This is a genomic window from Pseudomonas caricapapayae (genome assembly GCF_001400735.1).
GTDB lineage: Bacteria > Pseudomonadota > Gammaproteobacteria > Pseudomonadales > Pseudomonadaceae > Aquipseudomonas > Aquipseudomonas caricapapayae.
Map to the genome: position 1 here is coordinate 1 of NZ_LJPW01000159.1, position 50,136 is coordinate 50,136.

Genomic DNA, 50,136 nt, shown 5'->3' on the forward strand with positions numbered 1-50,136 from the left:
ATGATTGCGGGGTGTAAGGAAGGTATCGACGGAGGTTGGGGGAGCTTGAGGGGCAGGAGGGCGCGAAGGTTTTCAGGTTGTTTCTGTGCGCTTTGCATCGGGAGCTGTTCTTTCCCGATACACCTTGGCAGCTCATGGTCTGCTATGTATTACCACGCGCGTCGCATAGCCAAGATCACCGACTCTTTATCTTGTAGCCATCAATCGGGATATCTTCTGTGCGCTCAGCCGTTGTGAAAATGTGTGAAGACGTGCTGGTCAACCTGTGTCACGAAATCGAGCAGCAAAAGCCTTCCGACCTGGACGCCCCGTATGCTCTCTGACGCTGATAGGTTTTGCCAGAAGTGGACGTACGCTTGAATGGACCGAGCCTCTACACTCATGCGAGTCTCTGATTAATGAAGCAGGTCAGACTAATTCGTCACGGACAAAGCGCTGCCAACGCAGGCGAAGCCAGTGTGGATCACGCGACTATTCCTCTTACGTTGAAGGGGGTGGAACAAGCACAGTCAGTGGCCCGATCATTCACACATGCGCCGGATTTGATTGTTGCCTCACCGTTTTCCAGAGCGCAGGCAACCGCCATGGCGACCGCAGCTACTTTCCCTGCCACCCCGCTTGAAACCTGGCCCATCCAAGAGTTTACCTACCTCGAACCCGCGCGATGCGCCAACACGACCGTTGCTCAGAGGCGGAATTGGGTTGAGGCTTATTGGACCAGATCAGACCCAGCGTTTGTGGATGGAGCAGGCGCAGAGTCTTTTTCAGGATTTATAGCGAGAGTGCGGTCTTTCCTGTCGCAAATTGCGGAGCATCCTGCCCAGCGCATTGCGGTGTTTTCGCATGGGCAATTCATCAATGCCGCCGCCTGGCTGGTCGAGCGCAAGCCGCAAGACATTTGTGGCCGAGAGATGGCGGACTGGCGGGATTATGAAATCAAGAACCATGTGGCTAACGGTGGTGGCTACATACTGGTCAGGCATGTGGGCGTTGACGACTGGCAAACATCCTCACAAAACGCTGAGAGCAGATAAAGCCAAACAGCTTCACTCCCGGATGGCTCTGACGACTACAAAAAACTGCTCGCTGTTGTGAAAGCGGCACCATTTCGGGGGGAGAAATCGTCACTGGTCTGAGCTCTGGCTGCCCATGTCAGCTCTGTGCGAAACGACCTTTGACATTCTCACGCCCAGTGCCTGTAGCACCTTGAGGATGGTAGATAGCTTCGGGTCACCGCCAGCAGCGATAGACCTGTAAAGGTTGGGTCTGGCCAGGCCCGTGTTCTTTGAGAGATTACCCATGCCACCTCTCGCCTCGATCAATCGACGGATGGCCGTAAGGAAAACGTCCTCACCTCCATCCTCGTCGATTTCTTCCAGCGCAACAGACAGATATTCGATGGCAAACGCTTCGTCTTCACGGAGCATTTCCAGAACGCTTTCATCATGAGAACGCGTAGAGGTTGTCATTTCTTTTTCACCTTGTGACATTTCCATAGAGCCTTGGCTTGGTCTATGTCGTTTTGCTGCTTGTCCTTTGAACCGCCGCCCAAGAGAAAAAGTATTTTTTGGCCCTGAATCGCGTAATACACCCGAAATCCAGGCCCAAAATCCAGCTTCATCTCAAAGACCCCATCACCCACCGGCTCCGTTACGCCGAAGTGGCCAAGCGCCGCTCGGTCGATCCGGGTAGTGATTCTCGCTTTGGATCGCGTGTCTCGGACGGTGTCGAGCCAACCCTGATAGATATCCACTCCATTGGCAGACAGTACGTGTTCCACTTCGTACATGAAGAATGTACCTTAAAAGAGACAAATGGGTGATTGAATATTCTTATCGACAGCATGGCTATAGATCGGAAATGAGCGAAGCAGTGATTCAGATTAGGGGAATTACAGAAATTGGCGTTCACGAGGGGCTGGTATAAAGCGGCGAAATGTTGCGGGAGAGGGTGCGGAAGCTGCTCATCGTTAAAGCGTGCTTTGAGTACTGTGCATATCTCCGCTACTAAATCTGAGGAAAAAGGGGTGCACCGCTGCGGCAGGCGTTGTCGGTAAGGGGAGCCGTTGTGCGAGCCATAAGGGTACTTTTCAATATCGAATTGGTAGGTATTCTTAAAAGTACCCTTATTAGCGCTGGCTACCCTCGGCATCCGACGGAACCCCAAAACGAAAATCCCGCCAGAAGGCGGGTTTTTCGGGGGGTCCAGAGATTTTGAAAGCCTTCTCTGGAACCTTGTATGGTGCCGGCACCAGACGAACGGTATGTTTCGGCTAGACTAGGTTTTTCGGGCGTCTGGAGCTCGCTGGAAAATTCGGCGTACCCCAACTAGTAACTATAAATAAATCAGCTAGTTATGGCTTTCAGTGGAATCGAATCCGGATTCAGTAGCTTTCGGGATATTTGTGCAATTTGTACGCAAGTCGTTCAACGTCGACTATATAAGTCAAGTTTTTCTAACTTCTATGGCGTCCGAGGCTCCACGGGCTTCCCATGAAGGGGGCGTGTTCTTCTGCCCCGAGAGGACACAAATCTCTGTGTGACCCGCCTTCCTCGCTAATGAAGGAAGTGTCGTTACGCTTGCCCGAGTGTCGAACGTTACTTGGTGTGATGATGGCCTTATGCCGTTCATGACTAACGCTCAGCATTTTCATACGCTATGCTGTCAAAAAATTTGGCACGGCGGGGATATGACGGAGGCTCAGATCAAGGAAGCGATCTCGAAGGAATTTCTTCGAATCCTCGCTAACGGGCATGGATTTAAGGTTACGGAGCCCCCGCTTGACCATGGAGTGGACATGGTTGTCTGCCCTGTTACAGTGCGACGCACTCCCCAAGGGGGGATGCGTTATCTTGACTCCCCGTACAAGCTAGATTTTCAGCTCAAGGCAACCACATCTGCTGGAGTTACGGACGATGGTGATCAGATTAGGTTTGATCTCGAATCCAAGACCTACAATGATCTCGTCGCCCGACGACCTCAGTTTTTGCCCATGCACCTAATCCTTGTAGTGCTCGATTCAGCCCCACCGAACTGTATAGCCATAGACGAGTCCCAATTGTCTGTTGCTGGAAGCGCATACTGGTACCTACCAGATGAGGGGGTTACTGAGACCGAGAACGCACACCAAATTAGGATTTCGATTCCGAAGGCCAATCGTCTTGGGCTCGGTTTCGTCCGATCTTGCTACGAGCAGCTGGGGATAGAGGTATGAGTCATAGATCTGAAGACCTGTCTATCCTCGCCGAAAAGCTCCAGACTTTTCTCACCGCCTCAGGATGGGTAGAAGGGCGTCAAGCCAAGGGACTTCGTTTTTTTTATCCGCCAGCTGCCCTTGGGATAGAGGGGAAGTATTCCATTGCGCTACCCGATGACTCATCCAAGCCTGGTGTAGATACTCTTTTGCATGCAGCTGCTGACTCTCTATTGGATTTGTATGGTTACAGCCGCTTCGGCGAAATGGTTGAGAGCGCCGCTTCAAATGCAGATTCAAGTCCTGCTCGTATCTCATCACGATTCGTGGATTCGTCTACTCGCTGGGGTGCGATGCCGCTTTTGGCGTTTGGGGAGTTTTTGACCCATATGGGAGCAGGGTTATATGAAAGCGCGAAATTTAAGCTGGGTGGAGATAATAACTCTAATAGAGTAACAGCCAGTACTTTTGCAAACGAATGTCTTTTGCTTCAAACTAAAGTCGGTAGCTTCATTGCTAGCATCGAGGTGCCAAGAATAACGCTCCGGCAAGCCGATTTATTCGGGCATGAGGCGATTGACTCGAATAAAGTTTGTTCTTCATTATTTTCGGCTATTGAATTCCTGAATGCTCGAGTACTCAACGATACAGAGTCTTTATACACCGAAGAGTCAATGGCGGATGCCATTTCACTATTTGATGTGGAACTGTTGGAAGCCTTGTCGAAGATAATTTTAGGGCCTGGTATGGATACCATTGAGTTTTCTTTAGAAACAGGAGCCTCTATACGGACCTCTTCTACCGGTTGGATTACCGAAGATAAGATTACACGGCTAAAGGACTATGTCGCCTTTGTTAAGAAGTACTTCCGCGGGGAAGATAATATAACGGTGACTGGCTCCATAGTCGAGCTCCGCTCGCGCGATCCTGAAGGTAATAGGAACTATATCCGAGTAGTCACGGACTTCCAGGGAGAACGAACTTTTATGTCTGCGATATTGACTAATGAACAGTATCAACGTGCTGTAGATGCCCACCGTACCAAGCGATCGGTGACCATTCGCGGTAACGGAATGCGATTGAAAACTCAGATTCGCATTACGAATGTGGCGGATTTTACTGTATAGCGGTTAAGCTGAGGCTATGACTTAAAAAATTTAGACGCAAGCCGTCGTACGTTATGCCTCTGGTAACCTATTTATAATTAATCATTACATTTGAAAATATTTTATTTGGTGGAATAGATGCCTGTACCGGTGAATACGCAATTGGCGGTGCTGCCGGCGATGCTTCCAGCGATGATTGCGGCGTATAACACATCGGACTCACGTACTGCTAACTATAATATTACATATGAAAACTTTATAGTTGGCAGAACACAAGGAATTGCTACCCATGGAAGCCTCGCAAATTGGATTAAAAATGGGAGCGCCGCTGCGGAAATTCATAATCTGCTGACCGCCTTTGGCATGAGCGCACAACGTTCGATTCTCGTCGCTCTTCCAGTGCTAAATGGGGTTTTAAATGAACTTCCTGCTGAGATCCTAAACTGGATACAAAATATCTCACTTCCATTGCCAACATCGCCTTGCACCATTATCAACTCCTCGACGCATTCTACTTTGTCTGTGGAGTTGCAAGACCTCTTTAACGTATTGGCCGCACCGGGCTCAGTGACGTTGAGTGGCGGCTTTGTTGCTGCAAGCAAGACATTACATTGCTTGTTTCCAGATTTGGCCCCGATGATAGATGGGAGACACTCCGGGCTCTCGTACTTTCACATATCCCGAGCTACATATTTACCTCCACTCGGTTTGCGCACGTGGGACCAATGGAATGGCACTTTGCTTCTTGGTATACCAAATCCGAGCCCGCGGGGAGCCGGACGAGCAAATTGGGACTCTGCAAGATTCGTTGCGGCTATAGGTATTAATCAGCATATTTATGAGATTTGGCGAAGTAGCAACCATAATCCAAATCTACGGGATTTTTTGGCACTAGACTCTGCGCGTGGGACGACTGGAATACCACGAATTGTTGATAAATTACTGTGGTAACAAACTATCTATTAATTAAAGATGAACTCTACGCTGAGTCGGTGGTAAAACTTATTTCCGGTGCTTTTTTAGTAGATCAGATTTGTTTTGGCTTGGTGAAGGTTTTCTGGTTGGCTGTGGGTTATGTTGGTTTGTAATTAGTGCGATAGCTCCGCGTTAGATAGTCTGAAAATAATGCTTAGAATGGACGAGTTTATTAGATTCTAAATTAATCTGTTCAAGATTTTAAAGTTTGGATCAGTCTGAAACGGAGGATTCCACGCGCTTCAGACTGATGGTTATCCACCTAGCAATAGGTTTTTTGGTACTGGCTGATATCAAATCCCTGCTTTGGAAGGCTTGTTTTAGCAGTTTTTATGACCTCTGAAACTATTAGGCTGAGCTGTTCGCTGTAAACATGTTCCCTAGTTAAAATATGCATTTTCTTATATGAAAAGGATAGGTAATTGCATATTATGAACCAGCCTTTACCTCTGAGTTCGCCATGAAAATATTTTGCGTCTTCCAATACTCTGATAGCACGACTATATTCTTTAAGGTGTTGAGAAAGAAATATTCCGAACATCATCAAAAGAGAGGCGTGAGCCAAACTCCCTATAAGGTATCGATAATCATACTCTATAGATTCTACCGCTTCTTCATAAAGTCTTTCGACTTGCATTAAAATTGTGGGGTCATTTCTATAGAATTTATACATGCCTTCTTTGTATAGGCGCGCTTTTTGGAGTGGGACATAAGGGTGACTAGTGATAAAAGAGTGTTCGTCAAACTCTTTGAGATATTGTTCGTATTTTCTTTTGTTGTTTTGGGTTACGCATTTTATGGCCTGGCCGTATATGGAGAACAATTCGGCAATTACAATTGTGTCTATATAGTTCCTCGGTTGCCACTCATTAACTATTCGATGCAGGACAGAGTTTGAGGTAAGTGTGGAGTCCAGTTGCGCCAACTTTAATTTCATTCTCTCTTTGTGTATTCTTATTTTTTCTTTTATAGCCCCCAACTGAAATCGGTCCGGGAGCAGTTTAATAAATACGAACCGTTTGGCAAATTCATTAAGCTCGTAATACTCGCCGGTCTTTTTGAGAATTAGGCGCTCTAGTAAATAGTTGCAGGTTCTTTCTGCGTCAGCAATCCCTATACTCAGAAGCTTGCTAATCGAATAAAGTTCTATTCGTTCATCATACAAGGATATTACTTGCAGTAATTCGTTAATGGGGTGTCCGTTCGATGATAAATATTTAAGTGCAGCATCGAATGTGTTCTTATACATGAAGTTTGCGATCATTTCCGAGTTTTTTGATCGCATACTCTCGAGTGAAGTGGTGATGCTTGTGAATGTTGAAACTTGACGATCTACAATATTCAATATTTGAATGATAATTAACGCGTTACCCTTCGATGCGTTTAGTATCTGTCCGGCCATTCCTAATTGCAGATTTATATCGAACCCTTCAGATTCGACCATTTGCTCTACAAAGGTTACACCAGTGTCATCGTTTTTAAACTCTTCGACGTGGATTTTCTCCTCGCAAGACTCTTCATTTCGTGACGTGACTATAAATTGTACGTTTCTTGGAAGTGCTTTTATAAAATCAATGATTTTTTGTTTTTCGGAGTTTTCAATGTTTTCAATGTTGTCAATTGCAATAATACCGCGCTCTTTTATTTCGTAGACATTTTCAATGTCTAAGCATTTGCAAATAAGCGATTGTAAATCTTCTAGTGTTGAGAATTCAGGCTTCGCCGAGTCGATATAAAGCTCGCCTGAAGTATTGTTTGATCTTAGATATTCATCTTTGCTAGAAAAGAATAACAGGTAGCTTAGATCTTTGTGCTTGTTGTCTTTTCGGTCTCTAATCAAGCGATAAAGAAATTCAGTTGTAATAGCCGTTTTGCCAACTCCACCATAACCATATAATACGACGGAGCCGGCAAGTCTTTGTCGGACATTACTTCCTAATAGTGCTTCATATAGGTTAGAGATAACTGATTCGCGACAGAGAAGGCTTTTATGAGTTGAAGGCGCCAAGCCTAAATTATGATGTTTGGGGAATCCGTCATTGTCATGATTGTTATAGTTTTTTATGTGCTCTGAAATGTATGCTTTAGATGCATACCAGAAAAGTTTTTCGTTAAGCGTTGCAATTCCGTTCTCGATGAAATATACAACTTTGTTTGCGTCAGAAATTGTAATTGGGTGGGATGCTGGATGGGATAGATTGTTTCTTGTCTTATGATAAATAGTGCAGCAGTAGTGAAATTCTTCGATGGAACTGAAGGCCTTCACGATCTCTTTGTCAGAGAAGTGGAGACTGAAAAATATAAGCATCAGGTCTATTAGTTCAGATACGTACGGCACGTCATTGTCAAATGTGTTGTTATCAAGCGATGCTTTGCATTTTGAAATTAGCGAATAAATTTCACTTGATGTAGATGTGAACTTCCTAAGCTTTGCAGAGAATTTTTTTGCATAAATTAGATTATTTGATATCGATATTGATTTTAGCGTCTGATCAAATAAGGCGTGGCTTTGATATTTTCGAGCCATTATGTCTGATATGAAACTGCGAAGTGCAACCTCATAGCTTTTTATTATCGTGTCCAGTTTGTGGGACTGCTCAACGGAAATATACATGTTTAACTTCTTCCTTGTATTAAGTTGTTTCAGATGCGCTCAGATTCTTGCATGATAACCAAATGCCACTATTATGTCCATTTTGATATTTGTCAATGTAAATGAGGCGCTACCTCTAAGTCGGGTCTTATATATTGGTTAATCTAGGTTTGGAGTTTTTAAGGACGTAGCGAACGCGATATGTCTGTTATGTAGCGCTTTTGATTTCTTGGGAAGTTCAATATCAGGACCTACAGCGGTGCTTGATGAGTAAAGTTATTTATGAGCCGTGTAAATATAGGCGTCGGAATTTTTTGTGGAGAGGATAGTTGCTTTTATGATCGTCGTAAGTGACTGTTAAACTGCCAAGATTTACCTAGGCGATAAGCAAGTAAGTGCATGGTCAGCAGATAGTAATAACGCGTCGACTCTGCGTGCAGGTTTACGAAGTGATCTAGAAACCATGCGAAGTGCTTCTGCGGCCAAGTCCAAGGATTGTCGCGTTGCCAGCGCTTAGCTATTGTTGGATAGCCTTCGCTTGGCGAATGTAACGCTGGCGTGTGGAATGCGATCCTGTCAGAACACCCGCTAGGAACAACTCCATATCGAATGGCTTGCTCATGCTCTGCCGCCAATGTATGCCGTTATTACGTCGATACGATCGTGTCCCAGCTCGTAGCTGATTTGCATTCGGGCATCCTGATCTAGGCGTCGGTCGAGTTGATAGCAATGACCACCGTTGATGGGGGCGGGATGGTGGGTGATTTGCTCATAGCGTTCGCACGCATAGGCTGCCCGCAATTCGTGGAAGCCTTTGAGGTTGTGCTTATGGAGGATGTCCCGTGCGGGGCGGACGATTCCCTGCAAGAAATCGAGGTAGCGTTCGTTCGGTGCAAGCAGGTTGCGGCTATCGTCGGGCGAGACCTGTTCGGCAAACCTCAGTGCGTCACGAATATGATCATTTACCGCAATCCAATGAGGTGCTGACGCGCCTGAACGGCCACCTTTGGTGCCGTCCTGGATGTTGATCTTGCCGAGTTGCTTGGCTTCCCGTTTTAGACGCGGAAGGTCGGCCAAAATCGCCTCGCGCAAGCGCATACCGGTGGCTCGCGCTAACTGAGCGATGGCCGCTGCGCGCGGCTGCAGGTTTTCGCAAAGCACCTCTACGATCCACTTCACCTGATCGCGGTCTTGGCCTTGCGGAGATGCTGTGCGGACACTGGTGCGCCGCATTCCCAGCGCCTTACTCGCGCTCGGCACTTTCACATACTGATCACCACGAAGCGCTGCCATGGTTCGGTTGACGCTGGACAATCGGTTTTGCGCAGTCGCGATGGCAAGCTCACCATGTTCAACTTGCTGGCGCAGATACCCGGTGTAGTCCAGCAAGGTCTGCCGGTCGATCTTCCTCGCATCGTTGAATCCCGGCCGATCTTCGGACCGACACCAGCGCACAAACGCTTGCTAGCGATCAGTGTGTGCTTTGACAGTCCCGTAATGCCCACCGCCGAACATGTCTTTCAATGCCTGCACCCCGGCATAACTCAACTGCCGACCATACCCAAAATTTCGCCCATCCCGTCTACCGACCAAGGCCATGATCAAACTCCTCTCGAAGCAAAAACTTTTAAAACCCTCCCCCACGTCATCCCGCCACGGATGTTGAGTGTTATCAGGGATCAAGGCCCCTGCGACCTATGAGGGTTGTCCACTAACGCGGGACTGGCGGCTCTTTACGACCGGGAGCTTGGGCATCTCATGATCTGACCTCCTGAGCACTTCTGAAGAAGTGGGCGGGCGGAGGCTGCACTGTTTGACGAGGCCAGCGCCGCGAGATCCTCAGTCGGGTGAAGGCAGTGAGGTGATGACTGGGGCATACCTGACTGTCAGCCAGGTGCAGTCCATTCCCTGGGCTGCGGCACCATCATCTGCATCGCTGTTGTTGGTGACTTCGGTGTTTGTCACGCCGATTGTCACGAGGGGAAATGCCGCAAAGCCTTGTACGAGTTGGGCTGCAGCAGCGGTAGGAGCGCCCGTCTCTTTCCGGAAGAAAGAGACGGGCGCAGGTTGGCGCAAGGAAATGACCACGCGGATAGGTTGCTGCAGAGCAGCTATAAGGGGTATGAGTTGCCGCAGTGGGCACACTGGTAAAAGTAGGCATCCATCACATCGCTGTGACCGTACGAGCCGCCAGACGCTAATGCACTTTGGGAGAACCACCATGGTGTGGCGTAGCCTTAAAGGTTCTGGCTACCTGGGTTACTGTCAACGACAGCGCTTTGCCCGATCTTTTCTGCGCCTGTGGATAATTCGGGTCAAGGATCGAGTTTTCAGGCGTTCTGCGGCTGTGGATGAAATTATCCACCTGTGGAAATCAGTAGTTTTCCACAGATAGTTGCGTGGGCTTTAGATTTTTTAAGTGAGGTCCATCCAAACAGGGCGGCTTTGCAGCCCTGTTTGGATGGACCCGCGTGGACAAACGGATCGCTGAGATATGAAGACCGAGCGCTTTCAAAGGTTCTGCCTTTGATTACGGCTTCCGCCTTGGCTTGGTGCTTGGTTTCTATAGGATCAACGCCATCCGCCAGCATTCGCTTAACTTCAAAGCGCTTGCGGCGCGCATCGGCGAGGCCAATGACGGGGTAGTTGCCGAACGAGGTCAGTCCTTCGCGTCCGTCAGGTTTGACGTAACGGAGCCGCCAGCCTTTGCGGCCATTGGGTTGGACTAGGAGGTAGAGGCCATCGCCTTCGAAAAGCTTGTAGGCGCGGTCTGTAGGTTTTGCCAAGCGGCAAGCTGCGTCGGAGAGCGGAGCAGTGGTGCGCGACATAAGGGTACTCCCTCTTATCGAAGTGACCTTTACCCCAAACTCTACCCTTAAACGGGTTGGAATCCACCAGTTTCTGACGGAAACCGATGGAACCCCAAAACGAAAAAACCCGCCAAAAGGCGGGTTTTTCGGAGATATCAAAAGCTGTGAAAGCCACCTTTGAAACCTTGTATGGTGCCGGCACCAGGAGTCGAACCCGGGACCTACTGATTACAAGGAAGATGCTTTTAACAATAAAATCAAAAGGTTGCAGATTCTCTTATTACGTGGCGCTTTGGCGAACATCCCGGTCTGCCTGACATAACCAAACCTTATTACGTGGTGTTTTGACTGGCCGGCTATGGCTTTTTTGCTGCGTGCAGAGGGGTCAGCTTAATCAACACGTCTTGAGCCCGATCAGCTAGATCTTCTACTGATTCAAAATTGTCGATGACCAGGCGCTCCAATGTTTCCAGTTCACTGGCTAGCGGAGCTGATAAAAGGTGGCACGCATCATGAGTCAAATCACTCAAGCCATCGCTGTAATTGTCGACAATGTTCCGTATCGCAGCGCGGATTTTTTCAGCTTCCAAAGCGACCAGCAGCGTGCGATATAACAATTCGGTGCGTTGGTCACCGCTGGCGTGGGCCACAGTGATCAACTGGGCAAACAGTTGATCTTCGGGAACCTCGGGCACTTTCTTTTTCCTCCAGAACATCCCGTTTCCTCAATACTCGTCTCTCGCAGTGATGCGACCATAGCTGTGCTTAGACTGCCCTCAGAGCAGCGATGCTCGTACCTTACTCTACGACCAGACCTGCATGTCCACTCCGCCTATATCCCTCCAATCAACACTCGCGAAGAAATGTTGATTGTTCAACATTTTTATGTGTTATTATCAACAGATATTGGTGGGAGAATGAAATGTTGGGATCTGAGTTCCGCGCTTGGCGAAAAGAGCTAAACCTTACTCAAGAAGCTGCAGGCGCCCGATTTGGCGTCAGCCGCTTTACCGTTCAGAAATGGGAACGCGATCAGCTCGGGATTCCCTCTTACGTAGAATATTTATGGATGAAGATAAAGCGGGAGACCAAGCAGCGCCTAGAGGACTTTCCTGTTCAGCTGGTGTATGTAACCGGCGAGCCGTGGTTACGAGACGGCGAGCCACATGCCCAGATCGTTTTGGAAGACTTTCCCAACAATACCGCGATGCTGCGTCAGGTACATCAATACCTCAATGCTGGGAACACACTCCATCTCGCAAGTGTTATCGAAAAGGGCAAACCCGAGATTTTGATCTGGACCCGCGATGAGTTGCTGAAAGAAATAGAACAACCCTTGTCGTCGCAGTAGTCAATCTGCTAAGCCAGAGACTTCGGTCCAGTTATCTTCGAGTAACGCGCCCTATGTTTAATCGCCCCCCACAGAAAGGCCCGCTCTGGCGGGCTTTTTTGCGTCTGTTGGACGCCACACCCCGCTGCCTGGACTACCATTAACGACGCTCATGATTTGGAGCATCACGCAGCGCCAGGAGGTAATTGTGTCGTTACCCATTACTGCCCGCCAATTGAACGCATTGAGGGCCCTGCAACGTGCCCTGCCTGAATTGGGCGAGCTGGCTATGTCGATCACCTTGGCGTTTGACGCTTCACGCACCGACAGCCCCGAACTGGCCAGGCTCATTCTGGAAAAGACCTGCCGCCGTATGGTCGCCGGTGAACCGGGCAGTCACGATGCGATGATCGAGCACTTGGAGACCTTCGGTGACCTGAACTGTCTGTCGCCCCAACAGGTCATTAAGTTTACCGAACAGATCCGGAAGCTCGCTTGATCATGCGCCAAGGTATTCAGTACGGAGCACTGAGAGCCATGATCGAGAATATTGTCGTAGGTGCGTGAATGGTGGCCTTTTGGTGCTTTCGGGATACCAGAAATCGCGGGGCTGGTCTAATATGGACGCGCCAAGTGGCTCGACGCGAAACATAAGTCAGGAAAGAAATAAGGTGCCTCTTCCTATTACCCCCAAGCATGAAGAGACTTTGCGTCTGTTGCGCTGTGGCAACCCCGCTGTGGCTAATTTATCTGCTGCGATTGATAAAGCCTTTGATGTCTCCGCGTGCGAAAACCCAGAGTTGGCTCGGCTCATTCTGGATGTGCTTTGCCTACGGTTTATTACGGGTGATCCTACCGCCCGCCCCGCACTGATTGCGCAAATCAATCATTTTGGTATTTTGAAATGTCTGTCCCGTTCGCAGGTGCATGCTTTCACAAGCGCAATTGCCGATATCGCTTAAGTAATTCCCAACCTATTCAATATGATGCGCAGCGCGCTATCTTCGAGAGCTGCGTCGATTAGATAGGGTCATAATTTCGCGTGTCTGAGCTTCCCGCTCTCAAGTCAATTCATGTCAGAAGCATTGACCAGCGGTATGCTGAGGTCGTAGACGTCCATCATCGCTCCATCGCGGTGACCGCTGGCTTCCTGTTTGTCCGCTCTCGTACCTGCGGTGTCAGTAATACCCCTCCGTTTAAGGTCGTGTAGGCCGAATCGTTGCTCTGCCGTTATGGTGCCGTCTTCGATGGCTGAGGTGATAAACCGTTGCCAGGCCGTGTCCAGGCTAGTTTTGCGCAAAGCCCCTCCATGGCTGGCCACGATGATGTAGCGTCGATCGGGACGAATCGGAATGACTGTTGATTTACTGGCCCAAACCTTGGCCCGGTAAGCCTTCGCCCCTTCCCAAGCTGCGCGCAGTCGCGTCGTCCAGCGGACAATGTTGTCCCGGCTGCCTTTGCGCCGGTTGGTCATAATCCCTTCGGCCAGTTCATGGGCATCGGTCAAGGTGATGGTCTCAATGCCCCGCAAACGGCACAGGTAACCAATCTCCATCACGTAGCTCAGGTACTCCGGACAGCCACCTTTCTCGTTCCGCGCCAATCGACCGAACGCCAAGGCACGGTCGACCAGCACCTCCATGACCTGATGCTCTGGTAAACGCCGACGTTTGCGCTCCACCGGCGCTTCGATCCCCTGCGCCGGATTGCTGTCGAGGTAGCCCCGGTTGCGGCCCCACTGCAGGACGCGGCGCAGGTAGCGCAGCACATGCGCCGCTTTGGACGGTGTGCCCTCGTCGGCCAGGCGATCGACAATCCGCTGGATCAATGCTGCGGTGAATTTCTTCACCAGTAGATCCCCCAGTGGTTTGCCCAGCCGGGTTGGGATGCTCAGCAGGACGTCCCGCGAGTAGCAGTAGTCGTTGTGAGTCTTGATACTGAGTCTTTTGTAACGATCGCTCAGGTGAAACTGAGCGCAGACGTAGCGCAAAGTGCCTTGGTCGACGCCCGAGGTTTGCTCCATGATCTGATGCAGTTCGGCGAGCGTCACGTCAGCTGGTGCGACATTGCGCCGGCGCTGTTTGCCGGTCTCGTCGTAATGCAGCGTGTACCAGACGCCGGCGTTGCGATGATCAAAGTAAATGGCCGCTGGGAGAGCGGCCTGATCGATGTGGGGGGGAATGTGCGGATTATGCTTCCGCTTACGCGCTTTCCTCATAGGATGTTGGTGTCATAACGCTCTGAGGTTACGGACTCCATGCCCGCAGCGTGGTGAATGAGATCCAGCGTCGTCCAAGGGCCTGTGCGACCCCGGAACATGCGGATGCCTTGAGTGATCAGCGACCGTTCGACGTCGGAGCGGCGCTGGTAGCCGGTGATGCGCTGCAGGTCCTCAAAGGTGAGGACATTGCTTGTTGGGGAATTCATGTTTGCTCTCTGCAGGAAGCAGCAACCAAGGGAGTGTAACGCTTCGCCCTGGTGCCAAAAGCCAGAACCTGGCGGCTCAATTACTGGGGGAGGGGGGTGTCGAGAATCTGCGTCAGGACGTGCTCGTCGCTGGCGGTCAAATCGCCCTGGATCTGCGCTTGGCTGGCCAGACTCTCCAGCCGACCGCGTGTGTCCGGGGTCTTCTGCACCAAGTAGCCGATCAGTGCCGTACCGACCATAGCGATAGTCAGCAGGTTTTTGGGCGGTGTGCTAGCCTTTGAATTGCTGCTGCTTGGGTGTTCCGTCTTCATCGCCGTACTAGTGTTGTGGTGGGTGCTGGGGAGCTGCAACTCCTCAGTACCGTTCTCTTGCCAATATCGTCGGTGCCAACACGTGGTACCTACTACCCTGTCCTGCGCGCCAAGTGAATCATCAGGCCTTCCAAATCGACATCGTCTTCCGCCTCTAACTGCCACTCCAGTACCGCCTGGATCTGCTCCCGACTGCACTGCAGCACCATCATTTCCCGCTCACCCCGTGCAGCACGCACTTCCAAAATCTCCAGAAGACCGTCTACGGCATACGCATCGGCATGTACTACCGGGTAGCCGTGTTCAGTTCGTTTAAGTGCGGCAATCACCATGCTGACCGGGTCGACAGCAGGATCGAGCGGGAGCTCGCTCATTACTTGAATCTGCATGGCGTCCTCTCAAGTTTTGAAATGCCAGCAACGTACGGACTGGGGTATAGGGCTCATGGGAGTCCGCGCCTGTAGGTTTGCTCGAATGATGCTCTCGGTAGGTTTGCTGGCGTCGATCATCCTGTGCGTCCTGCCGTCCTTGAGCATTCGGCGCAGGGTGGCCAGATCGGGAATGCGTTGGCGATGCTCATGCGCGACCTCGGCAAACTGGTTGAGGTTGATGGCGATGACGCCGGGATTTTTGCTGTGATTGACCAGTGGACTGCCAGGCAGGGATTCCAGGTAATCGAATACCTGCCAGAAGTCGTTCAGTTCTTGCGGATCGGTGGTGATCGCCGCCTGTCTATCGCTGGCCATGCCGCTTATGTACTGGCGGGTCTGGCACATCATGGGCTCAGGCACTGTCAGCACCAGCTGCAGACAATCCAGCAGTGCGAGCAACATGCTGTGGTTGCGGATGATGCGGTCCGAGGTGAGTTTCTTACTGGCCCACAGTTCGGCCCGATGTTTAGGATAGACCTCGGCGAAGCGTGTCATCACCTTGTGTTCGGCCTTCATCGCCTTAACCATAAAGTGGCTGACGTCTCCGACCTCGGTCTGCACCAGCGCGTCAGCAGCTGCCCGACTTTCCTCGGTGATGATGGGTTTTGCGAAGTAGAGTTTGGTAATGCGACTCAGGATCGCTTCATGACCTGAAACGCCGGCGTTCTGGGCAATGACGATCGACGCGCGGAAGGGCGGCTCGTAGGTGTCATTGCTGTTGTTCTTGACCCCTCGGGTGCGTAGCAGCCCTCCGCCGTAATAGTCCTTGAATTCGTCCCATTCAAACGATTTGGCGTTCTCGGCATCGGTGTTGCGATCGGCTTCAAGCAGCACCAGCGGTATATTGGATACCTGGCCCATCGCACGGCTGCGCCCGGAGATTGATCCTTTGGCTGGGTCGAAACCTTCATAGATGCGGCCGAACAGTTTCCACAGGAACTTGATCAGCGTGGTTTTGCCGGAATCAGGCTCGCCGGACATTTCCAGAAAGGGAAAACTCTCGTAGTCGGCGCGGATCTGTTCGGCAAACAGGGAGCCGAACCAGTACGTCAGGGCGACCAGGCCTTTTTCACCGAAACATAGCCAGAGACTCGCTAACCAATCGTCGCGGTAGCCCTTCGAGGTGCTGGCCATGCTTATCTTGATCGACTTCATCAGGCATTTGACGCGTGTCTGACCGAACTCGAAATAGTCTTCGTCGTTGGCCTTGTAGACATTGCCGCCTTGCACGGCGTAGTCGTTGAAGATGTACGCCTTGTGCTCTTTGCTGTAGCCAATGAAGTCGATGGTTTCGACCGTTTTCAGACCTTCGGTTTGACGGATGACGATCTGGTCCAGATGCTTTTGTGTGCCGAGCCACGTCGCGCCGGCATACATCAGGCGCGCCTTGAATTCGCTGCTCGACGATATCTGTTTCGGTGTAAAGGTGAACTTCTCGGGGGCGTTGTCATTGGGTGTGTCTACCTGAAAATAGAACCAGGCATCACCGGTCACGTCGTTCACTTGCTTGTAAAGCGCCTCAAAATGGCAGTTAGCAATCATCTTCAAGGCGCATACAGATTCCAGAACCTTGGTTCGTGCCTGTCGGTCGTTCATCAACTGATCATCATGATCGTCACTTTTTAGAAGCGCCCGCTGCTCGTCCTCCAGCTTCGACAAATCGAACTTCGCCCAGTACATCCTGTTGGCAAACTCAAAATGGAATTCCGAAGTGGAGTCTTCCCAGGTGTACATCAAAATTGCCTTTTCACGAGGCGAGGGAGCCAGCAGCAGATCACCTTCGTGACGAGCGACGTCAAGATCACGCTGGCGGCGCTGCTCACGCTTATCAGTATCTTCAAAGCCCCAACGCTGGTGAAGGTCGTTCCAGTCAACCTTGCGGCGACCGTTCTGGGGCACGAGCGCTGCCGCACAGCTATAGCCTAGTTCTCGTGATTGCTTTACCCAGCGCTGCAGGTAGCCCAGTGCGGAGGGTTCGTTGTCCAGCGCCCAAACCAGGAGGGGGAGGTTGTTCTTGCGTTGAGCTGCGAGCTGTTCCAGAGCCTGAGCGGGGTAGCTGGTGCTCGACATGGCGGAGACTGCCGCGATTCCGTTCTGCCGCAGCGCCACGGCGTCGAAAATCCCTTCGACGATCCACAGTTCATCGACGATAGCGAGGTCAACATCAGGCGGGCACCACCATTGGCCCAAGGCGCTATATTTGGGTTTGAAGCGCGCTTTCATCTTGCCGAACCGAGCTGGACGGTCGATCAAGCGTTCCCAATAACCGTCGTTCGGTAGCGGGAAACGGATAGTTGCGCTCGAATCGCCTGATTCGTGGTTAACGTAGTTTTCCTGGCTAAACCATCCGGTCATAGGGCCGACGTTGAAGCCTCGGGCGAACTCAAGGTAAGCCCGAGCCGTCACTGTTGGATCATTGTCTGTCGCAGGCGCACGCTTGCTCCAGTCTTCGAACAGGTCTTCGTACAGATCTTTCACATGCTCAATGTGACCGCAGCGCTCCGGTCGGCCACAGCGGATCTGCCAAGGGTTATCGTGGCGAGCGTACAGCTCTTTCTTCTTGCATTTTGGACAGGTGCCGCCTCGCATGTAGTTAGTGCCGGTACGCACCTTTAAGTCAAAATCGAGCTGCAGGCGCTCTATGACCTTCGCTCGTAGTTTCTCTTTCATTACGGTCATTAATTAACGGCCTTCAAACTGTGGGACAGGGCTGCCATGAGGCGCACTTGTGCAGCCATTTCAGGGACTCGCGCGAGAATCGCTCCATGACGTTGGCCGTCCGCGACGAAGCGGTATTGATCGTCGTACCAGTATTCGTTGAGCCTCAAGCGGTACTGCTCTCGCAGGGCTTCCAGCAGCGCCTTGGCCTGGGCTTTGGGCAATTGGGTGGTGACGATCACGACGTTGGCCATCGTTAAACCTCGAATTCGGGCGCAGTTCACCCATACCCACGATGCAATTGGGTAGGGCTCGTATGTGTTGGTTGGTATTAGGTATTGGTGACGCGGTAGCGGGCGCAGTCGATTGATCCGACGATGCGTTCAAATATCAGGCTGACGGGGATTGCCCACGCAGTACCTGTTTCTGGATCAACGATGACGGCGTGCGTGGAGGTGCTGCCTGCCGTATCGATCTGTTGACGATCACAGATAGCCGTAATGTCGCTGACGGCAAGATCAACGATCCGCGAGGCTATGTGATCAACCACGTTGAAACCGCTGGTTAAAAACAGGGTAGCCCGCTCACGCAAGTGATAGTCATAGGTCAGGTGTTCGGCATGATGACGCTGCAGGAATTGCACCGCCGCTGCTTTCAGTACGTCCTGAAAATCCTTAACTGCAGGCGAGTTGTTCATTGCGGTGTCCCTGACTTTGCGCGGTAAAGGTCGATGGCTGCCAGCACTTCGGAGTGCCGCGCTGCCATATGAAGGTTGTGAGCATTGAGAATGTGCTCTGCCTCGGCCTCACTGATGCAACCGTCTGCGAGTGCCTTGGCAATCTCTTGGTCGACGCAACCCCGCTTTGCTGACGCTTGAATCGATAGGGCATACATTTCGACGTTATCCAATGTCTCAGGATCAGCAACAGGGACGAATAAGCCGCCATACATTGACGCGACGTAGTTTGGTAGGTGTTGTGTCCCTGCCTCTTGCTCAAGCTGGAACAGCTGAGCGTCTGTCAGCGGCCGGCTGTTGTTGTTCTCATAGGCGTGATTGTCGAACTTCTTTAATGCCAGACCGATTCGAGCGGCTGCGCACTCCCGCCCACCTGGGTAACTGCAGATAATTGCGCTGACTACTTCGCGGCGAGTCTTTAGAACTGCTTTTTTCATGTTCTGCTTTTCCCTGCTGATCCGCGCCATTACTGTTCAATCACGCCGTCTTTGATTCCCAGCAATACGGCGGCGCGATGTGCCTCCCCTCGGCGACCTTTTTTGCGACCGTGCAAGAGGTCGCTAACCAAGTTCTTGTTCAATTCGTGCTTTCTGCTGAACTCGGCAATGCTTTCACCTCGACGATCAAGGGACTCACGGGCTTGCTCGGGTGTGAGAGTGACGGGCATAGTGTTGGCTCGTGTGTGTTGGTGTGGGTTGGTGTTCGTACAGCGCCGATTATGACCAGATAATTTGTCTTGTAAAGGGTCTTATGTTTGAAAAAATTGTCTTCGGGGGAGTTCTCGGATCTGAGCGCGGGCGAATGCTTGCGTGAAGAAAGGAATCGACTGGGTCTTAAACAAGAGGAAATGGCCCAAATTGGCGGTGTTACACGGAATACCCAGGGAAGCTATGAGCGGAACGAGCGGCGACCCGACACCGGCTACCTGAAAGCCCTGCACGGCGTGGGTCTTGATGTTCTATATGTCGTGACAGGCGTTAGAAGCGCCCCAAGCATTACGGATATCTCCGAAAACGAAGCCGCCTTGCTCACGCGTGTCAGAGCTCTGCCTCTCCATGACCAAGAAACAGTTCACCGTATGGTTGATGCATTGGGTGCAGTGGCTGAAAGAGACAGCGCAGGACAATTGAAGTAATCGTTTAAAATTGTGTCCAACCACGGTTTTGGCTCTACAGATGCCGTCTACGTCCGCTCCGGAATTTACAGAATGGAGCGGTTCACATGTTAGATCTGGTTGAAGTGGAAAACGGCTGTGTTGCCGAAGAGGAGCGCGAGTGGATGATAATTAGTCGGAAGGAGCGACTTCTTATTGAGCTCCATCGGCGGATATCAGAGCGTGATCAACATCAACTCGTACGTCTCACCTCTGGACTTGTAATCCTGGAACAGGAACAAGTCTGAGTTGATCATTCTTTAGACGTACCGAACGTGTATGGACCGCCGTCATGGCGTCGGTGGTCCATCAGGCAACAGCCTGCCTTCCGAGCTGTTCGAACAATTCCTTCTGTTTATCCGGTGTCAAATCACGTAATCGGTCAAACAACAGCACATCCAGCTGCTGTGCAGACGGCCTCAGCGTGTGTGAAAACATCAAATTGGCCACCCATGTGTGTCCACATTTCGCATCAAGGCACTGGCAGTACAACTTCACATAAGCTTTGGTAACCTCCTCCCGAGAGCTAATGCGTCCCTTGTGCCCACACGTTGTGCAATAAATTCTCATGTTCCCTCCCCAGGGCCATCTTCTCGCTAGTATTTTGCCATACCCGTAGTGGCATTATCTGTGGTTTCGGTCATATCAAGCCGTTGCTGGTGTCACCGGCACCAACTGCCAGGAGAACCGCCGGTCTTCGCGCAACGTTGCATTGGCTTGGTCGAACAGCTGACAGATCGGCCTGATCTCATTGCTGGTGTAAACGCGATCGATCTTCTCAATGTCGCCAAACCCCCCATTGTTTTCCGGGATGATTCCGGCCAAAGCCGGGTTCATACGCCAAGCCGCGATCACGTCATTGCGCGTGATGTTCTTCACCTTCTCCAGTTCGTCCTTGGCTTGAAAGTCACCCACCGGGATGATCTGGATGGCCTTCTCGGAACCGCCCGGAATGTTGACGAACATCGACCGGAAGTTGCCCACTCCTTTGCTGGCCGTGATCTGGGCACGTAGCTCGTCTTCGTCCTCTTCGGTCAGGTTCGGGTCGTTGGTGTAGAAGATGTATCCGGCATGAGCGCCATTGCTGTAGTAGCGACGACGAAAAAGAGTTGCTGCCTCATTGAGCAACAGTGCCTGCAGGCCGCCCAGGTACTCGGGCACGCCATAGATATTCTGTTCCACGTCGTAATTGAGGATGTGTTCAATCTCGTGTTCTTCGAACTCGGTCTCCCGTCCGTTCTGCTCCAACTGGACGAACCCGCCGTCGACCCTCACCCGCATGTTGATGGCCGGCAAATGGGTCAGCTCCAGGATCTGGCCCAGCATGTTAGGGACGCGGTAGAAATACGCCTCGCCAAACACCATGAAGTCGAGCGCGGCCCGACTCATATCGGCCACCGATAGACCGGCTGAAGGGATGAATTCACGCAGCAGCAGATTGCGTTTGAACCCCGGTATCGCGCCGTGGTGTGCGTTGGCTTTGAGCAGCTTGGCAAGCCCCCTGCGTGAGACTGGCGGCGTGAAGATGCGACCGTCGTCGCTGGCGAACACGCCTAGGTACTGCGCGATGTTGTCGGTCAGCACGGATTCCGGCGCACCGAATGTGAATGCACGCATGGGCCGTTGCGCCGGTTTTTCCTGCTGCAGGGTTTTGGGTTTTGCCATGGGAAGTTGATCCAGTGAGTGCGTAGCGACTGCGCCGCTTTTTGTCCGTGTTGAGGGGTTCGTACTGCAGGGCGTGCATGACCGCCCAGGCCACGTCCGCGTGACCTGTCGCGTCGGTTCGCGACGCGCTGTAGGTCACCTGGCCGCTGGCGGTTGTGCCGCGCTTGATTGTCAGGAAGGCCTGGGCGATATCGTTCCAGCCGGCGTCCCACTCGATGCGGCTGCCCTGGATGGTGTCCTGAGCCTTGAGCACCAACAGGTTCTTGGTTTCCAGGCTGTAGTGGATCGAGGTCGCACGCGGGTAGAAGTCACGCACCAGGTCGAAGACACCGTAGCCGATGCCGGTCGTGTCGATCCCGATGTGCTGAACGTTGAAGCGCTCGGTCAGCTTCTTGACCTGCTCGGCCTGGTACTTGAATGACTGACCACGCCAGCTGTGCTTCTCCAGGATCCGGAACTTGCCGCCGTTCTCCAGCGGCGGTGCGATGACCACGCACGTCGCGTCGTCGCGTGTCCGGCTCGGGTCGTAACCGATCCAGACCGGGCTGTTGCCATACGGGCGCGGGTCGTCCGGATCGAAGTCGGCCCACAACGACAGGTCCGAATAGCAGCGCTCCAGATCTGCCAGGGAAAACGCGCTCTGGCTGCTGTCGATGAATTTGCACATGAACAGCTGCTGGAACTTGTCGTCGTCGTACTCCAGCTGCAGCTGCTCGAGGTCGAACAGATCGCAGCCGCCGGCGATGGCGTCCAGGATGGTGATCACCTTGCGCCACTGACCGTCCGGACACAGCGCGCCGGCAGAGATCTGCTTATCGCTCGGCCATGGCTCCTTAGCGTTCTTGCGCTTGCTGTTGCGGAACTTCTCGCCTTGCCAAAACGGATAGGCCTGGTGCGACACGGCGCTGGGTGTGGAGAAATAGGTTTTGCGCCACTTCTTATGGGTCGCCATGGCGCTGGCCACGGTGTTCAGTTTCTCGAAGTCGCGGATCCAGAAATATTCGTCGACGTACACATGGCCATGGTGACCCTGCGCGGTGCTGCTGTTGGTGCTAAGAAAGCGCAGCTCGGCCCAGGGCTTGCCGTCCTTGCTGAGAACGATCGGATTGCCGGTCAGCTCCAGGCCGAACCAGGACTGGGCAAAGGCGATGATGTAGCTGCGGAAAATCTCGGACTGGGCGCGGCTGGCCGACAGGAACACCTGGTTATCGCCGGTCAGCACTGCGTCCATGAAGGCTTCGCCGGCGAAGTAGTAGGTCAGGCCCACCTGGCGGCTTTTGAGGATGTTCCGGATCCTGGCGGTCAGCGGGTTCTGTTTCGCGGCGAACAGCTCTTTCTGGTAGCCGTACATTTTGCTGATGAACTTGTCGAGAAAGTCCACTTCGCGCAGCTCGCTGACGTCGTTCTTGACCTTCTTTTCCCGCTTCTTGCCGTCGCGCTTGCCACGCTCCCGTCGCTCACCTCGTTGATCATCGCGGCGATGGCCATCGTCATCCTGATCATCACCGACCGGCGCGACCACCGGCTTTACACACTGCTTAACCAAGCGTTCGCGGACGGTCGTCAACCGGTCCAGTTCGTCCAGCTCGCCCTTGGTCAGCGAGTCGGCTTTCTCCAGAAGCAAGGTGATACGCCGGCTGACGGCGGTCAGCGGTTCTTCATCCGTCAGCATGTCTTCCCAGCCACCAACGCGGATCCAGTGGTACACGATCCGGATGTTGGGCAGGTTCAACTGCGCCTGAATTTCCTTGGCCTTGTGACGGCGCAGAAACAGGCGTTTGGCGGCTTCTTTGACTTCGGTTGAGTAGTACATGGGCCGCAGTCTATGCGGCGAAAACGCAGAAAACGTGCAGTTAAAATCCGCGTTTCTCCTATAAATCAAATATAGGAGAAGCGCGAAAGTAAACCGTTTGTTGGAGACGTTGCGGCTCCCTATCTTGGGGCCTCAACTTACCGATGAGCGCAGTTCTTCCCATGCCCCGTTCCCTTGTCAGCTTCTGGAAACGCGTCGCCACCAGCGGTCCTACCGTCGATGGTCGCGTCATCACGCCCCAGGAACTGCGCGACATCGCCGAGACGTACAGCACTACTACTTACACGGCCACCATCTGGTCCGAACATGACCGCTGGCCAGGCTCCTACGGCACCGTGTTTGCCGTGCGCCTGATCGAGGACGTCGAGGGTCTGGCCCCCGGCCAAGTCGCGCTGGAAGCGCAGTTGAAGCCCAACCAAAAGCTGCTGTGGCTCAACGACCAAGGCGAAAAGCTCTTCACCAGTATCGAGATCATGCCCGACTTTGCTGGCACCGGCAGGGCGTACCTGACCGGCCTGGCCGTCACCGACGAGCCGGCCAGCCTGGGCACTCAAGAACTCTACTTCTCCCGCAACCCGGGCAGCCCCGGCAAGCGCGTGCATTACGCGGCGGCCGTCCCGCTGGGTTCGATTGGTGAAGACGAACCGCAGGGCGAGGTGGCCAAGCTGTTCAGCATGTTCACCGGCCTGTTCAAGCGCTTTGGCATTGAAGAGGTGCCAGCCGAAACCACCCCGCAAACCCCTACCGAGAGCAAACCCCCAATGGATGAAGCTACAGCCAAAGCGCTGCAGGCCTTGATCGAACAGCAACTGATCGTCACTGCCGGCATTCAGGCGCTGATTGACAGTTTTGCAGAAGCACCGCCGGCACCCGACCAGGCCCCGATCGACGACGTACAGACGGCGGTCGATGACATCGTGGGCACCGCCGAAGAAGAGAAGCAGATGAGCCGCAAAGGCTCTGACAATGCTGCCGTTCTCGCTGGCATGGCGAAGTTGGAAGCCCGTTTCAGCGCCTTGCTGGACAAGCCGGAAGGCCGCCACCTGTCACGCACCACCGGTGCCGCTGACCCTAAACCGAAGCGGGTACTCTGACATGGCCCAGTCACTGAGCGCATTCGGCGCAAAAATGTTCGCGGCCCTTCAGGTTTCCCTGGCTGAGTCTTACGGCGTCGAGCTGGCCAGCAAGACTTTCAGCGTCGAGCCCACTATTGCCCAGGAACTCAACGAGGCGATCACCCACAAGTCCGATTTCCTGCAGCGTATCAACGTCATCGGCGTGACCGAGATCAAGGGTCAAAAGGTGTTCTTGGGCGTGTCGGGTCCTGTGACCGGTCGCACCAATACCAAGACCACTGATCGTGAAGCCAAGGATGCTTCGGCGCTGGATGACAGCACCTATGAGCTGTTTTCTACCGAATCCGACGTCAGCCTGCCTTACGCCAAGATCGACGCCTGGGCCAAGTTTCCGGACTTCCAGCAGCGCTACTCCGCCGCTGTGCAGAAGCAGATCGCACTCGACCGTCTGATGATCGGCTTCCACGGCATCAAGGCAGCTGCGCAGACCAATCTCACTGAATTCCCGATGCTGCAGGACGTGAACAAGGGCTGGTTGCAGATCGCTCGCGAGCAGATCCCCGAGCAGGTTCTCAAGGAAGGCAAGGTCGCTGGAAAGGTGATGCTGGGCGAAGGCGGCGACTATGCCAACCTAGACGCCCTGGTGCATGACACCAAACAGATGGTCGACGAGCGCGTTCGTGATGGCGGCGACCTGATCGCAATCATCGGCAGTGACCTGCTGGCGGCTGACAAAGCCAAGCTGTACGCCAAACAAGGCGATCTGCCAACCGAGAAAGAACGCATCGAAGACGCTCAGGTCATCGCGACCTATGGCGGTCTGCCGAGCTTCAGCGTGCCGTTCTTCCCGGTCAACGCCGTGGTGGTCACCAGCTTCGACAACTTGTCGATCTACTTCCAGGATTCCAGCTGGCGCAAGCAAACCATCGATAACCCGAAGCGCTCCCGCGTCGAGGATTACAACAGCCGTAACGAAGGCTATGTGATCGAGCAGCTGGAAAAGTTCGCCATGACTGAAAACGTCGAATTGGTGAAAGCATGAGCCTGGCACTGGCGCACAAACGCCGCTTGATTGCAGAAGGCCCAGCGACTGCGGTCGCCGGTGCACAGATGGCTTATTCAGCTGACACCGCGCTGTTCAGTCCTGCCAATGCACGCAAGCATTTGAAGCTGATGGAAGACGCGTTGGCCGGTGATCTGGATCGCATCAGCGCGATCAACAGCCGCGAGCAGCGCCAGCTGCTCAAGCGTGACGAGCTGTTGCCCAAGTACCTGGATTACGTACAGCGGTACCGCGATTCGGAATTGAATTTCCAGAACTCGGTGCTGGTGTATGTCCTGATCTGGCTGTTCGATACCGAGCAGTTTACCCAGGGCCTGGAACTGGCCGACTTCGCCATATCCCAGGGCCAGACGCTGCCTGAGCGCTTCAATCGCGACATTCCGACCTTCGTTGCAGACGAGGTGATCGATTGGGCCGAGGCGGAATTCAAGGCCAGGCGTAGCCCTGAGCCCTACGTTTCCAACCTGCTGCCCCGTGTCGACGGCGAATGGCAGCTGTTCGAACGCATTCCGGCTCGTTACCACAAGTTGCTGGGGATGATCGCGCTGCATTGCAAGGACTGGCCTGTCGCTATTCACCACTTCGAGCGAGCCGAACAGCTCTACGAAAGCATCGGTGTAGGGACGCGCCTGGCTGACTGCCGCAAGGCGCTGGCCAAGGCGCAAGCCAAAGAAAACGCCGGCAACGGCACCGAATAACCGACTACCCCCCCGGCGAGAAACTGTGGACGTGAGCCAACCATTTTATGGCCCCTGACCCACTGAAACAGTTTTCCCGCCCCTAATACAAAAAGCCCCGCACTGGGCGGGGCTTTTGAGAGGCGCTGATGTTTAACGGATCACTGCGAAAGTACATCTATCGTCACTTTCCCGTGAGGGAAAGTCGCGGTGATTTCCAAATTGCTGCCTCCCAATACCTGAACGCATTCCTTCAGAACGCCAAGATAGGTATCAGTCATACGCAGTGCTTCATCAATTGTATCTGGCCGAATGTGTTGCGCCTCCAACCACATGATGGCCATGGCGTGCGCTTGCACAAGCTCATTTCCACGTCCATCAGCCCTCTGACGGTGTTCAAACCAAGCTTTGACGGAAGCGGAAGGTTCTGTTTCGGCATCCATGGCACTCACTCCTCGGTGATCAGGGGGACAAGTGTATGAGTTTTTCTGGAAAACCCAGCATTTTTATTGAGCAGCCGATCACAAATGACGGATTTTGGCCCGATCTGTCCTTAGCTGAGTTTCAGAAGTGTTACCGCCTGCCGGCGGAGTACCTGATAGAGATGCTGACCGCCGATCTGACCATGGCCATGATCGAGGTCAATACCGACCTGGCCAAGTTAAAAGCGCGTTGGCAGGGCACTGGCGTGTCCAACGTTGAATCCGCAGACACCACCGTCCTGCCAGAGCGCACCTTTCAAGCGGCCACGTATAAGCGCGCCGTCTACAGCCGCGCCAAAGCCAGCCTGCTGACTCAGTTCGCCACGGTGAATCGCCGCGAAAGCGCCGAAAACGTGGGCAAGGAACTGCCAGAGCGCTCCGAAACCTTCCTCGCTTTCAGCCAGGCCGCTGTGCGGTCGCTGCAGGGCCGTGGCCGCATCACGGCGGCGTTGCTGTGATCAAGCTCAAGGCGTTGACCGCCTACCTGCTCGAGCGCCAATTGGTTGCCCCTGAGCAGCTCGACAGCTGGACCGACCAGGTGCAGGTCGAGCTGGTCTGGAAACCTGACACCCAAGGCATGCACATGGGTGACATGAATTACGGCGCGACCATCTCGATCGAGCGGTTCGCGGATCACCCGGCGCGCCTGTTTGCCCTGGTAGGCAGCTGGCTGGAAACCCACGACCAAGACCGCGATGGTTTGCCGAACGTGGTGTTCGATGTGGTCATGCTCGACAACGACCTGGCCGACGTCGACATCAAGCTGCAGTTCACCGAGGCGCAGTACCTGGCCGAGGATCCTGCCGGCGAGATCGAGGCCTTTGGCAGTACCTGGTCGTTCGTACCGTTCGAACTGTGGGTGGCTGAGAGCGGCGAGGTGACCGGTCATGGCCTTTGATCTGGACATTCGCGGCATGCTCGAAACCCAGGACCTGCTGGCTTTGATGGAACTGCCGACGCCCAAGCGCAGACGTCTGTTGAACAACGTGGCCAAGCGCGTGCGCAGTCTGAGCCGCCAGCGGATCCGCAACCAGCAGAACCTGAATGGAACCCCGTTCGCTGCCCGCAAGGACACGTCCAAGGGCAAGAAGAAGATGGAAGCCGGCTTGGGCAAGCTGCTCGATGTCACCCGCCTGACTGGTAACGAAGCCGAACTGGGCTGGCGCAACACGCTGACCCGCTGGGTTGCCTCGCAGCAACACAACGGCGTGTCCGAACGGCGTACCGCCGCACAGATGCGCCAGTGGAACAAGGTCCCTCCGGGCACCGCCGCGACCGAAAAACAGGCCAAGAGCCTGCGCCGTCTGGGTTTCAAGACCCGTCAGGAAGGCAAGAAGACCCTGACCCGCCCATCCGTGGCGTGGATCCAGCAACACCTGAACTACGCCAGAGCGGGATTGCTGATCCGCGTCCTGGACGACGAACGAGCCGAATCCACCGGTGCGCAAAGCTGGAACATCCAGCTGCCTGCGCGTCAGTTCCTCGGTGCCAGCGACAGCGAAACCAGCCAACTGGTGAACCTGGTGCTGCAACAAATCCTTAATTCACCCCGCTAACGAGGCACCGCTTTATGGCACTCGGCAAAGTCAGCGTTAACAATCTCAACCTCGGCCAGGGTGCCGTGAGCGAGATCGAACGCTATTTCCTGTTTATCGGTCCCGCTGCCAAGAACGTCGGCAAGCTGGTCCCGTTGGACACCCAAAGTGATCTGGACGTCCAGCTGGGCGTTGCGGACAGCGACCTGAAAACCCAGATCCTGGCGGCGCGCAGCAACGGCGGCGATCGCTGGGCCTGCATCGCCGCTCCGATCGCAGGCGAAACCACCTGGCAACAGGCGCTTGAGAGCGCCACCCGCACTTATTCATTCGAAGCGGTGGTGATCGTCAACCCGGTAACCACTCAGGCCGAGCTGTCAGCGATGCACGTTGCAGCCAATGACCTGAGCAACAAGCTGGGCCGCCGCGTCTTCGTGATGGCCGCCACTGCCGACATTGCTCCGCAGTTGAGCTGGAGCGCTTACGTTGTCGAGCAGAAAGCCATCGTCGACGGCCTGGCTGCGCCTCGGGTTCTGCCGGTACCGCAACTGCACGGCAATAACCTGGGCGTGCTGGCCGGTCGACTGGCCAATGCCGCCGTGAGCATTGCCGACACCCCGATGCGCGTTGCCACCGGCGCGGTCCTGGGCCTGGGCGCTGAACCTAAAGACATGGACGGCATCCCGCTGAGCACCGCGGTGCTTTCGCAGCTCGACGCAGCGCGTCTGTCTGTGCCGCAGACGTACCCGGACTATCCGGGCACCTACTGGGGCGACGGCAACATGCTGGACACCCCCGGCAGTGACTTCCAGGTGATCGAGAACCTGCGGGTCGTCGACAAGGCAGCCCGCCGCGTGCGCGCTCTGCTGATCCGCTACGTGGGCGATCGGACCCTGAACAGCTCGGCCAACAGCATGGCGACCACCACGTCCAAGCTGATGGCCCCGCTGCGCGCGATGGCCAAGTCCACCAAATTCGCCGGCCAGGTGTTTCCAGGCGAGATCGAGCAGCCCAAGGACGGCGACATCGTACTGACCTGGACGAGCAAAACCTCTGTCGTGGCCTACCTCAAGCTGCGTCCCCTCAACTGCCCGAAAGACCTGACCGCGAACATCGCGCTGGACCTTTCCGTTACGGATTCGGAGTAACCCATGGCCGCAAAAATTGGCGGTAAGAACTTCGACGTGAACCTGGGCGATCTGCTCGTTCACGTCGAGGCCGGCACCATCGACATCACGGACAACAGCACCGTGGCCCAGACCAAGGGCGTGCCCAACGGGCACGTCGACGGCGACGTCGCTGCAGCCGGCGAACTGGAGCTGGACACCACCAACTTCAATCTGCTGATCGAGCAGGCCAAGACTGCGGGCAGCTTCCGCGAGCTGGAGCCGTTCGACATCGTGTTCTTCGCCAAGGCCGGCGAAGAGGAACTGCGGATCGAGGCCTTCGGCTGCAAGGTCCGCGTGTCGAGCCTGCTGAGCATCGATCCCAAGGGCGGCGCGAAGAACACCCACAAGGTGCCGTTCGACGTCACCAGTCCGGATTTCATCAAGATCAACGGCGTGCCGTACCTGGCTGCTGCTGAGATCGAGGGCCTGACGTAATGGTTTGCCCGTTCGATCGTGCGCAGGCTCTGGAGCAGCGACAGCGCGACCAGGCTATTGCGGCCCAGTTGGCCAAACCGCGAGCGAGCGGGCCGAGCCTCACCCATTGCCAGGACTGCGACAAGGAGATCCCACCGGCGCGCCAGGCATTAGGCGGTATGACCCGTTGCGTGCCTTGCCAAACCCTGACCGAAAAAGGACTTCGCTGATGAGCACCAATCAAGCTGCTCAGGACACCGCCATTGCGTTGGTGAAGGCGTCGCCCGCTATCGGCGTCGCCGCCACCGGTGCGACCGGTGCCGTTGACTGGTCCGCAGTGGCCTACATGCTGACTGCGTTTTACATGGTGCTGCAGATCCTGCTGCTGATCCCCAAGTACCGCCAGATGCTGCGGGACTGGAAGGTCAAGCCATGAGCCTGCGGGTCAAGATCACCGCCGGCGTGCTGCTGCTCTGCAGCGCCACGTTGACCGCCTTCCTGGGCACCTGGGAAGGCAACGGCCAGAACGTGGTGTATGCCGACAAGCTGGCCAGTGGTTTGCCCACGGTCTGCAAGGGCATCACCAAGCACACCAGTCCGGATCCAGTGGTGGTCGGTGAATATTGGTCGGATGCGCGCTGTGCCGAGGTGGAAGGCCTGGTCATCGCCAAGGGCCAGTTGAACCTGGCCGACTGCTTGACCAACCAGGCCATCGGGCAGAACACGTTCGACGCCTTGAGCAGCCATGGCCACAACTTCGGCGTGCCGACGACGTGCGCGAGCCGTGCGGTGGGCCTGATCAATGCGGGCCGCATTGCTGAGGGCTGCAAAGCGCTGGCCTGGGCTTCCGACGGCACGACGCCGGTGTGGGCCTACGTGACCGGTGCCGATGGTCGCAAGACTTTTGTCCGTGGTCTGCACAACCGCCGGCTGGCCGAAATGAGGCTGTGCCTGCAATGACCATCAGCCCGCTGCAACTGCTATTTCGCACCCTGTTTGTCGGCCTCGTCATCTGGCTTGCCGTCGATTGGGCGCTTGATCGGTATGAAACCGTCGTCCAGGAGCGCAACAGCGCAATAACCGAGCGCGATGGCCTACGTGAAGCCGCACGCATCAGCGGCGAGCAGCTCGCAGCGCGGGACCAGCTCGACACCCACCATACCCAGGAACTGAACCGTGCCCGCGCTCAAATCAACACTCTGCAGCTTGCTGTTGCTGATGGCAGTTACCGGCTGCGCATCAAAGCTATCTGCCCCGCAGTGCCCGGTGCCCCCGGCACCGCCGGCCTGGCTGATGCAGGCAGCGCCGAACTCGCAGCAGACGCTCGATCGGATTATTTCTCCCTCAGAGACGAGCTTGCCCTCAGCCGGCAAATGATTCTCGGCCTGCAGGACTACATCCGCCAGGTCGTGCAACGCACGCCGGCACAACCCTGACCCTTTGCAACTCAACCTTACGGAAACACCGACATGAGCGAAGTAAACCGCAGCATCACCCTGGAACGTGGCGACAAGGAATTCACCTTCAACCTGACCCCGCAGGTGATCACCAAGTACTTCAACGCAACGACCCAGGCCAACAAGGTCGCCCCGGCCCACAACCTGCTGATGGGCACCGTCAAGGACGAAGACAAGGCCGCACTGAAAGCGCTGCTGGAAAACCCGATCACCACCATGACCCTGGCCGGTGCGTTGCTTGAAGAGTATTCGCCGGACGTTGAAGTGATCGTAAAAAAGCCCTCGAACATGCCGAAGGCCTGACCCAGGACGGGCTGGGCCAGTTGCTGGCCCTGACCCAACGCTGGCTGCCTGGCGCTGAGCCCACGATTGAAAGCATGGGCACCGCCAAGTGGCTCGAAGACGAACACTGGAGACGCATGGAAATTGCCGTCGCCAACGGCATTTCCACTGCCTTTAACGGATAACCCTGATGGCTGACCGTTCCGCCCGCCTGGCTTTCATCCTGAAACTGACCGACAAGGTCAGTGCCCCGTTGGGCAAGGTGAAAACCAGCTTCAGCGACCTTGCAGCCAAGAGCCAGCAGAACATCATTCAGATGGGCGCGGGCCTGGCCGGCATGGTGGGGGCGGGCAAGGCCATCACCGAATCACTGGAACCGGCGCTTGAAGTGAACCGGGCGCTGGGCGACATGCGCGCCCTGGGCACGACCGAAGACGCGCTGGCGTCGCTGAACCGGACTGCCCTCGAATTCTCGATCACCTACGCCGCCAGCGCCGCCGAGTTCGTGGCGTCGTCACGCGTCATCGATGGCGCGATCAAGGGCCTGGTCGGCGGCCAGCTGGCCACCATCACCAGTGCCAGCAACCTGTTGGCCAAGGTCACCAAATCCGACGCCGAAACGACCGGCGCGTATCTGGGCACCATGTACAACCTGTTCAAGTCCCAGGCAGACAAGATGGGCCGGGTGCAATGGGCCCAGCAGCTGACCGGCCAGACCGCGCTGGCGGTGAAGCTGTTCCGCACCGACGGTGCGCAGTTGAAAGACGCCTTCAAGGAAGTAGGGGCTATCGCGACCCAGGCCGGCGTCAGCTTTGCCGAACAAATGGCGGTGGTCGGTACGCTGTCCAGCACCATGGAAGGCGGCGACGCCGGCGGGCGCTACAAGGCGTTTTTCGAAAACCTCAGTGCGGCTGCCGAGAAAACCGGCCTGAGCTTCACGGACGCCGCCGGCAATGCACTGCCCATGCTGCAGATCATGGACAAGCTGCAGGGCAAGTACGGCGACCTGACCAGCGCGGCTGCCGGCACCAAGCTGATGGAAGTGTTCGGCGGTGAAGGTGCCCAGGTGATCGGCGCGCTCGCCAAGGACACTGATCGTCTGCGCAATGGCATCGCCGAGCTGGGCAAGGTCCGGGGCCTGGAGAACGCCGAGAAGATGGCCAAGGCCATGGTCGACCCGTGGGAGCAGTTTGGCAAAGCCGTCGAGGCGCTGCGCATCGCTTTCGGCCAGTCCCTGATTCCGACGCTCACACCGCTGATGGAACGCCTGGTGGGTATTGCCAAGACCTTGACCCGCTGGACGCAGCTGTTCCCGAACATCACCCGGCTTATCGGTATCACCACGCTGGTGGTCTTTGGTTTCATCGCCGCCATGTCCTTGCTGACCCTGGTCGTCGGTGTCAGCAAGATGGTCTGGCTGGGCATGCTCACCGTGTGGAAGCTGCTCACCTGGCAGGGCTTCAAATCGATCGCCATGTTCCTGTTCCACACGGTCATGGTCGCGGCATTTGTCGTCGGCCTGATCGGTCTGTACACCTGGATGGCGATCGTGCGCGTCGGTATGTTGCTGTGGCAGGGCGCGATCTGGCTGGTCAACGCCGCCATGCTGGCCAACCCGGTGCTGCTGATCGTGGCCGGCATTGTCCTGTTGGCCGCTGCCGTGGTTGCGGCGGTCGTGTACTGGGAAGATCTGTGCGCCGCACTGATGAACACCACCGCGTTCCAGTGGATCAGCGATCAGATGGCCAAACTGTCCAGCTGGTTCGACTCGATGGGCGGCTGGTCCGGCATCGCCAAAACTGCCTGGGACAGCATCCTGTCCACGGTGAAGGGCGCAATCAATGGCCTGATCGAGATGGCCAACAAGATCCCGGGTATCAACATTGAGACCACGTTTGGTGATCTGCCCGAGCCGCCGAAAGTGCCCGATCTGCCTGGTCAGGTGGGCGCACCCGTACCGGGTCCACAACTGCCGGCAGTGGTGACCACACCGCCGGCGGGCACCGTACCGGGGGCCAAAGTCGCCTCGGCAGCTCCCGCTCCAGCAAGCCAGCCACCTAAGCCCTTGGCTCTGGTACCGGCAGCGGTTGCTCGATCTGCGCCGGCCCAGGGTGCTGCAGCGAGAGTCCAGGTGAAACCTGCACCGCCTATCAGCCTGCCACAACCCAACGTGCTGCCCTTCAAACCGCTGCAGATGCCTGCTCCGCAGATCAGCCAGGCCGACCCAATCATGCTGCCGCCGGCGTCGGCTGACCTGACGTTTTCGATGCCGGCCAAAACGGCACTGCCAGAGCGCGTCGAGAAGGTCATCGAGCTGCCCGCCAAATCGGACAAAGGCATCGAAGCCCGCAAGGCGATCAACGCCAATACGTCGATCAGCCCCACCAAACCGCAGGCCGTCCCGAAAGGAGGACTGATGCAAAGCTTCCAGAACCAGAGCAACGCCATGAACCCCAACCAGCGCCCCGGCACCCACGTCGAGACCGTGAACATCAATACTTCCAAGCAGATGACCCCGCTGGAGCTGGAAAACATGATGGCCATGGCGGTGGGCGGCTGATGAGCGAATACGTCGATCTGTTGATCATGAACAATGACCTGGTGCTCGATCCGGCCCGCCAGCCCCTGCTGGTAGATGACCGCGCCTCGATCGCCCAGGACATCGCGCACCTGATCCGCGAAAGCGGCCTGCTGATCACCCTGGTGGCCGAGCGCGACCGGTTGCGTCAGCGTGACTGCATTCAGCAGATGGAGCTGCTCGTCGAAGATGACGAGCGCCTGGTACCAGGCACGGCGCAGATCGAGCAGACCCAGCCGGGTGTGTACCTGGTCACCGCTACCACCGTGAAGTTCGGCCAGGTGGAGATCACCCTATGACCGTCGACTTCAAAAAGGCGCTGGGTGATTCCGGCATTCCGACCACTGAGGCGCAGCTCAAACAGGCTTGGGAAAAGCTGGCCGTCGAGCAGGGCAGCACGCTGACTAATACCAGCGCGTACAGTCCGTTTTGGCGGATCATCACGGCGCTGGTCACCAAGCCCCTGCTGTGGCTGGTGGAGTTCGTCAGCGGTACGGTGCTACCGAATTTCTTCGTCAAGACTGCCGGCGCGCAGTGGCTGGACATGCTGGCCTGGGCGGTGAACATCGAGCGCAAGGCCGCGACTGTGGCCGTTGGTGAACTGCTCTTTACCCGCGCCAATACCGGTGGCGAGCTGGAAGTGCCGATCGGCACTGTCGTTCAGTCACCGACCCTCAACGGTCATATCTACCAGTTGGTGACCACTGAACCACGCAGCTTTGAAGAGGGCCAGAGTCAGCTGGTCGTACCGGTAAAGGCCGTTGGAGCGGGCAGCGGCTACAACCTGGCACCGGGTTATTACGCCGTGCTGCCTCAGTCGGTACCGGGCGTTGTCCAGGTGGTGAACAATACCGACTGGCTGCAGACGCCTGGCGCGGATTCCGAGCATGACGACCAGTTGCGTCTGCGCGTGCGCAACCAGTTTTCGGCGGTCAACCAATGGCACACCGATGCGGTGTACCGGGCGATCATCACCGGTTTTCCTGGGGTTGCTGCTGACGGTGTGTATTTTGAACACGGCGCGCCGCGTGGACCAGGCAGCGCCAATGCGTATGTACTGTTCGACGCTGGCGTGCCCGCCGATGCCTTCCTTGAGCAGATCAACACGCATATCCGCGACGGCGGCAACCATGGCCACGGTGACGATCTGCTGGCCATGGCCATACCCGAAACGCGTCACGCGATCAGCGTCAACGTCTGGCCGGTGGCCAATCTGACGGCGCTGCAGCTGCAGACGCTGCAGAGCGAAGTCGGGCTGTTCATCCGCGCTGCGTTCCGTGAAAGCACCCAGAGCGACTACGCACCGACCCGCACGTTTCCTCAGTCGCGTTTCAGTTTCAGCCGTCTGACCGAAGAGCTGCACGTCCAGTTTCCGGATATCAGTTCGTTGCGGTTCGCCAATGCCGACATCGTGTCCGCGCTGACCATCCCCCGAATCCAGAGCCTGGCGGTGGTCCTGCAATGATCAAGCTCAAGCTGCCGTTCTGGCTTGAAGGGCTGGAGCTGACCAAGCTGGTGGCCACCGCCCAGCTTTGGTGGGAACAGGCCACCGAATGGCTGCGCTGGCCGTACCTGCAGTTCGACGCCGACACCTGCCACCTGTCCATTTTGGAACTGTGGGCCTGGCAGCGTGACGTCACGCGGTTCCTCGCCGAGCCGGAAAGCCTGTTCCGGTTGCGAGTCAAGTACGCCTTTATCAACTCCGTGGACGCCGGCAGCACTGCCGGTTTGAAACGCATCCTGGAGCGCTTGGGCGTCGGCTACGTCGAGATCCAGGAACGTATGCCCGAACGCGACTGGGACGTCGTGTTGCTCACCCTGAGCGATTCCCAACTGTCCGAGAACCCCGACCTGTTGCGTGTGCTGATCCGTCAGTACGGGCGCACCTGCCGCCGGTATGACTTCGTAACTATCACCCCGGTGCGGCTTGCTGTTGCCCTGGTGGATTTCAATGACGATCAGCAAACGCTGGTCGCCAGCCTTTAGGAGCCCTCATGGCTGCAAGTATCACCCTCGCCGGCGAGAAACTGATCGCCCAGAAACAAGCGGCCAACCTGCCGCTGACCGTGGCCCGCTTCGTGCTGGCCAACGTGCCAGGCCTCAACGTGAGCGGCCCGGTCAATCGCGCCGGCGTGAAGCCGCCAGCGGCCCAGATCGTCTACACCGCAAACATCACCCAGCAGGGTTACGTGAACCCTAACCAGGTGGTGTACAGCCTGCTGATGGGCACCGATATCGGCGACTTCGACTGGAACTGGATCGGCATGGAGACCAGCGACGACGTGCTGCTGTCGGTCGCTTACGTGCCGGTGCAACAGAAGCGCAAAAACATCCTGCCCGACCAGATCGGCAACAACGTCACGCGCAACTTCCTGGTGGTGTTCGACGGTGCCCAGCAACTGACGGGCATCAAGATCGACGCCAGTACCTGGCAGTTCGATTACACCGCGCGCATGAAAGGCATCGATGAGCGTGAACGCATCAGCAACCGGGACATGTTCGGGCGCGCCTGCTTTTTCGGCGCAGGCCTGCAGCTGCAGAAGGTGGGCAATGCCTACCAGCTCAATCCGGGCGTGGCTTATGTCGAAGGCGTTCGTCTGCAGCTCGATACCGTACTACCTGTGACCGTGCCGGCAGTGCCGACCAAAGCCTGGCTGGATGTGGTGCTGCAGCGCGAGCTGAGCGACGTCGTGGCCTCATTCAAGGTTGTGTTCGGCCAGGAAGCGAAGGTCGACTACACCGACAGCGCCTCGGCCAGGCACTACCTGGTGCCGTTGGCCGACATCACCGGTACCAGCAGCCTGGTCGACCTGCGCCCGATCGAGGCGATCGACAGCGAGCTGGTGAAGTACTTCGCAGCGCGGGTTGGTGACTATCCAGATCTGCGCGCCCGTGCCACGACCAAGGAAGACGTCGGGCTGAGCAATGTGCCGAACGCGATCAGCGACGATCCAAACAGCAACAGCGGCGTGGTGCTGGCCACCACCAGAATGGTCAATGCTGTGCGTGCGGCAGTCAATCAAGTGATCGCATCGATCGTCGATGGCTCTACCGTCGTTGGCAGGGCCGCACGCCTGGCCACGGCGCGTGCCATTCGATTCAACGGCGCGGCCAGTGGCATCGGGACTTATGACGGTGCGGGTGACACCAATATCACCCTGACCCTGGCCGATAGCGGCGTTGCGGCAGGTACGTACACGCGAGTAGCCGTCAATTTGAAAGGCTTGGTTACCAGCGGCGGGAATCCCACGACGCTGGCCGGCTATGGCATCACCGACGCGTACAGCAAGGATGACGCGAACAGCAGTTTCGTGAAGCAAGGCGGTGCCCCAGGGATGCTGGGCAACCGAATCAACATCGGCTGGACCGGAGACAGGGTCAAAGTGAGTGTCGACGGCTCCGACGGGGGCAGGATCTGGACGGACACCAGCTTCAATCCCAATGAGAAGGCCAACAAAGCCACAACGCTGGCCGGCTACGGCATCACCGATGCCTACACCACCACGCAGGTAAACGACCTGGTGGGCAGGCGGGTACTGGCGGACTCGATTATCCACGCAGGTTTTGCCAGCAACAACACTGACTACCCGTACTTCCGCCGTAGTTCGGATGACAAGGTGTATTACCTGCAGCCGCAGATCGGCTACACGCCCTTGCAGCAGGGCGGCGGTGCCGGCCAGAAGACCAACAAGGTGTATATCGGCTGGTCGGACGTTGGACTGAAATTGACGGTCGACGCCACAGACATGGGCCGGATCTGGACGGAGCAGTCGTTCAATCCCAACGAAAAGGCCAATAAGTCCAACTCGATCGCCGGCTATGGCATCACTGACTGTTACACCGTTACCCAGGTCAATGCGTTGGTCTCCGCACGGGTTGCTGCTGACTCGATCACCACAGCGGGTTTTGCCAGTGACAACCCGGAGTTTCCATACTTTCGCCGTGCCTCAAACGGGGCCGTTCACTACCTGCAGAACCGCCTCGGCTTTACCCCTGTGCAGCAAGGCGGTGGAGCCAACCAGGCCACTAACCAGTTGCGTTTGGGATGGGCAACCAACGGCGCAGGCGTTCGGGCGCAAGTGGATGCCAGTGACCTCGGCCTGCTGTGGGGCGAGCAGAACTTCTACCGCCCAGACAACAACAACTTTCTGGCTGTATCCATCACCGCGACCGAAGTACGACTGCCAGCAGGCGGCACCTGGTGTTACTCGCTGATGCATTACTACTCAGGTGGTGCAGGTGTGGTTGGTCGAAGTGGCCAGGCAGCCGGCGGCACCATTATTTCATTCAGCGGCGGAAGCACCATTTACGGTTTCGCCTGGAGGTACGCAGCATGACAGACGTGACACTTAAAACCCCTGAAGAGGTCCTGCCGCCGATTTTCGTGGCTCCCGAAGAGCCAGTGGCTTTGGGCGTGTCCTTCTCCGAGGTGGCCACTAAAAACGATGGCTCGTTCGTGATAACCGTTGCTGGCAACCGTTGTCATGTTACCCAGGACTACAACCCGCCGCTTTACCAGGCTGTTGTCGACTATCTGGACGCAGGTGGCCACGCTACCGAGTACGCCGAGGACATCGTTGTTCAGGCCGACCCGGCGTTGCTGGCAAAGCTCTGGGTGGAGCTGCGTTTGAAAGTCTCGGACAACTTGGTATCGCAGTACCGCGATGCTCGCGATCTGGGCGGTGAACTGCCGATCACACCCGAGCAGTTCACCCAATTGCTGACCTGGCGGCAGGCAGTGCGTGAATGGCCGCAGGTGTCTGGCTACCCAAAGGAAACCACGCAGCCGGTTACACCGGACTGGATCGAAGCGGTCGTGCTCGATGGCGAATGAATGGGCACCGATCAAACTGCAATGGCCGGTGCAGGCCACGCAGTGGATGGATCAGATGGCAGGTGCCCGCGACCTGATCCAGAGCGAAATGGCAATCACCGGCCAGCGCGTCTCGATGCTGGCCGATATCGCCAAGACCAGCCCTGGCCTGATTGCGGGTGCCGCGAAGTTGGCGATCAGCGCAGGACGTGATGCGTTGGTGGCGCAGTTTGAGAACGTCCCGTCGTGCATCGTGGTGACGCCGTTTCAGCACGGTGTAGGGCAGGGCAGCGGTGGCCATCAGCGCTTTTTGTCTGCGCCCAACCTGCTGCAGCTGCTGGCTGACAAGCTCACGGATACCACTGACGCTGTGCGGCCCCAAGGTCAGCAGAGCGCCCTGGTACTGATATTCCTCGCCACGCGCCTGGACCAGCTCGCCGCGACGCTGGGGCGGTTCAACGTGGTGTTGCCTATGCCTGACCTGGTGCGCGCCGAGCGCCGTGCCGAACACCTGGCCAAGCTGGAAGTGGAAAAATGGATCATGCCGATCGCCGGGAAAATGCCGCTCTGGAGCCAGTTGCCGCTGCAGCGCTGCCCGATCACCAAGCTGGCCAGCCAGTCTATGGCCGGACAACTGGCGGTACTCGAAGGCTATGCCGCCGACAGCTCGCTCATGGCGGACCTTGCAGATCTGCAGGCGCGAAAGAAGGCGCAGGTACAAGAGCGCGAGCAGCAGCTGGCCGATCTGAAAGCCCAGTTCACCAACAGTGCCGACGACGTATCGATACAGTCCAGGATGCTGGGACCGGGTGACCTGGGCCAGCTGCGCCGCGAACTGCTCGAAGGCGAAGCACCTGGTCATGAATGGCCGCTGTGTGCCGGCGCATTGTTGGTCGGATCTGCGGAGAGTCTGAGCTTTGTCCAGGAACTGGTGGGCCTATGACGCTGCTACTCAATGGCGAGCAGATCGTCGGCCACCGCATGAAGCTGACGGCCAACCTCAAGATCGAGGCCGACGAGCTGGGCGGCCAGACATCGGCTACCGACAAATCGCACAAGGGGTTCAAACCCAAGACGCTGACCGTCGCGCTGACAATCCCCTACAAGGCCCTTGAGGACCTGCGCACTATCATGCGCCTGGCCGAGGCGACTGCAGGCGGTGGCCAGCTCCAGACCTACCGCATCGTGAACGACACGGCCAAGGCCTTCGGGATCCGGCAGGTGACGTTCTCTGACGGGGTCAGCGCCCGTGAAGACGACACACTGGCTCAGTGGATCGTCCAGTTCACCCTGAGCGAAAAGCTATCCAACCCGGAGAAGGTTGAGAACCGGCGTGCCGGCAACGGCGTAACGTCGCAGTCAGCACCAGGTGATGGTGTTGCTGGCAGCGGATCGGGCACACCCGAAGAGCTGACCGGTTTTGAGGCCGTGCTCAAGAAAGTGGACACCTACCTGGGCGGCACGCCATGAGCATGAAGCTGCACAAGGTGCTGACGATCGGCGGCGTGACCATGCCGCTGATCAATGACGATGTTCGTCTGGATCTCAAGAGTCCGGGACGCGCCACGTTCACGATCAAGGCAGGTGCCACCGTCAAAGGTTTGGTCACATTCGATATCGGCTACAACGAAGCGGTCCTGCAGCGTCATTTCATTGGCTATGTCGAGCGCTGCACTGCCACCAACGGCATCGAGCAGGTGGTGCTGTGCCGCGAGTTAGCTGCGGTGCTGGCCAACCCGTTGCCCATGAACCTGCGCCATGTAGATCTGCGCGCGGTACTGGCCGATATCGGCAGCAAGACCGGCCTGCGTTTCCGAGTTCCGGATCAGGCCTACACACGCGTCAAGACGCCGTTCTTCTACAACCTGGCCGCTGGTTACCAGGCACTGGACAGCATGGCGCGGGTGTTCGGCATCAAGGACTTTATGTGGCAGCAACAGGGTGACGGCGAGATCTACGTCGGTGCCTGGGCTGACAGTTTCTTCGGCGCTCGGTCGCCGTTGCAGTTGCCGGTGAACCTTTTCGACGGTTACCAGGGCAGCCAGAGCGCAATGATCGCGGCCTTACCGGGCCTGCGACCAGGCGTATCAATCAACCAGGGCGAGCGGATCACGAACGTGACGCTGGCCGGCACGCAGATGGCTATCAAATGGACGACGCAATCAAGCGCAGCGTAGAGCGGCAATTTCCTGAACTCACTGGTGGCTATCACTTGCCGCGCTTCGCCAAGGTCGTAGCCGTGGCGGATGCGCCGGCCAGCGCCGGTCTGTGTGACGACTTCCGACCGCGCTTCTCGGTCGACCTGCAGGTGATGGGGCCAGACGGCGAGATCGACACGACGTTGCCGGTATTGGCCGGTGTGCCGCTGCCTATGCCAGTGGGTGGGGATGAAATGGGGTTCTTCGCCTTTCCGGAGGAGGGCACCAGCGTAGTGGTTTGTTTCGCCTACGGCCTGCCGCATAAGCCTTACATTCAAACGATCCTGCCGCATGGTTTGACATTACCGAAGGTACCCAAGGGTGACCAGGTGTGGCAGCACAGTGACGCCGTGCAGCAGCGCGTCGACGCGGATGGCAACTGGTTGCGCAAGACTGACGGCAAGATCCAGGACCTGGCGATCGAGCGCGAAGTCGATGCCATGACGAACACCGAAAGCTTCCAGAGCCACACCAGAACGGTGGATGACCATTCGACCGAGTCAGTGGGTGGGGTGAAGAAGATCGAGGCCTTGGGCGCACTTAAGCTGCTGTCAGGCGGATCTGCAAGTCTGGCGGCTGTGGACGACCTGCACCAAGCAACCGGTCGTGACCTGAACCTGGTGGTTGGACAGAAGCACAACGCCACGGTGGGTGGCGACATGCACGAACGGATTCAGGGGCTGCGTGAAAGCATCACCAGTAAGAGCCAGCGTTTGCAGGCTCCGAAAAACTGGGTTGGATCGGGCGATGTGAACATCTTTCAGGTCGTGTGTGACCTGCTCGATCTGGTTCAGGACATGAACACCCAGCTCGCTGCACATACCCATGGGCCGACGCCGGTACCTGGGAACGCAGCTTCTTTCACTGCGGATGCGACGAAGTCTATGGCCTTAGCAACGCTGTTGAAGTCTGTGACACTGTAGGTGATTAAAGCTTACCAGACGCAATAAGCGGCTACTGCGCCAATAATGACGGTATAAAATAAGGAACGCCCAATCCATGGGTGCGTTAGCATGTTTATTGTATTTGTCAGCTTCGGCTTTTTTTGGTCCCACTCAGACTCCACAATATCGCCGTTAGCGATAAATGGCTTCCAATATTTTGCAATGTGATTATTTTGTGATTCGAAGAAGTCACTATGAGCATAGTCGAAGTAACGGTCTTTAACGTATGGTACTTGAAAGCCTTTTCTGCCTGAGCTACCGTAACCAAAACTCGCGACAGTTGCGAGGATCGGATAAAAGTCTCGGGTTCCTACATCGTTGAGTATGGACCGCTTTTCCATTTCTTTGGTGTATAGTCCCCAAGGGTAATTGGTAGGGATAATACAACCGCAAAGAATGATTCTTCTAAAACGGATGTCCGTAGATGTAGCTAGGATTCGACTTAGAATATAACTGCCAAAGCTGTGGGCGATAACCATAAACTGAGCATTAGGTTCTAAGGACTTAGCCTCTCGAATGGACTGCGCTATTTTGTGGATGGGCGTTCCACGGACCGGGGATGCGAGTTGAAGTCCAGAAACGAAATCGTATCCAAGTCCCTCAACATTAGTATGCGGCAAGGAGCCAAGTTCTTTTTCCACTAGATTGTGCCAAGCACCGTCTGTTTGTATTCCATGAATAAGGAACACAACAGTAGCTTGGGGATTGTCTTCCACATTCGACAGCTTTGCATCGAGCATGCTATCGACTAACTCCCAATGCTCCTTTGGAAGTTGCTCTTTCATCAACTGGATCTGCCTAAATCTTGCATGAGGCAATGTGTCGTTCCAAATCAAGTTGAATCGTTCGAATACTTCGACAGGCCTCATTGGGCACCAAAATATAAGAAGGTTCGATATTGTCTTCTGTGACTTCAACCTCAATATCTTGTACAGGATCTCGAACAACAGAGGGAAGCTCTGAATATGATGCAAACGTCAAGCCAGCGCCTGACGGGAAGCGTACCAGTACCTGTCGACGAAAAACCTTCCCTTCAATCAGGATAGCTATTAGCCGGGACAAACGAGAACTGCTCCCTGCCTGGAGGATATCGAACATTAAAGAGGGGTTAAGTCGCATCCTCGGCAAATCGTTAGCTCTCCGATCTTCGAAGTCGCAAAGATACTTCTCCATCCTACGTAGAGCTTCCGCATCCTGCGGAAAACTACGTATTAAGGGAGATAACTTTTCCGCGTACATATGAGTAGTCTCCTGCGGAGCATGCACCTGGGACCGCGAACTCGTTGACGTCGCCACCCAGCAACAAGTGAATTTCGCGTTGCGGGTTTGTACCTTGTATTTTAGCGTAAACGTTCGCTCCCGTCACATGGCCGTCACCTGCCAAGAAGCTATCAATTGCTGCCATCGAGCCGTTATCAGACGAAAGGTTATCATCTTGAGATGATGACGAAAGTTGCAGCACTGCACCAAGATTGTTCACTGCGGTGGAATTGCTGTACCTAAACTCTTGCGCTAGTGGAACTCTGTCTTTTAATATTTTATCTTTAGCTGCGCCAAGAGAGATCGCACCGAAGCCATCTATTGGTATGAATTTACGTATTCTCATAAACATATCCCTAACCAAGTTTGTGTACTTGGTTGAGTTATCTTGTGAGGCGATGCGGAGCTCCAAAAGCCCTTCATGATTCAATGTCGCAATATTTACTGCGCGCTTTTCAGTGAAGTTGTATTTCTTTGTAATAGTCCCTGCTTCACGATCTATTTGCTCTGAATCGAAAACTTTTGTAATCCTCTTCTCGATAATCTTAATCGTGAGGCTTACTGGAATTAAAGCAGGGTCGGGATGGAATATACGTATGTCAACTATTGTAGGTGTGTCTGGGAAGTTAATATCTAGCGGCGTATCTAGGAGAGCTTCAAGGTTTTCTTCACGAGCAATTGTACGTACGCGTGCAGGATTGATCAGGCTTTGTGCCCTGTCGGCTTCACATTGATACAAAAAAGTGTGTTGACGGCCGTACTCTTCAACTGTCTGCAAGAGCTCGCGCAGATCGGTAATAGTGAAAATGCTTTGTTGCAGTGCTGGTAAGATACGTTTCTCATACAGTACTTCCCAGTTTCCGGACGTAGCGACGCCCTTTTCTTGGAGAAAGTCTCTAACGACCTGCTGGTTCGTCGCCTTTTTGATCAGTTCAAAAATGACAGCCGAAAGTCTACTATCTGCATCGCTCAGCACCCAGTCTCTCCTGCCTATTTCAAACTAATGATTACGCGGCGCGTACCGGCACTGGTTGAGGGTTTTTGACCCTCTCTGGATACCATGGGCGCTCCATCGCTCGTGGAGGCATTCTGGCTCAACCTGCCCAGCCGGCACAACACGAATCAACACGTATTTGCACGAATCAACACGTATTTACACGAACCCGCATGAAAAGAAACACGTAGCGGCTGCTGTCACGTGCAGTCCACCAACTCTTCTGACCTGGTCCACCCTGTATTAGAGACAAAACTGCTGTTTGGATAAAAAACAACCCGCAAATGCACTTATCCCCCTCCCGCCGACGGGCTCTGCGTCCGTTTTTTGTGCAAATCCAGATGCGATGAAAGCAGTACTCCAGCCCAAGCCAGCCGTGGGGTTGCGCAGGAGAGCGGCAATTGCACAGCGTGCAAGGTTATGAAGAAAAATGTCATTGCCTTGCACAACGAACGACAGGACCGCGCCGGAGGGGCGAATCCTCGAAAGCCCGGCCAGACTGGTTCGAAAATTGGAAAACCAAGGAATGGGGCAATTTTCTAAATCGACACTGGTCCCAAAACTGTGCATAAGGGGCGCGGTGGTTAGATCAGTTCTGACCTTTACAGGCTAAGCGGATCGGGGGCTGCAAGCGTATCAACGACGTTTCCAACGTTGCATTCGATTGCGTCGGTGCTGCGAAGGTGGGGAAGACTCGTGTTGCGAGCTATTCGAGCGAATTCAGCTTCTACCATCGGTATCAGCAACTGACTTAAGGCACTGTGCAGTGCCTCGGCTTGCTTCTGATCAAGCCGTTTGACGGTGCCAGTCACACCGCTCGCACAGCAAACCCTCTCTGGAGCGATGCGGAGCATGTCCAATACCCCATCTATGTATCCGCGCAGATATTCGCCACGGCTGAACAGCACCAAGCTCGCGGGTCCCTCCTGATAATCCCAGTGAACCTCCCATTGACCACCCTTCTTGATCATCTCGATTTGTGGAATAGGGGCGCGGGTACTGGGCTTCGGCATGATTTCTCCGGTCAGCGATGTGAGGCGAGGATGGTTTTGAGGGTGCTTCCAGGTGGGCCACTGAAAACCTTTTTCCGGGATATCCCCTCCTGACGCGTAAGCGGTGTAAGTGAGCGAGAAAACGCCCTGTAACCCCCGTAATCATTGAGGATCCTCACTTACAGTCGAGTCGTCAAAAAGTGTAAGCGAGAGAAAGTGTTAAAAAATATCCTTTAAAAACAGCAGGTTACAGAGGCGCTCACTTACAGTCACAAACTGTTCTGGGCTTACGCCTTTCTGACAGTCTACTTACGGTTAGGTATTTTTTCTAACCCTTTGATTTAGAAGGATTTTATAGAGATTAAAAATCTCACTTACACTTCTGACGCACTTTTTAGGTATGCACCGGAAAATTTTTTCCCGTGTGTAGGGTGTGTGGCAGACATGTGCGCACACATCCTCGTGAGGCTCAATTTTTGAGGCTATCACTACCTGTTACTGGTCGAATTCAGGATGCCCGCTGGCCCTGGGAAGCGTCGTTCTGGACGGCTTATTACGTGCGTTGTTACGTGCGGGACAAAAAACAAGGGCCTGCATCGCTGCAAGCCCTTGATTTATATGGTGCCGGCACCAGGAGTCGAACCCGGGACCTACTGATTACAAGTCAGTTGCTCTACCAACTGAGCTATACCGGCGTAATGGGCTGCGAGTATATAGAGTCTGATGCGCTTGTAAAGCCTAGCTGTCTGATTCAGTTGAAAAAAATCGACCATTGGCGCTTCGGGTCGGATACGGGCGGGTGGTGGTGCAGGACGTTTCTGTTGGTTTTGGCGGAATGGTCTGTTTGGTGGGGCGGATCGGGGCCGTTTTGGGTGTTGATTTTGCTGCTGGCACGAACAGCTTGTGCAGATCGGAGCGCTGGTTTTTTAACCTGGTCGCGCAAACCGATGTGTCCAGCGTTGATGGCTATCTGGTGCATGAAAGAGCGCGGAGCGGGGCTAGGCATTTTGGGGCGGTTGCGGGAGCGGAGGGCTTTGCATAGGCTTGTTCTCAACGGCCCAGGCTACTGAGTCAGCAGCATGGGTCGTTAGCTTTTCAGCCAGGCAGATAAAGGACTATCTCATGAGTGGCGCGATGGATCGTAACCGGACTTGGGGTGTTGTATGCCGCAGACGGGTCATTCACTGAAGAGTTGTTGAAGGATATTTGCAGTTGCGTCTGGCCTTTCGGCTTTGCGCAGGGTGGGGCTGAGGATGGCTGTCTGAATCGCATGAATGTGCGTCTGGACGCTCACGAAAGCTTCATCGATGTTTCAAGAAATGCCCGGATCCTCTGGATTCGGGCATTTTCTTGTGGGCTGGCTCTGCTTGCGTGGCATTTGCACTGGAGATATGGGCTTTTTGGCCGATATAGCTGTATCAAAAATGGCAGTCAGCCATGGACAGCAAGTGCAATGCAGAGAACGCCTACGCATTACGAGCTGCTGAGTGTTGCTCGCGATGCCTCTCCTGAGCAGATCAAGAGGGCTTATCGCAAGCTGGCGCAGAAGCTGCATCCGGACAGGAATCCCGACCCGTACGCCTCGGACATGATGGGCGTCGTCAACGCGTCCCACGATGTGCTGGCGGACCCTTCACGGCGTGCGGCGTATGACGCGCAGCTTGCCGCCGATGAGCACAAGGCGCGTATGGACGCGCTGCGTCGCAAGCAGGCGCGTGCGGCGGGTGGCCAGGCTGTTCATGCGTATGCCGCCACTTCTGCTGCAGCCACTGTGACGCCTTCTCGGGCGGCTCGGCCGGGCCCGACTGCCAAGGCTTCTTCTTCCGCTGCATCATCTTCCCATGGCAAGCGTCGCCGCAGCGCGTGGCGTTGGGCGCTGGTGTTTGTGGTGTTTTGTGCGGGCGGGGCATGGATGGGCTACGACCCGGATGCAGGCAAGGCCTATGTGCCAGCCGAGCCTGTGCCGGTTGCGCAGACGTGGGTCAAGCCAGCGCCCGCTACGCCGGTTGAGGAGCCTGCGGCCAGCCCTGCCAAGCCGGTGGATGCAGCGGCCTCCGAGTGTGAAGTGCCGGCGCTTGATCCGATGGGCGCGCCGTGGCCGGACAAGCCGGGCTATGTGAAGGACATGCCGGTGCTCAAGGACAATGGCTGGTCGCAGATCACTGTGGATAATTCGGCTGGCGAGTCGGCGGTGTATGCCAAGGTCACGGATGCGGTGGGGCGCAGGGCGTTTCGGCATGCGTTCGTGCCAGCCGGAGCGGTGTTCACGTTTGCCAAGATGGACCCGGGGCTGTATCTGCTCAAGTACAAGATGATGAGCACGGGCTGCGCTTTTGCGTCGGGCCGGATCTTGCTGGAGGAGACGCCGATGGGCAGTCAGATCAAGTCCAGCGCTTATAAGCTGACGCTGCGCAAGCTGCAGAATCGCAGTGTGCCGTTTGCGCGGTTGAAGGAGGATCAGTTTTAGCGGTTGAGCCGTGACGTGTATGCGGCGTTGCCTGTTCAGTCTTCGCGGACAAGCGAAGCGTCGCCCGGTCCGCTCCCAACGGGTTCTGCACACGTGTGTTGAGATCATGTTTTGCAACGCTTTCAGGCCGGTTTTTGCAGGCTTGATCTCTTTCTTTTGAAGGACATTTCCGAGAGAATCCCTGACCGCTTGCGCCCCTCGATATGTGCTTCTACTCTCCGCCCGTCGCTGCATATCAGCGATCGGGTTTAGTAGCCCGTAGTGAGTTAAGGCGTAACACAGCCGCGCTTCATCAGGCGTTGTCCCGATGCTATGGCGACTGTGCGCTTGGCGCCTTCGGGTGCGCCGGTTCTTAGCTCACCGGTCTACTAACTCGCGTACAGTTGCCGCCCTTCGTTTAGTAGCGAAAAGGCAGCGACTTCATAGAAGGAGCTAAGCATGGTCAAAATTACCCCCGATCCCCCCAAAAAACAGTCCGGCACCGCGCCGGTCTTCGATAATGCCGTCGTCAAGCGTGCCATGGCGTATTACCTGCCGGTCTCGCGACCCGCCAAGGAAGCCCAGGACAGCAAGTTCGACTTCATCAGCCTGGAAGCGACATTGGTACATGCACTGGATTTCCTGCGTTGTGCATCGGCCACCGCGCACGAACTGGGCAATGAACTGACCGGTTCGCAACGTGATCTGCTGTTCGCCTCCATGCACATGGTGGAAATGGCGAGCGTCATGGTCGAGCGTTCGCTGGAGTGTGTCGAAGAGGTGTGAAACCTCGCGCCAGACAGGTCATGCACAGGCACTTTGCATGTGCATGATCGAGCCACGCAAAAGGCTTGTTCCAGAGCCTTTACCAAATCTTTATGCACAATTGCTGCATAAAGAAATGCGCGTGTTACCAGATATACGCATTTGGACGGAATGGGCCGCAAGGCATTGTTTTTGCGGGTTACGGAAAGGATTGCGGGAAAAAATAAGGGGCTTCAGTAACTGGTGCGCCAAGCTTTAACGCACTCATCCACATTTTCATCAACAGACTTATCCACAGGTTGCTCAATCCATTTACATCACGATTTTCGAGCCAGAATCAGCAGGTTGCGCGGTGTAATCCGGCTGTCACAGAAAGTGCCAACGCTGACGCTATAACCCTGCTCGTGGACATACATCGCACGGTCCAGCACCAGCCACATTTCCAGCGGCCGGCGGAACAGGTCGCGGACCAGCTCCAGATTGCGCACTTCGGCCAGCCTCTTCCAGCCAGCGGCCTCCAGAGCAGGCCAGTCCTGCTGGCCGGGAGCCGGCAGATTTTTCAATTGTGCCAGATGGCCGCAATAGTCTGCGTAGGACGCGTTCAGCCATGATGTCGGCAGCGAAGGCGTGGGCAGATAGTCGTCGATGCCGCGCAGGTTGCGCTGCAGCAGGTCGAAGCCCAGGCGGCGGGCCATCGAGTTGTCGCGTTGACGACGTACCCGAGCGCCGGCTGTCACGGTTTCGCTGAGTGGCAGTCCGAGCTCGTCTCGCGACAGCTTCAAACCGGACGCCTTGCCTTCGCCGGACAGCGGCTGATAAAGGTCGTGCCGCGTGCGGTTGTAACAGCATGGCGCGATTGCCATGTAGCGGCAGCCGGTCTGGCTGGCCAGCTCCATCAACTGAATGTGCAGGTCGCCGCAGGCATGCAGCGCCACGGGCGTGTGTTCGGGTTGCAGGCAGCGCCAGGCGTCGTCGGCCATTACGTCCTGTTGCACATGCCGCGCCTCGATGCCTTGCCGGGCACTGAGGGTCAGGCCCGCTTCGATCAGCGCGGGGTCGCGCTCCAAACAGGTCAGGCGCTGACCACGCTCGATCAGCCGACGCCCCAGATGGCCTTTGCCCGCGCACCAGTCCAACCAGTGAGTCGCAGTGTCGCGTTTGTCCAGATGGCTGGCGAAGGCTTCGATCTGCTGCCATTTGCGCCCCGGCACGTCGACACTCATGCGCGCATCGACGGGCTGCAGAGGGTGAGCGGGCAATTCGCAGACATGGCTGAGGGCAACGGCTTCGCTGGCCAGTTGCGTGAACGGGAACGGTGCGTCGAGGCGCTCCGGGTGGTTGTGCGCGGCCTCGGCCTGCTCCAGCGTGCGTTGTCGCAGCCAGTGCGCCAGCTCAGGGTATTTGTCTTCCCAGGGCAGGCGCAGGTGCGTGAACGGTTTGGGTCGCCACAAGGCCTGATGCGCGAACAGAAAGCTGTCCAGCGCACGGAAGTGGCTGCCGAGGTGTTCGTCCTGCAAGCAAGGTTCAGAGGGCATAGTGGCGGCCTCGCGGGGCAAGGTGCTGACTGGATCGACGCCAGCACCCTTCATATCAGCGCCCCTGACTGGCGTCTACACGCAAGAGCTTTTCCAGCAGGCGGAAGCCTTGCACCAGCACGAACGTCATGACCAGATAGAACATACCGGCAGCGAAGAAGATTTCAACCGGCAGGTAGGTGCGGGCGATGATCGTACGCGCCATGCCGGTCAGTTCCAGCAGGGTGACGGTGCTGGCCAGCGCGCTGGCCTTGA

57 protein-coding genes, 1 tRNA gene and 5 pseudogenes are annotated in these 50,136 nt (G+C 55.8%); 36 read left to right on the forward strand and 27 right to left on the reverse strand.

What is annotated here, in order from left to right; translation table 11 throughout:
• Positions 1-227: 227 nt before the first annotated feature.
• Positions 228-320, forward strand: a pseudogene (locus ALO80_RS32745) (DUF5713 family protein); the annotation flags it as partial.
• 78 nt (positions 321-398) lie between these two features.
• A complete protein-coding gene (locus ALO80_RS24475; RefSeq protein ID WP_055010864.1) occupies positions 399-1,034 on the forward strand; it encodes a histidine phosphatase family protein in 636 nt (211 codons plus the stop codon).
• 90 nt (positions 1,035-1,124) lie between these two features.
• On the opposite strand, the gene ALO80_RS24480 is transcribed toward ALO80_RS24475, so the two are convergent.
• The gene (locus tag ALO80_RS24480) at positions 1,125-1,490 is read right to left on the reverse strand and encodes an addiction module antidote protein (protein ID WP_055010865.1); all 366 of its coding nucleotides are present in this window, start codon (positions 1,488-1,490) and stop codon (positions 1,125-1,127) included.
• Positions 1,466-1,789 carry a type II toxin-antitoxin system RelE/ParE family toxin gene (locus ALO80_RS24485; RefSeq protein ID WP_055010866.1) on the reverse strand — a complete coding sequence of 108 codons (324 nt, stop codon included), beginning with the start codon at positions 1,787-1,789 and terminating at the stop codon, positions 1,466-1,468. The genes ALO80_RS24480 and ALO80_RS24485 overlap by 25 nt, the downstream gene beginning before the upstream one ends.
• A 900-nt stretch (positions 1,790-2,689) precedes the next feature.
• Between ALO80_RS24485 and ALO80_RS32660 the strand changes: the two genes are divergently transcribed.
• The 3 genes from ALO80_RS32660 to ALO80_RS31045 all read left to right on the forward strand — a co-directional run bounded on the left by ALO80_RS32660 (position 2,690) and on the right by ALO80_RS31045 (position 5,250).
• A complete protein-coding gene (locus ALO80_RS32660; protein ID WP_159420676.1) occupies positions 2,690-3,214 on the forward strand; it encodes a DUF4365 domain-containing protein in 525 nt (174 codons plus the stop codon).
• The gene (locus tag ALO80_RS24495) at positions 3,211-4,320 is read left to right on the forward strand and encodes a hypothetical protein (RefSeq protein ID WP_055010868.1); all 1,110 of its coding nucleotides are present in this window, start codon (positions 3,211-3,213) and stop codon (positions 4,318-4,320) included. The genes ALO80_RS32660 and ALO80_RS24495 overlap by 4 nt, the downstream gene beginning before the upstream one ends.
• 117 nt (positions 4,321-4,437) lie before the next feature.
• A complete protein-coding gene (locus ALO80_RS31045) occupies positions 4,438-5,250 on the forward strand; it encodes a hypothetical protein (RefSeq protein ID WP_144434248.1) in 813 nt (270 codons plus the stop codon).
• Positions 5,251-5,536: 286 nt separating this feature from the next.
• On the opposite strand, the gene ALO80_RS24500 is transcribed toward ALO80_RS31045, so the two are convergent.
• From ALO80_RS24500 to ALO80_RS24515, 5 genes and pseudogenes are all read right to left on the reverse strand, one after another.
• Complete coding sequence (locus ALO80_RS24500) at positions 5,537-7,888, reverse strand: ATP-binding protein (RefSeq protein ID WP_055010869.1); 2,352 nt, start codon at positions 7,886-7,888, stop codon at positions 5,537-5,539.
• 314 nt (positions 7,889-8,202) lie between these two features.
• A pseudogene (locus ALO80_RS32135) lies at positions 8,203-8,489 on the reverse strand (hypothetical protein).
• Positions 8,486-9,466, reverse strand: a pseudogene (locus tag ALO80_RS24505) (integrase domain-containing protein). The pseudogenes ALO80_RS32135 and ALO80_RS24505 overlap by 4 nt, the downstream one beginning before the upstream one ends.
• Before the next feature lie 908 nt (positions 9,467-10,374).
• Positions 10,375-10,695, reverse strand: a pseudogene (locus ALO80_RS24510) (integrase arm-type DNA-binding domain-containing protein); the annotation flags it as partial.
• A gap of 338 nt (positions 10,696-11,033) precedes the next feature.
• Positions 11,034-11,393: a hypothetical protein gene (locus tag ALO80_RS24515; RefSeq protein WP_055010871.1), complete on the reverse strand. Its 360-nt coding sequence runs from the start codon at positions 11,391-11,393 to the stop codon at positions 11,034-11,036.
• Between the two features lie 206 nt (positions 11,394-11,599).
• Between ALO80_RS24515 and ALO80_RS24520 the strand changes: the two genes are divergently transcribed.
• The 3 genes from ALO80_RS24520 (at position 11,600) to ALO80_RS31050 (ending at position 12,969) form a co-directional block, all read left to right on the forward strand.
• The gene (locus ALO80_RS24520) at positions 11,600-12,028 is read left to right on the forward strand and encodes a helix-turn-helix domain-containing protein (protein WP_055010872.1); all 429 of its coding nucleotides are present in this window, start codon (positions 11,600-11,602) and stop codon (positions 12,026-12,028) included.
• Positions 12,029-12,215: 187 nt separating this feature from the next.
• Positions 12,216-12,506 (forward strand): hypothetical protein, encoded by a 291-nt coding sequence (locus ALO80_RS24525; RefSeq protein WP_055010906.1) that lies wholly within the window; start codon positions 12,216-12,218, stop codon positions 12,504-12,506.
• Between the two features lie 172 nt (positions 12,507-12,678).
• Entirely contained in the window at positions 12,679-12,969 is a 291-nt protein-coding gene (locus ALO80_RS31050; protein WP_144434249.1) for a hypothetical protein, read from the forward strand.
• 104 nt (positions 12,970-13,073) lie between these two features.
• Here the strand turns inward: ALO80_RS31050 and ALO80_RS24530 are convergent, their stop codons facing one another.
• The 9 genes from ALO80_RS24530 to ALO80_RS24570 form a co-directional block, all read right to left on the reverse strand.
• Positions 13,074-14,225: a site-specific integrase gene (locus ALO80_RS24530; protein WP_044310794.1), complete on the reverse strand. Its 1,152-nt coding sequence runs from the start codon at positions 14,223-14,225 to the stop codon at positions 13,074-13,076.
• Positions 14,222-14,434 carry a hypothetical protein gene (locus ALO80_RS24535; RefSeq protein WP_005767251.1) on the reverse strand — a complete coding sequence of 71 codons (213 nt, stop codon included), beginning with the start codon at positions 14,432-14,434 and terminating at the stop codon, positions 14,222-14,224. The genes ALO80_RS24530 and ALO80_RS24535 overlap by 4 nt, the downstream gene beginning before the upstream one ends.
• Positions 14,435-14,514: 80 nt before the next feature.
• Positions 14,515-14,745: a hypothetical protein gene (locus ALO80_RS24540; protein ID WP_055010873.1), complete on the reverse strand. Its 231-nt coding sequence runs from the start codon at positions 14,743-14,745 to the stop codon at positions 14,515-14,517.
• Between the two features lie 92 nt (positions 14,746-14,837).
• Positions 14,838-15,134: a hypothetical protein gene (locus ALO80_RS24545; protein WP_055010874.1), complete on the reverse strand. Its 297-nt coding sequence runs from the start codon at positions 15,132-15,134 to the stop codon at positions 14,838-14,840.
• Between the two features lie 9 nt (positions 15,135-15,143).
• On the reverse strand, positions 15,144-17,855 hold the full coding sequence (locus tag ALO80_RS24550) for a toprim domain-containing protein (protein WP_055010875.1): 2,712 nt from the start codon (positions 17,853-17,855) through the stop codon (positions 15,144-15,146).
• Positions 17,855-18,088 carry a hypothetical protein gene (locus ALO80_RS24555; RefSeq protein ID WP_055010876.1) on the reverse strand — a complete coding sequence of 78 codons (234 nt, stop codon included), beginning with the start codon at positions 18,086-18,088 and terminating at the stop codon, positions 17,855-17,857. Before ALO80_RS24555 ends, ALO80_RS24550 begins: the two co-directional genes overlap by 1 nt.
• A gap of 77 nt (positions 18,089-18,165) precedes the next feature.
• Positions 18,166-18,531: a hypothetical protein gene (locus ALO80_RS24560; RefSeq protein WP_024642634.1), complete on the reverse strand. Its 366-nt coding sequence runs from the start codon at positions 18,529-18,531 to the stop codon at positions 18,166-18,168.
• Positions 18,528-19,007, reverse strand: coding sequence for a YmfL family putative regulatory protein (locus ALO80_RS24565; RefSeq protein WP_282959734.1), 480 nt, complete (start codon positions 19,005-19,007; stop codon positions 18,528-18,530). Before ALO80_RS24565 ends, ALO80_RS24560 begins: the two co-directional genes overlap by 4 nt.
• Before the next feature lie 29 nt (positions 19,008-19,036).
• Positions 19,037-19,237, reverse strand: coding sequence for a DNA-binding protein (locus ALO80_RS24570; protein WP_010204977.1), 201 nt, complete (start codon positions 19,235-19,237; stop codon positions 19,037-19,039).
• Positions 19,238-19,324: 87 nt separating this feature from the next.
• Between ALO80_RS24570 and ALO80_RS24575 the strand changes: the two genes are divergently transcribed.
• Together ALO80_RS24575 and ALO80_RS24580 are read left to right on the forward strand one after the other, a co-directional pair.
• Positions 19,325-19,705, forward strand: a complete 381-nt coding sequence (locus ALO80_RS24575; RefSeq protein ID WP_235812511.1) for a helix-turn-helix domain-containing protein — start codon at positions 19,325-19,327, stop codon at positions 19,703-19,705.
• An 86-nt stretch (positions 19,706-19,791) separates the two neighbouring features.
• The gene (locus tag ALO80_RS24580; protein ID WP_003373153.1) at positions 19,792-19,971 is read left to right on the forward strand and encodes a hypothetical protein; all 180 of its coding nucleotides are present in this window, start codon (positions 19,792-19,794) and stop codon (positions 19,969-19,971) included.
• Positions 19,972-20,032: 61 nt separating this feature from the next.
• On the opposite strand, the gene ALO80_RS24585 is transcribed toward ALO80_RS24580, so the two are convergent.
• From ALO80_RS24585 to ALO80_RS24595, 3 genes are all read right to left on the reverse strand, one after another.
• The gene (locus ALO80_RS24585; RefSeq protein ID WP_055010879.1) at positions 20,033-20,293 is read right to left on the reverse strand and encodes an ogr/Delta-like zinc finger family protein; all 261 of its coding nucleotides are present in this window, start codon (positions 20,291-20,293) and stop codon (positions 20,033-20,035) included.
• Between the two features lie 75 nt (positions 20,294-20,368).
• Entirely contained in the window at positions 20,369-21,250 is an 882-nt protein-coding gene (locus ALO80_RS24590; protein ID WP_055010907.1) for a phage portal protein, read from the reverse strand.
• Positions 21,147-23,201 (reverse strand): terminase large subunit domain-containing protein, encoded by a 2,055-nt coding sequence (locus tag ALO80_RS24595; protein WP_055010880.1) that lies wholly within the window; start codon positions 23,199-23,201, stop codon positions 21,147-21,149. The genes ALO80_RS24590 and ALO80_RS24595 overlap by 104 nt, the downstream gene beginning before the upstream one ends.
• Before the next feature lie 161 nt (positions 23,202-23,362).
• Here ALO80_RS24595 and ALO80_RS24600 point away from each other — a divergent pair, with 161 nt between their 5' ends.
• From ALO80_RS24600 to gpM, 3 genes are read left to right on the forward strand one after another with little or no spacing between them, the layout of a single operon-like run.
• Positions 23,363-24,295: a GPO family capsid scaffolding protein gene (locus ALO80_RS24600; protein WP_055010881.1), complete on the forward strand. Its 933-nt coding sequence runs from the start codon at positions 23,363-23,365 to the stop codon at positions 24,293-24,295.
• 1 nt (position 24,296) lies between these two features.
• Entirely contained in the window at positions 24,297-25,319 is a 1,023-nt protein-coding gene (locus ALO80_RS24605; protein WP_055010882.1) for a phage major capsid protein, P2 family, read from the forward strand.
• Positions 25,316-26,038: a phage terminase small subunit gene (gpM, locus tag ALO80_RS24610; protein WP_055010883.1), complete on the forward strand. Its 723-nt coding sequence runs from the start codon at positions 25,316-25,318 to the stop codon at positions 26,036-26,038. The genes ALO80_RS24605 and gpM overlap by 4 nt, the downstream gene beginning before the upstream one ends.
• Before the next feature lie 140 nt (positions 26,039-26,178).
• Here gpM and ALO80_RS24615 read toward each other — a convergent pair whose 3' ends face one another.
• Positions 26,179-26,460 carry a hypothetical protein gene (locus ALO80_RS24615; RefSeq protein ID WP_055010884.1) on the reverse strand — a complete coding sequence of 94 codons (282 nt, stop codon included), beginning with the start codon at positions 26,458-26,460 and terminating at the stop codon, positions 26,179-26,181.
• 35 nt (positions 26,461-26,495) lie between these two features.
• Here ALO80_RS24615 and ALO80_RS24620 point away from each other — a divergent pair, with 35 nt between their 5' ends.
• Genes ALO80_RS24620 through ALO80_RS31060 form a run of 21 tightly spaced genes read left to right on the forward strand, consistent with a single transcriptional unit; the run spans position 26,496 to position 41,868 of the window.
• On the forward strand, positions 26,496-26,957 hold the full coding sequence (locus tag ALO80_RS24620; protein ID WP_055010885.1) for a head completion/stabilization protein: 462 nt from the start codon (positions 26,496-26,498) through the stop codon (positions 26,955-26,957).
• On the forward strand, positions 26,954-27,397 hold the full coding sequence (locus ALO80_RS24625; RefSeq protein WP_055010886.1) for a phage tail protein: 444 nt from the start codon (positions 26,954-26,956) through the stop codon (positions 27,395-27,397). The genes ALO80_RS24620 and ALO80_RS24625 overlap by 4 nt, the downstream gene beginning before the upstream one ends.
• Positions 27,387-28,055 (forward strand): phage virion morphogenesis protein, encoded by a 669-nt coding sequence (locus ALO80_RS24630; protein WP_055010887.1) that lies wholly within the window; start codon positions 27,387-27,389, stop codon positions 28,053-28,055. Before ALO80_RS24625 ends, ALO80_RS24630 begins: the two co-directional genes overlap by 11 nt.
• A 14-nt stretch (positions 28,056-28,069) precedes the next feature.
• Positions 28,070-29,182, forward strand: a complete 1,113-nt coding sequence (locus ALO80_RS24635) for a DUF2586 domain-containing protein (RefSeq protein WP_055010888.1) — start codon at positions 28,070-28,072, stop codon at positions 29,180-29,182.
• A gap of 3 nt (positions 29,183-29,185) precedes the next feature.
• A complete protein-coding gene (locus tag ALO80_RS24640; RefSeq protein WP_003342306.1) occupies positions 29,186-29,638 on the forward strand; it encodes a phage protein in 453 nt (150 codons plus the stop codon).
• A complete protein-coding gene (locus ALO80_RS24645) occupies positions 29,638-29,847 on the forward strand; it encodes a TraR/DksA family transcriptional regulator (protein WP_004407224.1) in 210 nt (69 codons plus the stop codon). The genes ALO80_RS24640 and ALO80_RS24645 overlap by 1 nt, the downstream gene beginning before the upstream one ends.
• Complete coding sequence (locus tag ALO80_RS24650; protein ID WP_055010889.1) at positions 29,847-30,053, forward strand: hypothetical protein; 207 nt, start codon at positions 29,847-29,849, stop codon at positions 30,051-30,053. Before ALO80_RS24645 ends, ALO80_RS24650 begins: the two co-directional genes overlap by 1 nt.
• On the forward strand, positions 30,050-30,577 hold the full coding sequence (locus tag ALO80_RS24655) for a lysozyme (RefSeq protein WP_055010890.1): 528 nt from the start codon (positions 30,050-30,052) through the stop codon (positions 30,575-30,577). Before ALO80_RS24650 ends, ALO80_RS24655 begins: the two co-directional genes overlap by 4 nt.
• Positions 30,574-31,053, forward strand: coding sequence for a lysis system i-spanin subunit Rz (locus tag ALO80_RS24660; RefSeq protein WP_055010891.1), 480 nt, complete (start codon positions 30,574-30,576; stop codon positions 31,051-31,053). Before ALO80_RS24655 ends, ALO80_RS24660 begins: the two co-directional genes overlap by 4 nt.
• Before the next feature lie 33 nt (positions 31,054-31,086).
• Positions 31,087-31,377 (forward strand): putative phage tail assembly chaperone, encoded by a 291-nt coding sequence (locus ALO80_RS24665; protein ID WP_003342295.1) that lies wholly within the window; start codon positions 31,087-31,089, stop codon positions 31,375-31,377.
• Between the two features lie 20 nt (positions 31,378-31,397).
• Positions 31,398-31,541: a DUF6890 family protein gene (locus ALO80_RS31660; protein WP_003342293.1), complete on the forward strand. Its 144-nt coding sequence runs from the start codon at positions 31,398-31,400 to the stop codon at positions 31,539-31,541.
• Positions 31,542-31,546: 5 nt separating this feature from the next.
• Positions 31,547-33,916, forward strand: coding sequence for a phage tail tape measure protein (locus ALO80_RS24670; protein ID WP_055010892.1), 2,370 nt, complete (start codon positions 31,547-31,549; stop codon positions 33,914-33,916).
• The gene (locus tag ALO80_RS24675) at positions 33,916-34,233 is read left to right on the forward strand and encodes a DUF2590 family protein (RefSeq protein ID WP_003342289.1); all 318 of its coding nucleotides are present in this window, start codon (positions 33,916-33,918) and stop codon (positions 34,231-34,233) included. Before ALO80_RS24670 ends, ALO80_RS24675 begins: the two co-directional genes overlap by 1 nt.
• Positions 34,230-35,399, forward strand: coding sequence for a baseplate J/gp47 family protein (locus ALO80_RS24680; protein WP_055010893.1), 1,170 nt, complete (start codon positions 34,230-34,232; stop codon positions 35,397-35,399). The genes ALO80_RS24675 and ALO80_RS24680 overlap by 4 nt, the downstream gene beginning before the upstream one ends.
• A complete protein-coding gene (locus tag ALO80_RS24685; protein WP_055010894.1) occupies positions 35,396-35,920 on the forward strand; it encodes a phage tail protein in 525 nt (174 codons plus the stop codon). Before ALO80_RS24680 ends, ALO80_RS24685 begins: the two co-directional genes overlap by 4 nt.
• Before the next feature lie 8 nt (positions 35,921-35,928).
• On the forward strand, positions 35,929-38,271 hold the full coding sequence (locus ALO80_RS24690) for a phage tail protein (protein WP_055010895.1): 2,343 nt from the start codon (positions 35,929-35,931) through the stop codon (positions 38,269-38,271).
• Positions 38,268-38,768: a hypothetical protein gene (locus ALO80_RS31445; RefSeq protein ID WP_055010896.1), complete on the forward strand. Its 501-nt coding sequence runs from the start codon at positions 38,268-38,270 to the stop codon at positions 38,766-38,768. Before ALO80_RS24690 ends, ALO80_RS31445 begins: the two co-directional genes overlap by 4 nt.
• Positions 38,758-39,690, forward strand: a complete 933-nt coding sequence (locus tag ALO80_RS24700) for a hypothetical protein (protein ID WP_055010897.1) — start codon at positions 38,758-38,760, stop codon at positions 39,688-39,690. The genes ALO80_RS31445 and ALO80_RS24700 overlap by 11 nt, the downstream gene beginning before the upstream one ends.
• A complete protein-coding gene (locus ALO80_RS24705; RefSeq protein WP_055010898.1) occupies positions 39,687-40,217 on the forward strand; it encodes a baseplate complex protein in 531 nt (176 codons plus the stop codon). The genes ALO80_RS24700 and ALO80_RS24705 overlap by 4 nt, the downstream gene beginning before the upstream one ends.
• On the forward strand, positions 40,214-40,924 hold the full coding sequence (locus ALO80_RS24710; RefSeq protein ID WP_055010899.1) for a hypothetical protein: 711 nt from the start codon (positions 40,214-40,216) through the stop codon (positions 40,922-40,924). Before ALO80_RS24705 ends, ALO80_RS24710 begins: the two co-directional genes overlap by 4 nt.
• Entirely contained in the window at positions 40,897-41,868 is a 972-nt protein-coding gene (locus ALO80_RS31060; RefSeq protein ID WP_055010900.1) for a hypothetical protein, read from the forward strand. Before ALO80_RS24710 ends, ALO80_RS31060 begins: the two co-directional genes overlap by 28 nt.
• 11 nt (positions 41,869-41,879) lie before the next feature.
• Here the strand turns inward: ALO80_RS31060 and ALO80_RS32140 are convergent, their stop codons facing one another.
• From ALO80_RS32140 to ALO80_RS32665, 5 genes are all read right to left on the reverse strand, one after another.
• Positions 41,880-42,674 carry a hypothetical protein gene (locus tag ALO80_RS32140; RefSeq protein WP_235812512.1) on the reverse strand — a complete coding sequence of 265 codons (795 nt, stop codon included), beginning with the start codon at positions 42,672-42,674 and terminating at the stop codon, positions 41,880-41,882.
• A 419-nt stretch (positions 42,675-43,093) separates the two neighbouring features.
• Positions 43,094-44,125 (reverse strand): hypothetical protein, encoded by a 1,032-nt coding sequence (locus ALO80_RS24725; RefSeq protein WP_055010901.1) that lies wholly within the window; start codon positions 44,123-44,125, stop codon positions 43,094-43,096.
• 620 nt (positions 44,126-44,745) lie between these two features.
• On the reverse strand, positions 44,746-45,156 hold the full coding sequence (locus ALO80_RS24730) for a hypothetical protein (protein WP_055010902.1): 411 nt from the start codon (positions 45,154-45,156) through the stop codon (positions 44,746-44,748).
• Between the two features lie 598 nt (positions 45,157-45,754).
• Positions 45,755-45,830: transfer RNA gene (locus tag ALO80_RS24735), tRNA-Thr, on the reverse strand.
• A gap of 56 nt (positions 45,831-45,886) precedes the next feature.
• Entirely contained in the window at positions 45,887-46,114 is a 228-nt protein-coding gene (locus tag ALO80_RS32665; protein ID WP_159420677.1) for a hypothetical protein, read from the reverse strand.
• Between the two features lie 474 nt (positions 46,115-46,588).
• Between ALO80_RS32665 and ALO80_RS24745 the strand changes: the two genes are divergently transcribed.
• Positions 46,589-47,602 (forward strand): DnaJ domain-containing protein, encoded by a 1,014-nt coding sequence (locus ALO80_RS24745; protein ID WP_055010904.1) that lies wholly within the window; start codon positions 46,589-46,591, stop codon positions 47,600-47,602.
• A 438-nt stretch (positions 47,603-48,040) separates the two neighbouring features.
• Positions 48,041-48,367, forward strand: a complete 327-nt coding sequence (locus tag ALO80_RS24750) for a DUF6124 family protein (protein ID WP_055006253.1) — start codon at positions 48,041-48,043, stop codon at positions 48,365-48,367.
• 296 nt (positions 48,368-48,663) lie between these two features.
• Here the strand turns inward: ALO80_RS24750 and ALO80_RS24755 are convergent, their stop codons facing one another.
• Positions 48,664-49,935: a methyltransferase gene (locus ALO80_RS24755; RefSeq protein ID WP_055010905.1), complete on the reverse strand. Its 1,272-nt coding sequence runs from the start codon at positions 49,933-49,935 to the stop codon at positions 48,664-48,666.
• Between the two features lies 1 nt (position 49,936).
• Positions 49,937-50,136: pseudogene (locus tag ALO80_RS24760) on the reverse strand (ABC transporter permease); the annotation flags it as partial.

Coding starts and splice junctions, on each gene's coding strand:
- ALO80_RS24475 (WP_055010864.1), top strand. CDS start 399: ATGAAGCAGGTCAGACTAATTCGTCACGGACAAAGCGCTGCCAACGCA.
- ALO80_RS24480 (WP_055010865.1), bottom strand. CDS start 1,490: ATGTCACAAGGTGAAAAAGAAATGACAACCTCTACGCGTTCTCATGAT.
- ALO80_RS24485 (WP_055010866.1), bottom strand. CDS start 1,789: ATGTACGAAGTGGAACACGTACTGTCTGCCAATGGAGTGGATATCTAT.
- ALO80_RS32660 (WP_159420676.1), top strand. CDS start 2,690: ATGACGGAGGCTCAGATCAAGGAAGCGATCTCGAAGGAATTTCTTCGA.
- ALO80_RS24495 (WP_055010868.1), top strand. CDS start 3,211: ATGAGTCATAGATCTGAAGACCTGTCTATCCTCGCCGAAAAGCTCCAG.
- ALO80_RS31045 (WP_144434248.1), top strand. CDS start 4,438: ATGCCTGTACCGGTGAATACGCAATTGGCGGTGCTGCCGGCGATGCTT.
- ALO80_RS24500 (WP_055010869.1), bottom strand. CDS start 7,888: ATGTATATTTCCGTTGAGCAGTCCCACAAACTGGACACGATAATAAAA.
- ALO80_RS24515 (WP_055010871.1), bottom strand. CDS start 11,393: ATGTTCTGGAGGAAAAAGAAAGTGCCCGAGGTTCCCGAAGATCAACTG.
- ALO80_RS24520 (WP_055010872.1), top strand. CDS start 11,600: ATGTTGGGATCTGAGTTCCGCGCTTGGCGAAAAGAGCTAAACCTTACT.
- ALO80_RS24530 (WP_044310794.1), bottom strand. CDS start 14,225: ATGAGGAAAGCGCGTAAGCGGAAGCATAATCCGCACATTCCCCCCCAC.
- ALO80_RS24535 (WP_005767251.1), bottom strand. CDS start 14,434: ATGAATTCCCCAACAAGCAATGTCCTCACCTTTGAGGACCTGCAGCGC.
- ALO80_RS24540 (WP_055010873.1), bottom strand. CDS start 14,745: ATGAAGACGGAACACCCAAGCAGCAGCAATTCAAAGGCTAGCACACCG.
- ALO80_RS24545 (WP_055010874.1), bottom strand. CDS start 15,134: ATGCAGATTCAAGTAATGAGCGAGCTCCCGCTCGATCCTGCTGTCGAC.
- ALO80_RS24550 (WP_055010875.1), bottom strand. CDS start 17,855: ATGACCGTAATGAAAGAGAAACTACGAGCGAAGGTCATAGAGCGCCTG.
- ALO80_RS24555 (WP_055010876.1), bottom strand. CDS start 18,088: ATGGCCAACGTCGTGATCGTCACCACCCAATTGCCCAAAGCCCAGGCC.
- ALO80_RS24560 (WP_024642634.1), bottom strand. CDS start 18,531: ATGAACAACTCGCCTGCAGTTAAGGATTTTCAGGACGTACTGAAAGCA.
- ALO80_RS24565 (WP_282959734.1), bottom strand. CDS start 19,007: ATGAAAAAAGCAGTTCTAAAGACTCGCCGCGAAGTAGTCAGCGCAATT.
- ALO80_RS24570 (WP_010204977.1), bottom strand. CDS start 19,237: ATGCCCGTCACTCTCACACCCGAGCAAGCCCGTGAGTCCCTTGATCGT.
- ALO80_RS24580 (WP_003373153.1), top strand. CDS start 19,792: ATGTTAGATCTGGTTGAAGTGGAAAACGGCTGTGTTGCCGAAGAGGAG.
- ALO80_RS24585 (WP_055010879.1), bottom strand. CDS start 20,293: ATGAGAATTTATTGCACAACGTGTGGGCACAAGGGACGCATTAGCTCT.
- ALO80_RS24595 (WP_055010880.1), bottom strand. CDS start 23,201: ATGTACTACTCAACCGAAGTCAAAGAAGCCGCCAAACGCCTGTTTCTG.
- ALO80_RS24600 (WP_055010881.1), top strand. CDS start 23,363: ATGCCCCGTTCCCTTGTCAGCTTCTGGAAACGCGTCGCCACCAGCGGT.
- ALO80_RS24605 (WP_055010882.1), top strand. CDS start 24,297: ATGGCCCAGTCACTGAGCGCATTCGGCGCAAAAATGTTCGCGGCCCTT.
- gpM (WP_055010883.1), top strand. CDS start 25,316: ATGAGCCTGGCACTGGCGCACAAACGCCGCTTGATTGCAGAAGGCCCA.
- ALO80_RS24615 (WP_055010884.1), bottom strand. CDS start 26,460: ATGGATGCCGAAACAGAACCTTCCGCTTCCGTCAAAGCTTGGTTTGAA.
- ALO80_RS24620 (WP_055010885.1), top strand. CDS start 26,496: ATGAGTTTTTCTGGAAAACCCAGCATTTTTATTGAGCAGCCGATCACA.
- ALO80_RS24630 (WP_055010887.1), top strand. CDS start 27,387: ATGGCCTTTGATCTGGACATTCGCGGCATGCTCGAAACCCAGGACCTG.
- ALO80_RS24635 (WP_055010888.1), top strand. CDS start 28,070: ATGGCACTCGGCAAAGTCAGCGTTAACAATCTCAACCTCGGCCAGGGT.
- ALO80_RS24640 (WP_003342306.1), top strand. CDS start 29,186: ATGGCCGCAAAAATTGGCGGTAAGAACTTCGACGTGAACCTGGGCGAT.
- ALO80_RS24645 (WP_004407224.1), top strand. CDS start 29,638: ATGGTTTGCCCGTTCGATCGTGCGCAGGCTCTGGAGCAGCGACAGCGC.
- ALO80_RS24650 (WP_055010889.1), top strand. CDS start 29,847: ATGAGCACCAATCAAGCTGCTCAGGACACCGCCATTGCGTTGGTGAAG.
- ALO80_RS24655 (WP_055010890.1), top strand. CDS start 30,050: ATGAGCCTGCGGGTCAAGATCACCGCCGGCGTGCTGCTGCTCTGCAGC.
- ALO80_RS24660 (WP_055010891.1), top strand. CDS start 30,574: ATGACCATCAGCCCGCTGCAACTGCTATTTCGCACCCTGTTTGTCGGC.
- ALO80_RS24665 (WP_003342295.1), top strand. CDS start 31,087: ATGAGCGAAGTAAACCGCAGCATCACCCTGGAACGTGGCGACAAGGAA.
- ALO80_RS24670 (WP_055010892.1), top strand. CDS start 31,547: ATGGCTGACCGTTCCGCCCGCCTGGCTTTCATCCTGAAACTGACCGAC.
- ALO80_RS24675 (WP_003342289.1), top strand. CDS start 33,916: ATGAGCGAATACGTCGATCTGTTGATCATGAACAATGACCTGGTGCTC.
- ALO80_RS24680 (WP_055010893.1), top strand. CDS start 34,230: ATGACCGTCGACTTCAAAAAGGCGCTGGGTGATTCCGGCATTCCGACC.
- ALO80_RS24685 (WP_055010894.1), top strand. CDS start 35,396: ATGATCAAGCTCAAGCTGCCGTTCTGGCTTGAAGGGCTGGAGCTGACC.
- ALO80_RS24690 (WP_055010895.1), top strand. CDS start 35,929: ATGGCTGCAAGTATCACCCTCGCCGGCGAGAAACTGATCGCCCAGAAA.
- ALO80_RS31445 (WP_055010896.1), top strand. CDS start 38,268: ATGACAGACGTGACACTTAAAACCCCTGAAGAGGTCCTGCCGCCGATT.
- ALO80_RS24700 (WP_055010897.1), top strand. CDS start 38,758: ATGGCGAATGAATGGGCACCGATCAAACTGCAATGGCCGGTGCAGGCC.
- ALO80_RS24705 (WP_055010898.1), top strand. CDS start 39,687: ATGACGCTGCTACTCAATGGCGAGCAGATCGTCGGCCACCGCATGAAG.
- ALO80_RS24710 (WP_055010899.1), top strand. CDS start 40,214: ATGAGCATGAAGCTGCACAAGGTGCTGACGATCGGCGGCGTGACCATG.
- ALO80_RS31060 (WP_055010900.1), top strand. CDS start 40,897: ATGGACGACGCAATCAAGCGCAGCGTAGAGCGGCAATTTCCTGAACTC.
- ALO80_RS32140 (WP_235812512.1), bottom strand. CDS start 42,674: ATGAAAGAGCAACTTCCAAAGGAGCATTGGGAGTTAGTCGATAGCATG.
- ALO80_RS24730 (WP_055010902.1), bottom strand. CDS start 45,156: ATGCCGAAGCCCAGTACCCGCGCCCCTATTCCACAAATCGAGATGATC.
- ALO80_RS32665 (WP_159420677.1), bottom strand. CDS start 46,114: ATGCACCAGATAGCCATCAACGCTGGACACATCGGTTTGCGCGACCAG.
- ALO80_RS24745 (WP_055010904.1), top strand. CDS start 46,589: ATGCAGAGAACGCCTACGCATTACGAGCTGCTGAGTGTTGCTCGCGAT.
- ALO80_RS24750 (WP_055006253.1), top strand. CDS start 48,041: ATGGTCAAAATTACCCCCGATCCCCCCAAAAAACAGTCCGGCACCGCG.
- ALO80_RS24755 (WP_055010905.1), bottom strand. CDS start 49,935: ATGAAGGGTGCTGGCGTCGATCCAGTCAGCACCTTGCCCCGCGAGGCC.